Source organism: Natrialba sp. SSL1, from assembly GCF_001861355.1.
Lineage (GTDB): Archaea > Halobacteriota > Halobacteria > Halobacteriales > Natrialbaceae > Natrialba.
In genome coordinates this window covers 229,255-284,448 of the sequence record NZ_MASN01000018.1, presented here as the reverse complement: position 1 = coordinate 284,448, position 55,194 = coordinate 229,255, and the positions used below count along the sequence as shown (strand labels likewise).

General features: G+C 63.3%; 59 protein-coding genes and 1 pseudogene (1 of these 60 only partly in view). 32 read left to right on the top strand and 28 right to left on the bottom strand.

All coding sequences use genetic code 11. From position 1 onward, the window contains the following. Positions 1 to 1,558: the 3' portion of an ABC transporter ATP-binding protein gene (locus BBD46_RS05555; protein ID WP_071400747.1), read on the top strand. 362 nt of this gene lie to the left of the window's left edge; the window shows 1,558 of its 1,920 coding nt (coding positions 363-1,920); its start codon lies off the left edge, out of view; the stop codon is at positions 1,556 to 1,558. A gap of 268 nt (positions 1,559 to 1,826) precedes the next feature. Here BBD46_RS05555 and lrp read toward each other — a convergent pair whose 3' ends face one another. Then, complete coding sequence (gene lrp, locus BBD46_RS05550; protein ID WP_071400852.1) at positions 1,827 to 2,291, bottom strand: HTH-type transcriptional regulator Lrp; 465 nt, start codon at positions 2,289 to 2,291, stop codon at positions 1,827 to 1,829. A 126-nt stretch (positions 2,292 to 2,417) separates the two neighbouring features. On the opposite strand from lrp, the gene glnA reads away from it, so the two are divergent. Then, the gene (glnA, locus tag BBD46_RS05545; RefSeq protein WP_071400746.1) at positions 2,418 to 3,773 is read left to right on the top strand and encodes a type I glutamate--ammonia ligase; all 1,356 of its coding nucleotides are present in this window, start codon (positions 2,418 to 2,420) and stop codon (positions 3,771 to 3,773) included. 116 nt (positions 3,774 to 3,889) lie between these two features. Here glnA and BBD46_RS05540 read toward each other — a convergent pair whose 3' ends face one another. The 3 genes from BBD46_RS05540 to BBD46_RS05530 form a co-directional block, all read right to left on the bottom strand. Continuing rightward, on the bottom strand, positions 3,890 to 4,801 hold the full coding sequence (locus BBD46_RS05540) for a phosphatase PAP2 family protein (protein WP_071400745.1): 912 nt from the start codon (positions 4,799 to 4,801) through the stop codon (positions 3,890 to 3,892). Positions 4,802 to 5,074: 273 nt separating this feature from the next. Next, positions 5,075 to 6,505, bottom strand: coding sequence for a YhjD/YihY/BrkB family envelope integrity protein (locus BBD46_RS05535; RefSeq protein WP_071400744.1), 1,431 nt, complete (start codon positions 6,503 to 6,505; stop codon positions 5,075 to 5,077). A 45-nt stretch (positions 6,506 to 6,550) separates the two neighbouring features. After that, positions 6,551 to 7,672, bottom strand: coding sequence for a tRNA (guanine(26)-N(2))-dimethyltransferase (locus tag BBD46_RS05530; RefSeq protein ID WP_071400743.1), 1,122 nt, complete (start codon positions 7,670 to 7,672; stop codon positions 6,551 to 6,553). Positions 7,673 to 7,781: 109 nt separating this feature from the next. On the opposite strand from BBD46_RS05530, the gene BBD46_RS05525 reads away from it, so the two are divergent. Then, positions 7,782 to 8,138 (top strand): hypothetical protein, encoded by a 357-nt coding sequence (locus BBD46_RS05525; RefSeq protein WP_071400742.1) that lies wholly within the window; start codon positions 7,782 to 7,784, stop codon positions 8,136 to 8,138. Positions 8,139 to 8,171: 33 nt separating this feature from the next. Here BBD46_RS05525 and BBD46_RS05520 read toward each other — a convergent pair whose 3' ends face one another. The 3 genes from BBD46_RS05520 to BBD46_RS05510 form a co-directional block, all read right to left on the bottom strand. Continuing rightward, positions 8,172 to 8,723, bottom strand: coding sequence for a hypothetical protein (locus BBD46_RS05520; protein ID WP_071400741.1), 552 nt, complete (start codon positions 8,721 to 8,723; stop codon positions 8,172 to 8,174). A gap of 173 nt (positions 8,724 to 8,896) precedes the next feature. Continuing rightward, a complete protein-coding gene (gene hisH, locus BBD46_RS05515; protein ID WP_071400740.1) occupies positions 8,897 to 9,559 on the bottom strand; it encodes an imidazole glycerol phosphate synthase subunit HisH in 663 nt (220 codons plus the stop codon). Positions 9,560 to 9,705: 146 nt separating this feature from the next. Continuing rightward, positions 9,706 to 10,053, bottom strand: coding sequence for a hypothetical protein (locus BBD46_RS05510; protein WP_139173509.1), 348 nt, complete (start codon positions 10,051 to 10,053; stop codon positions 9,706 to 9,708). Between the two features lie 428 nt (positions 10,054 to 10,481). Here BBD46_RS05510 and BBD46_RS05505 point away from each other — a divergent pair, with 428 nt between their 5' ends. Continuing rightward, positions 10,482 to 10,883: a nuclear transport factor 2 family protein gene (locus BBD46_RS05505; protein ID WP_071400738.1), complete on the top strand. Its 402-nt coding sequence runs from the start codon at positions 10,482 to 10,484 to the stop codon at positions 10,881 to 10,883. A 7-nt stretch (positions 10,884 to 10,890) separates the two neighbouring features. On the opposite strand, the gene BBD46_RS05500 is transcribed toward BBD46_RS05505, so the two are convergent. Together BBD46_RS05500 and BBD46_RS05495 are read right to left on the bottom strand one after the other, a co-directional pair. After that, positions 10,891 to 11,493: a uracil-DNA glycosylase gene (locus BBD46_RS05500; RefSeq protein WP_071400737.1), complete on the bottom strand. Its 603-nt coding sequence runs from the start codon at positions 11,491 to 11,493 to the stop codon at positions 10,891 to 10,893. A gap of 83 nt (positions 11,494 to 11,576) precedes the next feature. After that, a complete protein-coding gene (locus tag BBD46_RS05495) occupies positions 11,577 to 13,409 on the bottom strand; it encodes a M3 family oligoendopeptidase (RefSeq protein WP_071400736.1) in 1,833 nt (610 codons plus the stop codon). 258 nt (positions 13,410 to 13,667) lie between these two features. On the opposite strand from BBD46_RS05495, the gene BBD46_RS05490 reads away from it, so the two are divergent. Next, positions 13,668 to 14,315: a DUF192 domain-containing protein gene (locus tag BBD46_RS05490; RefSeq protein ID WP_071400735.1), complete on the top strand. Its 648-nt coding sequence runs from the start codon at positions 13,668 to 13,670 to the stop codon at positions 14,313 to 14,315. A 2-nt stretch (positions 14,316 to 14,317) separates the two neighbouring features. Here BBD46_RS05490 and BBD46_RS05485 read toward each other — a convergent pair. Together BBD46_RS05485 and BBD46_RS05480 are read right to left on the bottom strand one after the other, a co-directional pair. Next, positions 14,318 to 15,061, bottom strand: a pseudogene (locus tag BBD46_RS05485) (DUF99 family protein). A gap of 33 nt (positions 15,062 to 15,094) precedes the next feature. After that, the gene (locus BBD46_RS05480) at positions 15,095 to 15,283 is read right to left on the bottom strand and encodes a DUF5786 family protein (RefSeq protein ID WP_071400734.1); all 189 of its coding nucleotides are present in this window, start codon (positions 15,281 to 15,283) and stop codon (positions 15,095 to 15,097) included. A gap of 200 nt (positions 15,284 to 15,483) precedes the next feature. On the opposite strand from BBD46_RS05480, the gene BBD46_RS05475 reads away from it, so the two are divergent. Continuing rightward, a complete protein-coding gene (locus tag BBD46_RS05475; RefSeq protein ID WP_071400733.1) occupies positions 15,484 to 16,095 on the top strand; it encodes an MBL fold metallo-hydrolase in 612 nt (203 codons plus the stop codon). Positions 16,096 to 16,219: 124 nt separating this feature from the next. Here the strand turns inward: BBD46_RS05475 and BBD46_RS05470 are convergent, their stop codons facing one another. From BBD46_RS05470 to BBD46_RS05460, 3 genes are all read right to left on the bottom strand, one after another. Further along, positions 16,220 to 16,936 (bottom strand): hypothetical protein, encoded by a 717-nt coding sequence (locus BBD46_RS05470; protein ID WP_071400732.1) that lies wholly within the window; start codon positions 16,934 to 16,936, stop codon positions 16,220 to 16,222. A gap of 350 nt (positions 16,937 to 17,286) precedes the next feature. Beyond that, a complete protein-coding gene (locus tag BBD46_RS05465) occupies positions 17,287 to 17,436 on the bottom strand; it encodes a 50S ribosomal protein L40e (protein ID WP_004217246.1) in 150 nt (49 codons plus the stop codon). A 55-nt stretch (positions 17,437 to 17,491) separates the two neighbouring features. Then, a complete protein-coding gene (locus BBD46_RS05460) occupies positions 17,492 to 18,019 on the bottom strand; it encodes a DUF367 family protein (RefSeq protein ID WP_071400731.1) in 528 nt (175 codons plus the stop codon). 207 nt (positions 18,020 to 18,226) lie between these two features. On the opposite strand from BBD46_RS05460, the gene BBD46_RS05455 reads away from it, so the two are divergent. From BBD46_RS05455 to BBD46_RS05435, 5 genes are all read left to right on the top strand, one after another. After that, a complete protein-coding gene (locus BBD46_RS05455) occupies positions 18,227 to 19,891 on the top strand; it encodes an ABC transporter substrate-binding protein (protein WP_253184504.1) in 1,665 nt (554 codons plus the stop codon). Positions 19,892 to 19,978: 87 nt separating this feature from the next. After that, positions 19,979 to 20,959 (top strand): ABC transporter permease, encoded by a 981-nt coding sequence (locus tag BBD46_RS05450; RefSeq protein WP_006652639.1) that lies wholly within the window; start codon positions 19,979 to 19,981, stop codon positions 20,957 to 20,959. Next, positions 20,956 to 21,900 carry an ABC transporter permease gene (locus tag BBD46_RS05445; RefSeq protein ID WP_071400730.1) on the top strand — a complete coding sequence of 315 codons (945 nt, stop codon included), beginning with the start codon at positions 20,956 to 20,958 and terminating at the stop codon, positions 21,898 to 21,900. Before BBD46_RS05450 ends, BBD46_RS05445 begins: the two co-directional genes overlap by 4 nt. Further along, positions 21,900 to 22,985, top strand: a complete 1,086-nt coding sequence (locus BBD46_RS05440) for an ABC transporter ATP-binding protein (protein ID WP_071400729.1) — start codon at positions 21,900 to 21,902, stop codon at positions 22,983 to 22,985. The genes BBD46_RS05445 and BBD46_RS05440 overlap by 1 nt, the downstream gene beginning before the upstream one ends. Continuing rightward, positions 22,978 to 24,366, top strand: a complete 1,389-nt coding sequence (locus BBD46_RS05435) for an ABC transporter ATP-binding protein (RefSeq protein ID WP_071400728.1) — start codon at positions 22,978 to 22,980, stop codon at positions 24,364 to 24,366. The genes BBD46_RS05440 and BBD46_RS05435 overlap by 8 nt, the downstream gene beginning before the upstream one ends. Before the next feature lie 90 nt (positions 24,367 to 24,456). Here BBD46_RS05435 and BBD46_RS05430 read toward each other — a convergent pair whose 3' ends face one another. Then, positions 24,457 to 26,295: a Rieske (2Fe-2S) protein gene (locus BBD46_RS05430; protein WP_071400727.1), complete on the bottom strand. Its 1,839-nt coding sequence runs from the start codon at positions 26,293 to 26,295 to the stop codon at positions 24,457 to 24,459. A 149-nt stretch (positions 26,296 to 26,444) separates the two neighbouring features. On the opposite strand from BBD46_RS05430, the gene BBD46_RS05425 reads away from it, so the two are divergent. After that, a complete protein-coding gene (locus BBD46_RS05425) occupies positions 26,445 to 26,624 on the top strand; it encodes a hypothetical protein (RefSeq protein WP_071400726.1) in 180 nt (59 codons plus the stop codon). 76 nt (positions 26,625 to 26,700) lie between these two features. Beyond that, on the top strand, positions 26,701 to 27,099 hold the full coding sequence (locus BBD46_RS05420) for a nuclear transport factor 2 family protein (protein WP_071400725.1): 399 nt from the start codon (positions 26,701 to 26,703) through the stop codon (positions 27,097 to 27,099). Positions 27,100 to 27,108: 9 nt separating this feature from the next. Here BBD46_RS05420 and BBD46_RS05415 read toward each other — a convergent pair whose 3' ends face one another. Next, positions 27,109 to 27,357 carry a hypothetical protein gene (locus tag BBD46_RS05415; RefSeq protein ID WP_071400724.1) on the bottom strand — a complete coding sequence of 83 codons (249 nt, stop codon included), beginning with the start codon at positions 27,355 to 27,357 and terminating at the stop codon, positions 27,109 to 27,111. A 59-nt stretch (positions 27,358 to 27,416) separates the two neighbouring features. On the opposite strand from BBD46_RS05415, the gene BBD46_RS22550 reads away from it, so the two are divergent. Together BBD46_RS22550 and BBD46_RS05410 are read left to right on the top strand one after the other, a co-directional pair. After that, positions 27,417 to 27,560, top strand: a complete 144-nt coding sequence (locus tag BBD46_RS22550; RefSeq protein WP_171908157.1) for a hypothetical protein — start codon at positions 27,417 to 27,419, stop codon at positions 27,558 to 27,560. A gap of 163 nt (positions 27,561 to 27,723) precedes the next feature. Beyond that, positions 27,724 to 28,251, top strand: coding sequence for a hypothetical protein (locus BBD46_RS05410; RefSeq protein WP_071400723.1), 528 nt, complete (start codon positions 27,724 to 27,726; stop codon positions 28,249 to 28,251). Between the two features lie 135 nt (positions 28,252 to 28,386). Here BBD46_RS05410 and BBD46_RS05405 read toward each other — a convergent pair whose 3' ends face one another. After that, entirely contained in the window at positions 28,387 to 29,592 is a 1,206-nt protein-coding gene (locus BBD46_RS05405; protein WP_071400722.1) for an MBL fold metallo-hydrolase, read from the bottom strand. A gap of 133 nt (positions 29,593 to 29,725) precedes the next feature. Here BBD46_RS05405 and BBD46_RS05400 point away from each other — a divergent pair, with 133 nt between their 5' ends. The 9 genes from BBD46_RS05400 (at position 29,726) to argS (ending at position 39,028) form a co-directional block, all read left to right on the top strand. After that, positions 29,726 to 30,004, top strand: coding sequence for a hypothetical protein (locus tag BBD46_RS05400; protein ID WP_071400721.1), 279 nt, complete (start codon positions 29,726 to 29,728; stop codon positions 30,002 to 30,004). Positions 30,005 to 30,073: 69 nt separating this feature from the next. Then, the gene (locus BBD46_RS05395) at positions 30,074 to 31,609 is read left to right on the top strand and encodes a stage II sporulation protein M (RefSeq protein WP_071400720.1); all 1,536 of its coding nucleotides are present in this window, start codon (positions 30,074 to 30,076) and stop codon (positions 31,607 to 31,609) included. Between the two features lie 88 nt (positions 31,610 to 31,697). Beyond that, the gene (locus tag BBD46_RS05390; protein WP_071400719.1) at positions 31,698 to 32,690 is read left to right on the top strand and encodes an arsenic resistance protein; all 993 of its coding nucleotides are present in this window, start codon (positions 31,698 to 31,700) and stop codon (positions 32,688 to 32,690) included. A gap of 202 nt (positions 32,691 to 32,892) precedes the next feature. Continuing rightward, positions 32,893 to 33,852: a succinylglutamate desuccinylase/aspartoacylase family protein gene (locus BBD46_RS05385; protein ID WP_071400718.1), complete on the top strand. Its 960-nt coding sequence runs from the start codon at positions 32,893 to 32,895 to the stop codon at positions 33,850 to 33,852. Positions 33,853 to 33,927: 75 nt separating this feature from the next. Continuing rightward, positions 33,928 to 35,043, top strand: a complete 1,116-nt coding sequence (locus BBD46_RS05380) for a threonine synthase (RefSeq protein ID WP_071400717.1) — start codon at positions 33,928 to 33,930, stop codon at positions 35,041 to 35,043. A 25-nt stretch (positions 35,044 to 35,068) separates the two neighbouring features. Continuing rightward, on the top strand, positions 35,069 to 35,665 hold the full coding sequence (locus tag BBD46_RS05375; protein WP_071400716.1) for an NUDIX domain-containing protein: 597 nt from the start codon (positions 35,069 to 35,071) through the stop codon (positions 35,663 to 35,665). Positions 35,666 to 35,691: 26 nt separating this feature from the next. Further along, on the top strand, positions 35,692 to 36,402 hold the full coding sequence (gene udk / locus BBD46_RS05370) for a uridine kinase (RefSeq protein WP_071400850.1): 711 nt from the start codon (positions 35,692 to 35,694) through the stop codon (positions 36,400 to 36,402). A gap of 273 nt (positions 36,403 to 36,675) precedes the next feature. Continuing rightward, a complete protein-coding gene (locus BBD46_RS05365; protein WP_071400715.1) occupies positions 36,676 to 36,870 on the top strand; it encodes a cold-shock protein in 195 nt (64 codons plus the stop codon). Between the two features lie 355 nt (positions 36,871 to 37,225). Next, complete coding sequence (gene argS, locus BBD46_RS05360) at positions 37,226 to 39,028, top strand: arginine--tRNA ligase (protein WP_071400714.1); 1,803 nt, start codon at positions 37,226 to 37,228, stop codon at positions 39,026 to 39,028. A 116-nt stretch (positions 39,029 to 39,144) separates the two neighbouring features. Here argS and BBD46_RS05355 read toward each other — a convergent pair whose 3' ends face one another. Further along, entirely contained in the window at positions 39,145 to 39,672 is a 528-nt protein-coding gene (locus BBD46_RS05355) for a hypothetical protein (protein WP_071400713.1), read from the bottom strand. A 303-nt stretch (positions 39,673 to 39,975) separates the two neighbouring features. Then, the gene (gene minD, locus BBD46_RS05350) at positions 39,976 to 40,860 is read right to left on the bottom strand and encodes a cell division ATPase MinD (RefSeq protein WP_071400712.1); all 885 of its coding nucleotides are present in this window, start codon (positions 40,858 to 40,860) and stop codon (positions 39,976 to 39,978) included. Positions 40,861 to 41,036: 176 nt separating this feature from the next. Here minD and prf1 point away from each other — a divergent pair, with 176 nt between their 5' ends. After that, positions 41,037 to 42,296, top strand: a complete 1,260-nt coding sequence (gene prf1, locus BBD46_RS05345; RefSeq protein ID WP_071400711.1) for a peptide chain release factor aRF-1 — start codon at positions 41,037 to 41,039, stop codon at positions 42,294 to 42,296. A gap of 230 nt (positions 42,297 to 42,526) precedes the next feature. Beyond that, positions 42,527 to 43,309 (top strand): helix-turn-helix transcriptional regulator, encoded by a 783-nt coding sequence (locus tag BBD46_RS05340; RefSeq protein WP_071400710.1) that lies wholly within the window; start codon positions 42,527 to 42,529, stop codon positions 43,307 to 43,309. A gap of 45 nt (positions 43,310 to 43,354) precedes the next feature. On the opposite strand, the gene BBD46_RS05335 is transcribed toward BBD46_RS05340, so the two are convergent. Beyond that, on the bottom strand, positions 43,355 to 43,600 hold the full coding sequence (locus tag BBD46_RS05335) for a hypothetical protein (RefSeq protein WP_071400709.1): 246 nt from the start codon (positions 43,598 to 43,600) through the stop codon (positions 43,355 to 43,357). A gap of 301 nt (positions 43,601 to 43,901) precedes the next feature. Between BBD46_RS05335 and BBD46_RS05330 the strand changes: the two genes are divergently transcribed. Then, complete coding sequence (locus tag BBD46_RS05330) at positions 43,902 to 44,729, top strand: hypothetical protein (protein WP_071400708.1); 828 nt, start codon at positions 43,902 to 43,904, stop codon at positions 44,727 to 44,729. Positions 44,730 to 44,759: 30 nt separating this feature from the next. Here BBD46_RS05330 and BBD46_RS05325 read toward each other — a convergent pair whose 3' ends face one another. From BBD46_RS05325 to BBD46_RS05315, 3 genes are all read right to left on the bottom strand, one after another. After that, on the bottom strand, positions 44,760 to 45,089 hold the full coding sequence (locus BBD46_RS05325) for a DUF7577 domain-containing protein (protein WP_071400707.1): 330 nt from the start codon (positions 45,087 to 45,089) through the stop codon (positions 44,760 to 44,762). Positions 45,090 to 45,204: 115 nt separating this feature from the next. Beyond that, positions 45,205 to 46,104, bottom strand: coding sequence for an acyltransferase (locus BBD46_RS05320; RefSeq protein ID WP_071400706.1), 900 nt, complete (start codon positions 46,102 to 46,104; stop codon positions 45,205 to 45,207). A 133-nt stretch (positions 46,105 to 46,237) separates the two neighbouring features. After that, complete coding sequence (locus BBD46_RS05315) at positions 46,238 to 46,453, bottom strand: hypothetical protein (protein WP_071400705.1); 216 nt, start codon at positions 46,451 to 46,453, stop codon at positions 46,238 to 46,240. Between the two features lie 282 nt (positions 46,454 to 46,735). On the opposite strand from BBD46_RS05315, the gene BBD46_RS05310 reads away from it, so the two are divergent. Beyond that, positions 46,736 to 47,791: an aldo/keto reductase gene (locus BBD46_RS05310; RefSeq protein WP_071400704.1), complete on the top strand. Its 1,056-nt coding sequence runs from the start codon at positions 46,736 to 46,738 to the stop codon at positions 47,789 to 47,791. A gap of 44 nt (positions 47,792 to 47,835) precedes the next feature. Here BBD46_RS05310 and BBD46_RS05305 read toward each other — a convergent pair whose 3' ends face one another. Continuing rightward, a complete protein-coding gene (locus BBD46_RS05305; protein ID WP_071400703.1) occupies positions 47,836 to 48,720 on the bottom strand; it encodes an SDR family oxidoreductase in 885 nt (294 codons plus the stop codon). A gap of 151 nt (positions 48,721 to 48,871) precedes the next feature. On the opposite strand from BBD46_RS05305, the gene BBD46_RS05300 reads away from it, so the two are divergent. Together BBD46_RS05300 and BBD46_RS05295 are read left to right on the top strand one after the other, a co-directional pair. Beyond that, a complete protein-coding gene (locus tag BBD46_RS05300; RefSeq protein WP_071400702.1) occupies positions 48,872 to 49,882 on the top strand; it encodes a bile acid:sodium symporter family protein in 1,011 nt (336 codons plus the stop codon). A 149-nt stretch (positions 49,883 to 50,031) separates the two neighbouring features. Further along, the gene (locus BBD46_RS05295; protein WP_071400701.1) at positions 50,032 to 50,322 is read left to right on the top strand and encodes a HalOD1 output domain-containing protein; all 291 of its coding nucleotides are present in this window, start codon (positions 50,032 to 50,034) and stop codon (positions 50,320 to 50,322) included. A 126-nt stretch (positions 50,323 to 50,448) separates the two neighbouring features. Here BBD46_RS05295 and BBD46_RS05290 read toward each other — a convergent pair whose 3' ends face one another. The 3 genes from BBD46_RS05290 to BBD46_RS05280 form a co-directional block, all read right to left on the bottom strand. Beyond that, positions 50,449 to 51,930 (bottom strand): DUF402 domain-containing protein, encoded by a 1,482-nt coding sequence (locus tag BBD46_RS05290; RefSeq protein WP_071400700.1) that lies wholly within the window; start codon positions 51,928 to 51,930, stop codon positions 50,449 to 50,451. A gap of 94 nt (positions 51,931 to 52,024) precedes the next feature. Further along, complete coding sequence (locus BBD46_RS05285; protein ID WP_071400699.1) at positions 52,025 to 52,408, bottom strand: DUF7532 family protein; 384 nt, start codon at positions 52,406 to 52,408, stop codon at positions 52,025 to 52,027. A gap of 220 nt (positions 52,409 to 52,628) precedes the next feature. Further along, positions 52,629 to 52,814, bottom strand: coding sequence for a hypothetical protein (locus BBD46_RS05280; RefSeq protein WP_071400698.1), 186 nt, complete (start codon positions 52,812 to 52,814; stop codon positions 52,629 to 52,631). Positions 52,815 to 52,944: 130 nt separating this feature from the next. Between BBD46_RS05280 and BBD46_RS05275 the strand changes: the two genes are divergently transcribed. Both BBD46_RS05275 and BBD46_RS05270 read left to right on the top strand, forming a co-directional pair. Then, positions 52,945 to 53,958 carry a PrsW family intramembrane metalloprotease gene (locus tag BBD46_RS05275; protein WP_071400697.1) on the top strand — a complete coding sequence of 338 codons (1,014 nt, stop codon included), beginning with the start codon at positions 52,945 to 52,947 and terminating at the stop codon, positions 53,956 to 53,958. Between the two features lie 108 nt (positions 53,959 to 54,066). Beyond that, a complete protein-coding gene (locus BBD46_RS05270; RefSeq protein ID WP_071400696.1) occupies positions 54,067 to 54,417 on the top strand; it encodes a hypothetical protein in 351 nt (116 codons plus the stop codon). Positions 54,418 to 54,480: 63 nt separating this feature from the next. On the opposite strand, the gene BBD46_RS05265 is transcribed toward BBD46_RS05270, so the two are convergent. Beyond that, positions 54,481 to 55,095 carry a riboflavin synthase gene (locus tag BBD46_RS05265; RefSeq protein ID WP_071400695.1) on the bottom strand — a complete coding sequence of 205 codons (615 nt, stop codon included), beginning with the start codon at positions 55,093 to 55,095 and terminating at the stop codon, positions 54,481 to 54,483. Between the last annotated feature and the right edge of the window lie 99 nt (positions 55,096 to 55,194).

Below are 55,194 nucleotides of genomic sequence, written 5' to 3'. Positions count from 1 at the left end.
TGTGATGCACACCGTCCGGGTCGACTGCTTCGAGAAGATGCAACGGCTGGACATGGCCTTCTTCGACGACAAGCAGACCGGCGAAGTCATGGCCGTCCTCAACAACGATACCCAGAACCTCGAACTGTTCCTCGACAACGCGCTGATGAACTCGGCGCGCCTCATCGTGATGGTCGCCGGCATCGCCGGGGTCCTGTTCTACCTGAACTGGCAACTCGCGTTCGTCACCCTGTTCGCGGTACCCGCGATGGTGCTCTTTACCCTCTGGTTCATGCGCGTCGTCGAACCCCGGTACGTCCGCCAGCGCTCCGCCGTCGGTCGGCTCAACACCCGCCTCGAGAACGCCATCGCGGGGATGGGGCTTACCAAAACCTCCTCGAGTGAACCCTACGAGGTCGGCCGCGTCAGCGACTCCTCGAAGAACCTCTTCGACCGGACAATGGACGTGCTCAAACTCACCTACGTCTACCGGCCGGGGATGGAACTGCTCGCGGGACTCGCCTTCGCCGCGACCTTCCTCGTCGGCGGCCTCTGGCTCGCGACCGGCACCGCACCGGGACCGCTGACCGGCACGCTCTCCGTCGGCGACTTCGTCGTCTTCCTGATGCTCACCCAGCGCATCGTCGACCCGCTCGCGGAGGTTTCGAACATCGTCGACCAGTACGAGAACGCCAAGGCCTCGAGCGAGCGCGTCTTCGGGCTGATGGATATCCCCGTCTACGTCGACGACCCCGAGGACCCGGTCGACATCGAACCCGAAGCCGTCGACGGCCGCGTCACCTACGATCACGTCTCGTTCAGCTACGGCGAGACCAACGCCCGACTCGGCGACGATACCGACCCCGAAACCGTCGTCGAGGACGTTTCCTTCGAGGCCGACTCCGGCGACACGGTCGCACTCGTCGGCGCGACGGGTGCCGGCAAGTCGACGCTGCTCAAACTCCTCCTTCGACTCTACGACGTGCAGGAGGGCTCGATTCGGCTCGACGGCCACGACGTGCGCGACCTCGCGCTCGCGGACCTGCGATCCGCGGTCGGCTACGTCGGCCAGGACACGTTCCTCTTCGACGGCACCATCGCCGACAACATCCGCTACGGCCACTTCGAGGCCAGCGACGAGGCCGTCCGCGAGGCCGCAAACGCTGCCCAGGCTCACGAGTTCGTCACCGAACTCGAGTCCGGCTACGAGACGCGGGTCGGCGAGCGCGGCGTCAAACTGTCTGGCGGCCAGCGCCAGCGAATCGCGCTCGCACGGGCTGTCCTCGCCGACCCGCCGGTCCTCATTCTGGACGAAGCGACGAGCGCCGTCGACACGAAAACCGAGCGGCTAATCCAGGAGTCGATCGATCGCCTCACCGAAGACCGGACGACGCTCGCCATCGCGCATCGGCTCTCGACCGTGAAGGACGCCGATACGATTCTGGTCATGTCCGACGGGCAGGTCGTCGAGCGCGGCACCCACGACGACCTCCTCGAGGCTGACGGTCGCTATGCAGCCCTCTGGAAGGCACAAGCTGGTCATCTCGAATCGATGCCAGTGGCAGAGGAACTCGAGTAGGTTGGCTGCGTTGGGCGTCACGCAGTCGCGCCGGGTCGTTCTCTCGAGGGGTGTCCAGTAGCGTCGGATGGGATCGAACGTACTCGAGTGGAATCGAAAGTGAGCGGAGACGATGTGGTCTCGAGTTGGTGCAAGCCGACTGATTGTGGTTGTAGTTGTCGCTGCCGTTGTCTCTGTCTCTGTCGTTGCGGTTGCGGTTGCGGCTGCGACTGCGAGTGCGGTTGTACTCGTGGACCGATCTGCGTTGTCGGGCTGTTTCGCGCCCCGATCAGGCGTCGTCGCCGACGTCGAGTTCGAACTGCTCGTTCTCGGAGACGGCGTTGAGCACGACGCTCGTGTTCGAGGCCTTGATGTCGGGGTCGGTCAGGAGCTCTTTGATCTGGTCGTTCATGCCGTCGGTGTCTTTGAATTTGCCGATGGCGATCACGTCGTAGTCGCCGGTGACCTCGTAGACGCTGATCATCTGGCGGTGGTCACGCAGCGTGTCCGTGATGTCGGGGAGGGCGTTCCCTTCGACCTGCAGCTGGATAACGGCAGTCACGTCGTAGCCGACGGCGTCGTAGTCCACTCTGGGTGTGTAGCCCTCGATGACGCCTTCGTCTTCGAGGTCCGAGAGGTGGTTCGAGACCGTCGTAACCGAGACATCGAGTTCCTCGGCGAGGCTGCGGAGGCTCGCACGCCCGTCCCCGAGGAGGGCATTCACTAGTTTTGCGTCGAGATTTTCGTACGTCATCATGTTCACCCACTCATCCAGGCCTTTAGAAATTTACGAATATTCAATTCCACTCCGGTGAGCGAAGAATTGCTCAGAACAGTAGGGTTTTAGTCGGGGAGTTACTTGGCTACCACGACAAGAAAGATGACAAGCGGAAACATCACGGCTGCCGAACAAGATGTCCTCGACGAGATCGAGGAACACGATATCGATTTCCTTCGTCTCCAGTTTACTGATATTCTCGGAACCGTCAAGAACGTCTCGATACCGGCACGACAGGCCGAAAAAGCCTTCGCAGAGGGGATCTACTTCGACGGCTCGTCTATCGAAGGCTTCGTTCGAATCCAGGAGTCGGATATGCGACTCACGCCCGACCCGGATACGTTTGCGATCCTTCCGTGGCGCGACCGCGAGGATGGTGCATCCGCTCGCCTCATCTGTGACGTCGTGAACACCTCGACGGGCGAACCGTTCGAGGGCGACCCGCGCTACGTTCTCAAGCGTGCACTCGATCGCGCCGAGGAGATGGGCTACACGGTCAACGCCGCACCCGAACCGGAGTTCTTCCTCTTCGAAGAGGACGAGGACGGGCGCGCAACGACGAAAACGAACGACGCCGGCGGCTACTTCGACCTCGCACCGAAGGACCTCGCGAGCGACGTTCGCCGCGACATCATCTACGGCCTCGAGGACATGGGCTTCGAAGTCGAGGCCAGCCACCACGAGGTCGCCGAAGGACAACACGAGATCAACTTTACCTACGACGACGCGCTTGCGACCGCGGACAACGTCGCGACGTTCCGCACCGTCGTCCGCGCGATCGCCGCCCAGCACGACTACCACGCGACGTTCATGCCGAAGCCGATCCCGAAGGTCAACGGCTCGGGCATGCACACCCACATCTCACTCTTTACCGACGACGGTGAGAACGCGTTCCACGACGGTGACGACGAGTTCGACCTCTCGGACGAGGCTCGTGCGTTCACCGCCGGGATTCTCGAGCACGCACCTGCCATCACCGCGGTCGCGAACCCGACGGTCAACAGCTATAAGCGCCTTGTGCCGGGCTACGAAGCACCGGTCTACATCGCCTGGTCCGATCGCAATCGCTCGTCGCTCATCCGCAAGCCGGCCGCCCGCGTTCCCGCTGCCTCGCGCGTCGAACTGCGCTCGCCCGACCCGTCCTGTAACCCGTACCTCGCCATTGCGGTCATGATCCACGCCGGACTGAACGGCATCGAAAACGATCTCGACTGCCCCGATCCCGTTCGTGAGAACATCTACGAGTTCGACGAGCAGAAGCGTGAAGAGTACGGTATCGAGACGCTCCCGTCGAATCTCGGTGACGCCATCGACGCCTTGGAGGAGGACGACGTTGTCTACGATGCTCTCGGCGAGCACGTCGGTTCAAAGTTCGTCAAGGCAAAGCGCCAGGAGTTCGAGGAGTACCTGATCGACGTCTCCCAGTGGGAACTCGACCGCTACCTCGAGACGTTCTGAAGCCGCGAACGCACGTCTACTGTTTTCAGCCCTGCGTGTGGCCTGATTTGCCCGAGTATGCGCGTGGGTGTGATCCGATTTGCCTGAGTGTGACCCAAGTGCGGACAAGCCGTAGACTACTGCTCAACAGCTCCGACCCGTGATCGCGGCGACGACTCGTCCGTTACGAGTCGCGGCAACCCGACAACCGTCACGCCACCCGTGACGCCGACCGCGAACCAGACCAGCAGGGACTCGAGTACCACCAACACGAGCGCGACGAGCGCCAGCGCCGCGACCCCGATCGTGGCGCGAAGGAGCACGCCTGCGGTGACCGACCACGGCGTCCGCGGCGGCGGGGCGTACTGCCAAACGGTGAGTGCACCCACTGCCCCGCCGAGTAACGCCGCGCCGTCGAGTCGATTCCCGGTCACGAGCGCGAGCAGCGCGATTGTTGCGGTGAGGACGAACAGCGCGCTCGCCGCCCGGTGTGGGTTGCGGGCACCGACCCAGTACTGTACGGCGAGTGCGACTGCGAGATACCCGAGCGCGACCGCGACGCCGACGATAACGTCGATCGGGAAATGAACACCGAGTACGACCCGCGAGAGCGAAACGAGCGTGATCATCACCGCCGCGACGAGGGCGCGCTGGCGGCGCGTCCCGACGGGGGACTCGAGTGCGAGCATGGTCCAGATGACGGTGCCGGCGATGGCGTGGCCACTGGGGAAACTGGTGGTGGCGACCTCGACGGCGGGAGCGTAGAACTGCTCGAGGCCGATCGGAAGATCCGCAGGTGCGAGTGGCGGGGGGACGTCCGGCCGCGGTGTCGCGAACAGTCCCTTGAGTCCGACCATGACGGCGTAGCCGCCCATCACGATGGCGAGCCAGGAGGCGAACCGCTCGCGGTCGCCGAACCAGTAGGCGAGTACGACGGCCGGAGCGACGAACCAGACGCTCCCGAGGTGTGAGAGGAGCGCAAAGAGGAGGGCGGCCCACTCGGGGAACAGCTCACTGACGGCTTCGACGGTGGTGGGGTCGAACCACATCGACTCTCGCTACACCCAATGCGTTGTTATAAGCACCGATTAGTTAGATCGAATACACCATGTTCGCTGTGCGTGCTGTGATGTGCTGTCCGTGTACTACCAGAGTGGTGTGGGAACTGAACTGTCGGCTGAGAACTGCGTTGTGGACTGAGAACTGAATTGTGGACTACGAACTGAACTACCAACTGAGAACTGAACTGTCAGCTTGGAACTGCACGCTGAACTGACAGCAAAACAGGACCGAAACAGCATGGGACGACACTGACTACGGACTCAGGACCGCCAGTCGCCGATCCGATCACGGAGTCGCCCCGGAATCCCGAGCACCGACATGCCGGCACCGAACAGCACCATCAGCAGGTAGACACCGAGCGTCGACGTCCAGACGACGAACATCGCCAGAATCGCCCAGCCGCCGCTGAGGAAGTAAAACGCCGCAATCGCCATCGCGGTGCCGTAGAGCAACACGAGGTACGGTCCCCAGCCGTGGGCGTGGCTGTGGCGGACGCGCCGACGAACGTAGCGTTTGAGTTCGCCCTCGAGTGACTCCTTTTCGACCGTCCGGCGTTCGACGTTCTCCTCGAAGGTCTCGACGCGGTCGCGCAGACGCTCGATCTCCTCGCGGAGCACCTCGGGATCGTCGGACCGGTCTCGAGTGCGGGCGCTGGCTCGGCGCTGACCGGTACCGGTGCTCCTCGCGCGATCCGTCTCGGTCGGCTCACCTGAGCCGTCTCCCGTCTCCGACGCAGCCGGTTCGTCCGCGGCCGTCGATTCTGACGGGGCGGGCGAGTCGGCTGATTCGGCTGGGTCGGACGGTCCAGACGACTCCGAGCGCTCCGTCGGCGTCCCCTCGTCGGCCCCCGTGGCGTCGTCGGTCATCGCTTCTGTCTGAACCTGTCGAGCGCCGGGACTTTGTAGCTGCCGATCCACTTCACGGTCGGCGAGAACGGCGTTGCAGACCGCGCCGAAGACGAGGATGATCGCGCCGGCGTAGAGCCAGATCAACACGAGAAAGACCGCGCCGAGCGCCCCGTAGAGCGCGTACCCGGTCGCGACGTTCGCGTACAGCGAGAAGGCGTGACTGAGCGCAAGCCAGCCGACGGCGGCGATGAGCGCACCTGGTGTCGCTTCTCGGAACCCGACGTCCTTTCCCGGAAAGACCACGTAGAGCGGCAGGAACGTCACGAACAGCGCGAGCAGGATGAACAGCGGCCCGATCGCTCGCACGATCGGCACGAACTGAATCACCAACTCGAGTCCCCCGACGAGCGCGAGACCGGCCGAAATTGCGAGGAAGACGATCGTCGCGTCCCAGAAGGTGTCGAGCAGGGATTTCGAGCCGGCGGTGCCGTACACCTCGGAGAACGCGCGGTCGAGCCCGCGAAGGACGCGGCTCGATCCCCAGAGGAGCCCCAGCGCGCCGACGACGGTCGCGCTCTGTCGACCGGTGTCGTCGACGATGGTCTCGGCGAGTACCTCCTGTGCCGCCGGTGTGAGGACGTCGCCGGCCCCGGCGGTGAGCCGGGCCGCGAGCGCTTCGCCGCCGATCGAGGCGGCGATCCCGAGCGCTAACAACATGAGGGGGACGAGCGAGATGAAGCCGTAGAAGGCGACGCCGGCGGACAGCAGCGTCAGCTGTTCGGTGCGCGCGAGGCGAACGATCCGCTTGCCGGTTTCGATGTGGTCGTCCCTGCGTTCGAGCACGAGTGTCTAGACGCGGGGGACGACCAAATACGGGCGGCCCGTCTCTCAGCCGAGATTCCCTTCCGTTGCCGTGCGGATCTCGCCGATGCTCGCGTCCGTCTTGAACGTCGTGCCACCGTAGTGTGCCCGCGAGGCCTCGTAGCCCACCTCGCGCAGATCAGCGAGAAAGTCGTCCATCGCGTTCGCGGGCAGTCCCCAGTTGCGACAGAGTTTGTGCTGGTCGTAGTGAGTCGGCTCGTCGAGTTCGGACTCGAGTTCGAGACAGAGTTCGCGTGCCTTCTCGGCCGTTCCGAACTCGTCGGGTGCGGAGACCTCCTCGCGAACCGCGGCGACGAACTCGGGGTCGCGAATCGACCCGAGCCACACCGGCCCCGCTGTGAGCATTCGGTTTCCGTCGCAGTGTGGACACGTCTCGACCGGGTCTGCAAGGAGGCCACCCTCGTGCTCGCGGTAGAGACAGTCCTCACAGTGGTGGATGTGGCCCAGTTCGTCGACGGCCGCGTCGGCCGAGGTCGCCTTGTGCTCGAGTTCGAGGTAGGTCCGGACGTAGTGACTGGTCGCGTGGGTGAGGATCGGTTCGACGCCGACGTCGAAGCGGGCGGCGCTGCGGGCGAGCGCGGAGAGGAGGATGCGAACACCCATCTCGGCGTGGTAGTCGGTGTTTCGCGGCACCGCAGAATAAGAGCGGACGCCGCTGTTGAAGTGTGCGCCACAGAGCGGGGCCGTGTCGGTTGCGGTGACACAGACCAGGTCGCGACAGTTCGCGAACGCCGCGTCGGCGAAGGGCATCGGCGTCCCATAGGGGTCGAGGTCGATCACGTCGAACACCTGCTCGTGCATGAGCGCGTTGACGTTGCGGTGTTCGACGGTTCCCTCACAGTCGTTGCGCGCGAGGTTCGACCGGGCGAGGTCGATCGCGTCCTCGTTGACGTCGCTGCAGGTGACCTCCCAGCCGTCGGCGGCGGCCCGAACGCCGCGGATACCGCTCGCGGTCATCGCATCGAGGTAGGACTCGGCGCGCTCCTCGCGCTCGCGGTAGGCTCGCAGCGTCGCGATCGTCAGATCCCGGTTCAGTTCCTGGCGCGGGTTGTAGAAGACAGATTCCTCGACCCCGTCCGTCTGCTCACCCGGGACCTCGAGTTCGACCCCACCCTCGGTGATGCGCATGTCTATCTCATCTCTCGTCGGTAGCGGACGAAAAGCGCCGTGGTATAGAGCGCCCGCCCGCGCCGACTACAACCAAACCGATTTTACAGTCGGGGACACAGTCACGACTGTGCCGGACGTGACTCCCGTCGAGCGCTGGCAGGCCCAACTCGAGGAGGCGGGTGAGTTGACCCCCGACGTGGTTCAACAGATCTCGCGCCTCCACGGTGACCGCGGCGTCCAGGCCATCGAGGCCGTTGGGGAGAATCGCGTCAAATCCTATCGAGACTTTACGATCGTCGTCGGCTACGACGACGAGTACATCATCGAGGACGGGGGCTGTACCTGCAAGGACAGCGAGTACAATCTCGACGCGGACGATCCGACGGACCTCTGCTGGCACGTCCTCGCGGTTGCCATCGCACGACGCGTGGGACACGTCGATTACCACGATATGTGGTATTCCGAGGTTCGCGAGTTTCTGTAGTGGGTTGTGACACGGAGAGTGGTCGCTCGATCGTTAGTACAAACTGAAAAACAACTGCACGTACATAATCGAGAAAATCACCAGAATGCCGCCGACGAGCACCGTCATCGCGACTTCGAGCGGGAACGGATCGCTGTCGTCGATCGCAGACGGCTGTTCGCGCCCGAGTCGGACGAGTCCGAATCCGAGTGTGGCGACGGCGACAGCGAGCGGAATCAGCGCCGGCATGAGCGCCGTCTGAATCGTCGACACCAGCGGTCCAATCCAGCCAACGGCCATCACACAGAACCCGAGATTCATCAGCTGCCACCAGCTCACTTCGCGTCCTCCTACCGTGACGGACTCGCGAACGCCTGCGAGCACGAACGCCGCCGAGCCAAGCAACACGAGCACGGTCCCACCGACCGAAACCGGCGAAAGTTCCGTCGTCTCGGGTGGCGTCCCGTCCTCGGTCTCCATCTCCGTCCCGGTACCCGTCCAGACGCCGGACTCGAGTGCGAGTAGTTCGCCGATGACGGTGAGCCCGAAGACGGTGCAGAAGACGACGCCGAGAACGAGGCTGATCTGGCGCTGGAGGCGGCTCATGTCGTGTTCGTTGGATGGTACGGCGTGGAGCGTCTAAATGGTGGTCGTAGGAGTGGTCTCGGTAGTGACGAGAACGGAGCAATGAGTGCGTAAAGTACCACGGGTCAGGTGACCCGTGGAACTCTCGCTGTACTCTTTAGACGACTGCGTTCAGACGCCTATTGCTCTACTGCTCAGCGGTCTGCACAGAGTTCGACGAAGTTCCGCAGAATCTGCAGTCCCGTCTCACCGCTCTTTTCGGGGTGGAACTGGGTGCCGAAGACGTTGCCTTCCTCGTTGGCGACGATCGAAGGGAATTCGCGCTCGTAGTCGGTGCTCGCGACTGTGCTCGCCTCGTCGTCGGGGACGGCGTAGTAGGAGTGGACGAAGTAGGCGTACTCTCCGTCGACTCCCTCGACTAACGGGTGATCGCGCTCGACGGTCAGTTCGTTCCAGCCCATGTGCGGGACCTTTTGCCCGTCGTCGAACCGAACGTTCGTGCCGGGGATGAGGTCGAGTCCTTCGACGGCCGATTCGCCGTCGGTCGTCCCTTCCTCACTCGCGGTCAGCAGCATCTGCATCCCGAGACAGATGCCGAACAGCGGCTGGCCGCGCTCGGCGACGGCGAGGAGGTCCTCGCGGATCGGATCGGCGTTCTCGACGCCTTCGCGGAACGCGCCGACGCCGGGGAGGACGACACCGTCGGCGTCGGCGAAGGCGTCCGGATCGTCGGTGATCTCGACGTCGGCACCCGCTCGTTCCAGTCCGCGCGTCACGCTTCGGAGGTTCCCCAGCCCGTAGTCGACGACGACGACGGAGGCGAGAGATTGCTCCGCGTCAGCAGCAAGGGTGCTCATACCGGATCTGGGGGCGGCGCGTTGAAGTGTATTGCCATTCGCGCAATCGCACGCGGCGTTCGGTCCGTCGGTTCTGATCGGTTTCGGTGAGGTCAACGGTCAAAGGGCGGCGACTGGTGGTGGATCGTCGAAGCGATGAATCTCTCCTACTGATCGGAGAGGAAATCCTTGCGAAGCCCGATCAGGATGAGAATCATGACCAGGGAAAGGGCGATGATGGGGAGGTCTCCGTCAGTTGGCTGATCGGCGATAGATGCCGTGTGCTTGACCAGAAGTCCGGTGAAGAAGGTCAGGGCGGTGAGCAGTCCCCACGACGAGAGAGCCAAGATACCAAGCGATGAGAAGAAGGCTAGTGTGATCAGTAAGATATCGAGGATGGTCGATGCCGACCAGATGAGGGATACCCCGTAGATGAAAATGAGGGCTGACAGCACCTTAGCCACGTCCTCATTGGAGTATTCTGGGTGGTCGTCCGTTGATTCGTGAGTCTCCATTTTGTCGATTGTCGCTTCGTTCACATTTATGTTTTCGGGGTAATTACTCTTCGAGTCCCCCGAAGCAGTGGTCGTGTTCGCAGTGATCAAGGGGAACCCCCGGGAGATCGGCCTCACTCAGGGTATTACCGGTCTCTGTCGTGTTGTTGCTGCAGTACTCACTACTATCTACATTACCAGTATCGTGAGATTCCTGACTAGACCGAGCCTTTTTGGGTGTCCGGTCTACGGCCGATACGGTCCGTTGCTGTATCATAGCCTGTTACCTCCACGGACCTTTTCTGAGGTCCCTTACGGACCTCGAAAACCAACTTCTGACCGGCAGCTCCGCGGCTCACATCGCAGAGTGCACACCGTGTTGACTGCCTCTGACTGCAGATCTCGCCTGTGAACGGAGGCATATAGGGTCCGAAAGTGTACGGCTACGCATGACTGATACAGACACCGATACCGACGACGCCCGAACCGACCCCACCCACGACCCCGAATCCATCGTCCGCGACTACTACGACACCGTCGACGACGAACGCTACGACGACCTCGTCGAACTGTTCACCGAGGACGTCCGCTACGAACGCCCCGGACAGGGCGCGATCACCGGCCGTGAAGCTCTGCGCGAGTTCTACCTCGAGGGCCGCCCACTCGAGAACGGCAGCCACGAGGTGCACGATGTCGTCGTCGACGACCAGACGAACACGGCGGCAGTCCGCGGCAGTTTCTCGGGCGTCCAGCACGGCGAGTCCGTCGAATTCGGCTTCGCGGATTTCCACGAACTCGAGGACGGCCGGATTGCGCGGCGCTACACGTTTACGGATCGAGACGAAGTCTGAGTTCTCTCTAGAAGCCGTCGAGTCGCGTCTGCCCGCTCGTGTTGTCACTGCCGTCGACACCCGCCAGTTCGGCGGCGCGCTCGAGTGCGGACTCGAACGTCTCCTCCTGGCTTCGGTCGTACAGCGTCGCCGCGGGGTGGACGCAGATCAGGAGCCGTCGGGGCGTGCCGTTGATGCGAACGTCCTCGACGGAGCCGGCTTCCTTCGTCACGGCAACGTCGCGGTCGAGCAGGTGTTCCGTTGGTACTTTCCCGAGCGTGACGATCACGTCGGGGTCGAGCAGTTCGATCTCCTGTTCGAGATAACCGCGGCAGTTCTCGAGTTCGTCCGCCGTCGGATCGCGGTTCTCCGGCGGGCGACAGCGCACGCAGTTGGTGATGCGAACGGTGTCGCGATCCAGCCCGACGATTCGCAGTTGGCCGTCGAGCACGGAACCGCTGCGGCCGACGAACGGCTCGCCCTGGCTGTCCTCCTGTGCGCCGGGGCCCTCGCCGACGAACAGGATGTCGGCGTCTTCGGGGCCGGTGCCGTTGACGATCTGGCTACGAGAGTCGACGAGTGCGGGACAGCGCTCACACTCGGTGACACAGAGGTCCTCCATCTCTCCCATAGGTGTGGCTCAGACGGCCGCCTACTACGTCTTTCGGGTCGCAGGTGCGCGTCGATCGCTCTCCGCGACGGGGACGGCCCGGATCAGCCCAGCCGAGCAGCCCGAACCGACTCGAGTGCACTCGCCACGCGCTCGTACGGTTCGGCCGCCGTCACGTCGACGCCGAGCGCGTCGAACGAGGTGCTCGACTCACGCCGACCCGTGTGCCGGAGGAACTCGAGATACGCCTCGGCCGAGAGGGCACCCGACTGAAGCCGCCTGACGGCCGAGACGGCCGCGACGGTGCCGGTGACGTACTGGTAGTTGTGGTACGGATCGCGGGTGTATGCCTGCTGTCGCCAGGGTGCGCCGCGCGTCGCTGCAGCCGTGTCGCCCTCCGGTGGCGTAACCGGCGCGCGAAACTCGGCGGCGATGTCCGCGTACAGTTCCGAGAGCCGATCCGGCGTCAGGTCGGTCCCCGACTCGGCGGTTCGGTACACTTCGTGGAGGAACGTCGCGCTCTCGCCGGCGCCGTAGACGTTGCCGGCGAGGAACTGCGCTCGGCGCTCGCGGACGAACGGGACGAGTTCCGGTCGTCCCTCCTCGCGGAGATGGTCAGCTAACAGCAGTTCGTGGACCAGACTCGGCACCTCGCTGATCGGCCGCGGGCTGTTCACGTACCGCGGCGGCTGAGACGCCCGCATACACTCGATGTGCATCGCGTGGCCGAGTTCGTGCGCGAGGTAGAACGCCGTCCGCACGTCTTCGCGGAAGTTCGCGAGCACGAACGGGCCGGCGTCCGGGCTCGAGGGACAGTACGCCGGAATGTCCGTTCGCTTTCGCGCCGTTGGATACACGTCGATCCGGCGCTCGTCGAGCATCGACTCGAGTCGGTTCCGATAGTCCGCACCGAGCGGCTCGACCGCGGCCAGGAGGTGGTCGCACAGCTCCTCGAACGTGATTTCGGGAGCGTCCGCGTCGTCGGGACCCACCGGCACCCGCTCGTCCCACCGGCGCAGCGTCTCGACGCCGAGCAGGTCGCGGCGGCTCTCGAGTAGCCCGTGATACGCCTCGAGGTGATCGCGGACGTTCTCGAGGACCGCGTCGTGAGCGGCTTCGGTAAACGAGGTGTGCATTCCGGTGTCGGGATAGCTGGGTGCTGCGAGCGCGAGTTCGCGGACTGACTCGTAGTTTCGAACCGCTGCGAGGGCGGCGTGAGCGCGCACTTTCTCGGTGAGCGCCGCCGCGAGCGCGTGGTCGTGGTCGGCCAGCGCGTCGATGTACGCCGTGTGCGCTCGGCGGCGGACCGATCGGTCGGGGTTCTCGAGTGCCTCCCGATACGTGCCGTGGTCGATGGCGATCGGATCGCCGTCAGATGCTTCGACGGTTGGCGGGTCGAAATCGCCAGTCTTGATCGCAGCGATCGTATCCGTCTGGGTCTCGATGACGGGTGCGAACGCGCTGACGACCGATTCGGTATCAGCGTCGCGAGTGTGGGGTGCCTGCGCGAGGAGGTCGTCGAGATAGGCGTGCCAACCGTCGAGTGCGTCGTCTCCCTCCTTGCGGAAGGCGCGCACGCTCGCCGCATCGCGCTGAATCCGCCGCTGTAGCCCGCGAACGGCCTCGTCGACGCTGGCGGCGAGCCGCTGTCCGCGACTGTGGCGGTCGCGTCGCTTCTCGTCCGTCGGATGCTCGTTTCGGTGCAACTGCGCGTAGAGGGTCAGCCGACTCTTGGCGACCAGCACGGACTCGATGGACTCGAGTGCGGCTGCCAGCGCAGCGGGTGAGTCGGTCGGCTGCTGGTGGTCGTGTAGCGTTTCGAGCCGGGACTCGAGTTCGGCTGCGGCGCGTGCCCAGTCGGCCGGCGTTTCGTAGAGCCGAGTCAGGTCCCAGGTGTACTGGTCGTCCAGTTCGTCGCGTGTCGGATAGTCTGTCATGTGAGTCGTGACGGAGCGGTGTGCGGGCGTTGCGGGGTCGGAAAACGAGGCGAATTACTGGGTCATCCGTCACTCACTGGCTACCGTGTGATTCGACGGCGAGCACGTAACTGTTCGCCTGGTATGGTCAGTGATACCAACCCGCACTACTGCCGAGCCGTCGCGACTTGGTTTCGTCTCGAATCATCACACGTTCATTCAGAAACTCCCAGGAGAACGAACAGAACTCACTTACTCCGCTCCGGTGACTCCCATCGTATGTCTCGCGAGTGGTCTCGACGATACCTGCTCGGGGTCGCCGGTGTGAGTGCAGTCGCCGGCTGTCTCGACGCGGGTGGCGATGGCGAACCCGAGTCGACCGACGGTTCTGAGCCGGAGCAGTCCGGCAATGATGATGGTGATGAGGATGGCAGTGACGGTGCTGACGACACCGCCGACTCGAGTGGCGACGACAACACGACGACCACCGACGACGGGGTGACGGTCCACGGTGACTACGAGCTGACCGAGGTTCGTGCGGAGGAGCCGGACGGCACGGAACTCGCGGCCGTCACCGCGCTCATCGCCGATACGCCGGAAAAGGCCTCGCAGGGGCTCAGCGGCACTGAAACGCTGCCGCCGACGTACGGCATGCTGTTCGTCTTCGACGAGGTGGACGACCACGTTTTCTACATGCCGGAGATGAACTACGGCATCGACATCATCTACGCCGACGACGAGGGCACGATCACCGAGATTCACCACGCGCCAGAACCCGGCCCGGACGAGGACGGTGCCGACCACGAGTATCCCGGACGCGGACAGTACGTCCTCGAGGTAGTCTACGAGTGGACGGAAGAACACGACGTGAGCGAGGGCGACGTGTTGGCGTTCGACCTCGAGGAGACGGTGCCAGCGTCTTCGTAAGTTTAGTCGTCTTGGCCGTCGTAATCGTCGTACTCGTTTCCCACAGCCCGCTCGTAGGTATCACCGGCCCGAGCCGCGAGCCGCGCGACGCGAATCGGCTCCGGTCGCCCGCCAACCGGTGTGAACGCCCGAATTACTGACTCGACCTCCTCGCGGTCACAGCCAAGCCATCGGGCGTAGACCGTTTCGTCGTTGACCGTCAACTCGGTTCGCGGTGGCAGACTCCGATAGACCGCGAGTCAACGCTGGAGTCCCTCGCCCGAGAAGGCCTCTCGTAAGTCGTCCTCGAGTCCGGGACTCGCTTCGAAGGTAACTGCGAGAACCGGCCGTTCGGCTGCCTCGTGGATCCGCGCGAGGTCGAGAATATTGTACCACGCCGGGGCGATGGCACCGAGTAGGACGTACCGCACGTCCGGCCGCTCCAGATCCGTCAGGAGTGACACGACGGCGTCGGTTGCGTCGGTTCCGCCGACCGTACACTGGCCATAGGTAAGACCATCGACGACGCGGTCAGCGCGGACGACAGCGCCGGCCAGGGTGCTCCTGTTCCGGTGGACAGCGTCCTCGCCGTCGTCGACACTGCTCCTGTCATCGCTTCCACTGCTGTCTGCGCTTCGGGCAGCGTCGTCACTGGCTGCGTCTCGAGTACACGCATACCGACCACATCGATACTGTCCTCGTCGCTCGTGCTCACGCCGACCGCGGTACGATTCGGCGATGCCCAGCGCTCGTACCCCGGATTTCATCGGCGCTGCCCGCGATCGAAATCGAGTTCGGCGTTAGCCGTCGCCGGCTTCGTCTTCGTCCTTGATATCCTTGAGACGGTCGAGGAGTTCGTCGCTCGACGCCCCGTTTTCGAACTCGATCGTTCCATTGTGGCTGTTCTCCCCTGATTTTACGGCGTCATCCTCATCAAAATCAGCGTCCACTTCCTGCTGCTCGGATTCGTCGTAGCTTCCGAATCCCATACAGTATCTCCTTGGACCCCGGCGTTCAAAAATTCCGTGGTCACCCGTTTATATTCGTTTACGTACTGCGTGAGACGGCCCTGTGAGTCCTTCTACGACACGTTTCTCGGATTTTAGGACAACACACAATCGGACTTCCGGCTGGCGGGGCGGCGAAATCAGACGGCACGATTTTGATCCCGGCACTCGAGTACACCCGTATGGAGGTACACCACGTCACCGAAGACGCGGAGACGTTCACCTGTAACGCATTCCTCGCGGTCGGCGAGGAGACGACCCTGGTCGATGCGGGCGCGTGGGACGGCGTCGTCGACACGATTCGCGAGTATACGGACGACGTCGACGCTGTCGTTCTGACACATCAACACGGCGATCACGTGAGTCAACTCGACGCGGTCTGTGAGGCGTTCGATCCGGCGGTGTACGCCTACGACCACCACCCACAGCGCGATCACCCGATCGACGACGGTGACACGGTCCAGATCGGCGACGAGACGTTCGACGTGGTCTACACGCCGGGGCACGCGGACGATCACGTCTCGTTCGTCTCGGAAACGACGCTGTTCTCAGGGGACGTGGTCGTCCACGACGACGGCGCGTTCGACTACGGCAGTTTCGGACGCACAGACATGGCTGGCCAGTCTCGCGAACAGCTCATCGAGAGTATCGAGCGGCTGCTCGAGCAGTTCCCGGACACTGTCGAGCACATGTACGCGGGTCACGGCGACGTCTTCCACGGCGACGTTCGCGACGTCGTCGAGACGGCACTCGAGCGGGCCGAGAAGCGCGAACCGAAGTATCCAGACGGCTGAACGCACCAGGCTCGTCGTGTCGCCCGGTTTCGTTTTTGCGTCCGTACCAGCGTCGATCGTGTGCTTCGATCCTGCTGCGAGTCAGCGTGTGAAAACCGATCGAGTTGTGGGTTTGGGACCCAGTTCAGTCGTCGGCTGCAGGGGCCGGGTCGGCAGCGGATTTCTCGGACCCGTCGAACCAGTCGTCGGCGTTGGCTTCGACGTACTCCTTTCCACCCAGCCCGAACGCGATACCGATGGCGAGGGCGACGGCGAGGCCGGCACCGAAGGCGAACGCCTGCCCGAACGTGTAGAGGATAGCGACGTTGAGCCCCATCATGTCGAGACCGATGACTGCAGCGACAAAGTAGACGAGCGCCGTCGTCGCCCCAGCGATGAGAGAGGCGTATCCGGACGACTGGACCGGCACTGACTGGTGGACGATATCGCCGACGGCGTCGGCAACGAAGACACCCACGACGAGGATGGTGATCCCGATGAGGACTGATGGAACGGTGATGAGGAGATACTCGCTCCAGGTTGTGACGAACTGCAACTCGAGTTGCGACCCGGCGGCGAAGACGGCGAGTAGGACGACGTAGTACTTTCCGAGGACGGCAACTACCCGCGAGACTGCCGCTGTGTCGTCTGGAACCAGTGTTCCAAACGGCGTTTCCCTGACGTGGTCGTCGAGACCGGCCTGCTGTGAAGCGTCGTTCACGACCGGCTGAATCTTCCGACCCGCGTAGATACCAACTGCGACGAACAGGACTGCCGCAAGCAACGAAGGGAGCAGTTCGATCACACTGTAGGCACTCGATTCGAACTCGAGTCGAAGCGCGTCGACGAGCAGCGGGTGCATCAGTTTGCCCTCCGTCGTCCGGACCAGTTATCGAGCTGTACACTCATGGAATTTGATCTATCCATGCCTGTGAATGATAATTGATCTAATTAGTCCCTTTGATTCGTAGCAGGTCTCGGTGAATCACCGTAGGGCCTGCTGATTCGTAGGTACGGTAGTCAACAAGCCCCAGATTGAGATGTACGCCCTGGCAATTTGGAGTCGGCTCAGTCAGTTCAGGGACGGCGTGTCGTGTGGAACGTGTTCCCGAGTCGGTCCAGAAAAATACGACTAAGCGGCGTCGAAAGCGAAGTAGAAACGGATCGCCCACCGGCCACGAACTGGCGTGGCCAAACCGGACGAATGTCGTCTTATGCTGCGCGTGGCTCTTTGGCCTTCGGACGGAGGTTCTTGTAGCCGCACTTGCGGCAGCGCTTGGCCTCGGCGGAGTTGCGTGCGTTACAGCGCATGCAGATCATCTTGTTGAGCATCCGATCTTCGGCGGCGTCGAAACTTGGCATGTCGCTCCGTTGGCCCGTGGTGCATATAACCGCTGTGGTCCTGTGCGCTGGCGGGCTACTCGGACGTTGTTCCGTCGCCGTCCGCCTCGTCGGCCAGATACTCCTCCTGTACCGCGACGACCTCGGTCGAGTCGGCACAGTCGCTGTACCGGCGCAAGGGCTCCTCGTTGAGCGTCAGGAACGTCTCGCCCCACCGAAAGTGAGAGAGGAGTTCCTCGGCGCGGTCCCAGTCGTCGAAAATACAGCAGGCAGCGGCGAGCGCTTCGACGGTCGTGAGCTGAAACGGCCGGCCGTAGTTGACTGGATTCGCGGCAACGAGGAAGGGAAGGGCCCGATGGACACCGTTCATCTTGAACGCCGCTTCCTCCGCTGACTCCCAGGAACAGTCGAGGGCGACGAGCGTGCCCAATCCGTCGTCGGCGTCGGCCGGTGAGAGCGCCTGTTCGGCGTGGGGGTTGAGCACGACCCCGTAGGGCACCTGTCGCATCGTCCGATAGAGCGTCGCCTCATCGAACTTCTCGAGTCGGCGCGCGGTGCACTTTTTGGGGTCGTCATCACCCTCGTAGTAGACGTGACACTCCACAGGTCACACCTGCCGCCCACTATATAAGAAGCTTCCTCGTATGGCGGGTGCCAGAATCTGTAAGAGTTGCTAATTACCGCGTTCTCTTATTTGTGAATATGTGACTATCCAACAAAGAGTGAAACGTTTGCAAATGGTATGCTACTCGTTCTGTTGTTTTTGAATCACACATATTTATATATCTCTGATCAGAGGTACTGCTGTATAATGGGAGACGATAGCAAATCGCGACGTACTGTGCTGAAGGGTGTTGGGGCTGCGAGTGCAGCAGGATTGACGACCAGTCTCGCAGGCTGTGTGAGTCAGAACGGAGAATCGGATGTCGACGGTGCGGAGAATCTCGGCGACGAAGTGCCAGAGATTCATTTCGTCGCACCGACGGCGGGTGCGAACCCGTTCCGTAACGAACTCGCAGATATCGTTGCCGACAACTGGGAAGATCTCGGCTTCGACGTGGATCTCGAGGAACTCGAGTTCAACGCACACGTCGATCAGGTGGTTGTCCAGCAGGACTTCGACGCGTCGCTGCTTGGCTGGGGCGGCACGCCGGAGCGGATCGACCCGCACACGTTCATCTTCGACATGCACCACTCCTCGACGACGGGAGAGGGCGGTCGAAACACGCCGGGTTGGGAGAGCGACGAGTACGACGAACTGGCGGAGCTGCAGGTGACGCAGGTCGACGAAGACGAGCGCCAGCAGACCGTCTACGAGGCACAGGAGATGATCGCGGAAGCGCAGCCGCGAACGTACATCGCAAACGAGGGTGGCTACGAGCCGTACGCGAGTTCCCGTATTACGGACATCAACCCGACGCTCGGTGAAGGGCTGAACTCGTTCTGGAACCTGACGTCGGTGACGCCGACGGACGACGACACGGTCCGCTTTGGTTACCCCTCCGAGATCATTTCGCTGAACCCGATGCAGGACTTGGCGACGCCTGACCGGCAGTTCGTCCGCCTCCTCTACGATCAGCTGTACCGGATCGGCGAGGACGGGATGCCGACGCCGTGGCTGGCGACGGACGACCCCGTCATCGAAGACGACGGGATGACCTACACCGTCGAGATTCGGGACGGCCACACCTTCCACGACGGTGAGCCAGTGACGGTCGACGACGTGGAGTTTACGTACAATCTGTACGCCGACTCGCCGACCTACAGTTCGCTCGTCGAGGACATCGAGGAGATCGAAACTTCTGGAAACGAGATCACGTTCCACCTCGCAGAGGAGTACGCACCGTTCGTCGCGAACGTTCTCGGTCAGGTGTACATCTTCCCCGAACACGTCTGGGGCGACGTCGCTCCGGAAGAGCTCGTCGACTACGAAGACGAGGACTGGATCGGCAGCGGTCCGTTCGAGTTCGTCGACTGGGAGCGCCAGGCCGAACTGCAGCTGTCGGCGTTCGACGACCACTTCGAGGCACCGAACGCGGACAACCTCATCCGCGTCCCCGGTGCAGACACCGCACAGCTCGTCAACGACCTCGAGGCCGGCCAGCTCGATATGGTCGGTGCGGTGCCACAGCCGACGGCTGTCAACCGTGTTAGAGAGGACGACGACCTCGATCTCTCCGAGTTCGAGGCCATCGGGTACGCGATGATCGAGTACAACACGCGTCGCGAACCGTTCGGTGACCGCCACGTCCGCCGGGCGCTGTCCTACGGCGTCCCGAAGGAGGAGTACGTCGAGTTCATCCGTGACGGTATGGGCACGGTGACCCACTCGACTATCTCCGAGCACAACGAGTTCTGGCACAACCCCGACGTCGAGGAGTTCTACGAGGATCTCGACGCCGCACGTCAGGAGCTCGCAGACGGTGGCTACGGCTGGGACGACGACGGCCGACTCCACTACGGCGAAGACCAGTAACCGACCGGCGCGACCCTCCACTACGGTATTTAACGATTATACGACACGATACATGATATTCATTAGCGACACTGGGTGTGGTGACCGATGGGACTGAGAGCCTACGTCGTGAGACGATGTCTCCAGCTCGTCGTCACGTTCTGGGCGTTCTTTACGCTCCTGTTCGTTCTCTTTCGGATGATGCCGGGCGATCCGACGTCGATGTTCATCATGGACGGCATGACGCCCGAACAGCGCGAACAGCGGATTGCAGAGCTCGGCTTAAACGAACCCCTCCACGTACAGTACATCGAATACGTTCGCCAACTGCTAACCGGTGACTTCGGCCAGTCGTTCATCTACAACGATCCGGTGACCAGTATCATCGCCGTTCGATTCATGAACACGATCGTTCTGATGGCGACGGCGCTCATCTTCGCCTACATCATCGGCATCACCTTCGGTGCCCTCATGGGCTGGTGGCGTGACTCGCGATTCGAACGCGGCGGCATCGTCGTGACGCTCGTCGCCCGCTCCTCGCCGGAGTTCTGGGTCGGCATCGTCTTGCTGTCCGTGTTCGTCTTCTGGCTCGGCTGGTTCCCCTCGAGTGGGATGCGCACGACGGGTGGTGAGCTCGGCGGCGGCTTCGTCGCCCGATACGGCTCGCTCGACTTCCTGCGCCACCTGTTCCTGCCGGCGCTGACCGGCGCGATCGCTTATCTGGCGACGCCCACGCTGCTCATGCGCTCGACGATGCTTGACGTCCTGAACGCCGACTTCATCGAGATCAAGAAAGCAGAGGGGCTGCCGGAGCGGACGGTGCTGTACAAGCACGCCGCTCGCAACTCGATCCTGCCGATCGTGACGGTTGCAGCGATCGCGACCGGGACTGCGATGGGTGGCTCGGTCGTCATCGAGACCGTCTTCAACTGGCCCGGAATGGGTCGCGAGATGGTGAGTGCGGTAAACAACAACGATTATCCGCTGGCGATGGCGGCGTTCTTCCTCATGGGATCGGTCGTGATCATCATGAACTTCGTCGCTGACCTCGCCTACGTCTACCTCGATCCGAGGGTGGAGTACGAATGAGTACCGAACAACCGTCACCGACCGACAGCACGACGACCAGCAGCGGCGAGCGACTCGCGTCTCTCCGACAGCGATTCGAGGTGTTCGAAGGCGATCGCCTCGGTCAGATCGGGCTGGCGATCCTCGCGCTGTTCATCTTTATCGGGATCTTCGCTCGACCGTACACGATCGAGTTCTTGGACTTCACGGTCTCGACGCCCGGACTCGCACCGTACGACCCGGGTGAGCGCGCAGTCGGCGACCGACTCGAGTCCCCCTCGGCGGCGCACCCGCTCGGAACGACCGACATGGGTCGTGACGTGCTTTCCCAGCTTATCGCAGGGACGCGCGTAACGTTGATCGTCGGCAGTCTCGCGGCGTTCATGGCTGTCTTCATCGGTACGAACGTCGGCCTCATCAGCGCCTACTTCGGCGGCTGGGTCGACGACGTACTGATGCGGATCACCGACATCGTCTACGGTGTGCCGTTCCTGCCGTTCGCGATCGTCCTCGTGGCGATCCTGGGCAGCAGTATCGTCAACATCATCGTGGCGATCGTGTTGATTCTGTGGCGTTCGACGGCGCGGGTGATCCGAGCGCAGGTGTTGAGCCACAAGCAACGGCCGTACGTCGAGAGTGCACAGGCCATCGGTGCCGGCCACGTGCGGATCATGTACCGCCACATCCTGCCGAACGTGTTGCCGCTGACGTTCCTGTACGCGGCGTTCGCAGTCGCGTGGGCAGTGATCGCCGAGGCCAGCCTCTCGTTCCTCGGCTTCGGTGACCCGAACATGCTCTCGTGGGGTGAGATGATCTACAACGTCTACACCGCGAACGCGATCCGCGAGGCGTGGTGGTGGGTCTTCCCACCGGGCATCTGCATCATGCTGTTCGTGATGTCGGTGTTCTTCATCGGCCGCACGCTCGAGAAAGAGGTCAACCCTGAACTCAACCACCAATAATGACGCTACTCGATATTGACGGACTGAAGACGTACTACGGTGCCGACGACGGCTGGGTTCGTGCGACGGACGACGCCTCGCTGTCGATCGAGCGCGGCGAGACCGTCGGTCTGGTCGGCGAGAGTGGGAGCGGAAAGACGACACTCGCGAAGTCGATTATCCGGCTGCTACCCGACAACGCCGAAATCGTCGACGGCTCGATCGAGTTCGACGGAACCGAGATCACCGAACTCTCCGACAAGGAGCTCAGACGCCAGATCCGCTGGTCGGAAATCTCGATGATTCCGCAGAACGCGATGAACGGCTTCGATCCCGTCTACACCGTCGGCGACCAGATCGTCGAAGTGATCAGACACCACGAGGACGACACCTCGAAGGCAGAAGCCCGCGAGCGCGGCCGCGAACTGTTCGACGACCTCGGGATCGATCCCGACCGGATCGACGACTATCCCCACCAGTTCTCCGGCGGGATGGCCCAGCGCGCGATGATCGCGCTCGCACTCGCACTCTCGCCGTCGCTCGTGCTCGCAGACGAGCCGACGACGGCGCTCGACGTGGTCATTCAGGACCGTATCCTGGAGACGATCAAAGAGATGCAGGAGGAACTGAACAGCGCGATGATCATGATCACCCACGACATGTCGGTCGTCAGCGAAACCTGTGACCGCATCGCCGTGGTCTACGGCGGCCGAATCGTCGAGATTGCGGACGCCGAGACGATCATCACGAATCCGCGCCACCCCTACACGCTCGGGCTGCGAAACGCATTCCCCGACATCAGCGACGACGACCAGGAGCTCATTTCAATCCCCGGTACGCCGCCGGAACTGGTCGACCCCGGCGAAGGTTGTCGCTTCGCACCGCGCTGTCCGTTCGCCGAGGAGGAGTGCTGGGAAGTAACGCCACAGCCCGAGTCCTACGGCGACGGCCATCAGGTCGAGTGCCACCGCGCCGACGAGATCGAGCACCTGCAGGCGGAAGCCGGCAAGAAAGAGACCTGGCGCGAGCAAGACCTCGGCGAGCGAAAACCGGCCGAGACAGTCGACGAACAGGCCGCGGAAGCGGAGGTGGAACTCGATGACTGATCCGAACCCGAACGCGGTTGGATTCGACTCCGAGTCCGACGCCACTGCGACCGACGCCGAATCAACCGGCGCAGGCGCGGGCGACGAGCGCGATGAAACGTACAAGCTCCGCATCGAGGGACTCGAGAAGCACTTCCCGGTCAACACGGGGCTCGTCTCGCGCATCCTGCACGGGGAAAGCAACGACGCGGTCAAGGCCGTCGACGGCGTCTCGCTCGGCGTTCGCGAGGGCGAGGCGTTCGGTCTCGCCGGCGAGTCCGGCTGTGGAAAGACGACGCTCGGCAAGAGCGCGATCAGACTCCTCGAGCCGACGGGCGGTGAGATCCACTTCGACGGCAAGGAGATCACCGACGTCGGCGGCGCTGAACTCAACGAGTTCCGCCGTGAGGCCCAGATCATTCACCAGGACCCGTACAAGTCGCTTAATCCGCGATTCACGGTCTACGAGTGGGTCAAAGAGCCCCTCGACGTGCACGATGTCGGCACCAGCGAGGAGCGCGACGCGCGCGTCTACGAGACCATCGAACAGGCCGGACTCCGGCCGGCCGAGGCCTACGCCGACGAGTACCCGAGCGAGCTGTCGGGTGGCGAACGCCAGCGCGTCGGCATCGCTCGCGCGCTTGCACTCGAGCCGTCGTTCCTGCTGGCCGACGAGCCGGCGAGTATGCTCGACGTTTCGATTCGGGCGAGCATTCTCGACCTGTTCAAGGAACTTCAGACGGAGCTCGGGCTAACGGCGGTCTACATCAGTCACGACCTCTCCCTGCTCAAGCACATGTGCGACCGGATCGGGATCATGTACCTGGGCGAACTGGTCGAAGTCGGTCCAGCAGACCAGATCATCAACGATCCGAAACACCCCTACACGCAGGCGCTGGTCTCCTCGGTCCCGCGGATCGACCCGACCGAGGACCGCGAGCGGATCGAACTCGTCGGCGAGGTACCGGACCCCGTCGACGTGCCGAGTGGCTGTCGGTTCCACCCGCGCTGTCCGAAACTTGTCCAACCCGAAGGCTACGAGATGGACCAGGATCACTGGCGTGCGGTCGCGAACTTCCGCCAGGACCTGCTCCGTGACGATCTCACGCTCACGAGCGAAGACGAGGAGGCGACACCTGCTGCGCTCCGTGAGTCCTACGACATTCCGGCCGAACTCGCCGATTCGGAGGCCGAGCGCGTCCTTTCCGACGTACTCACGACGGCGACAGAGGGCGACCGCGAACAGGCTCGCGACCGAATCGAGTCCGAGTTCGCCTCGCCCTGTGAACGCGGCGAGATCACGACGCATCAGGTGACGCCGGAACAGACGGCGAAGTGTGTCCGGTACGACGACGCCGAGCGGTACGGTCCCGAGGGTGGCGGCACAATTCAGGGCGACTGAGGACCCGCGTCCTGCGTCCTGTCTCTCGCGCTCGTTCCCTGCGTGCGGCGTTCGACTTCGTTGTGCTTTTTCTGTTGCTGCGCTGGTTCCTCAGTTCGACTCGGCAGCCTCGTGAATCGCTTCGCCCCGATTGAGCCGCGCAGCGATGGTGAACGTCTGTTCGGCCTCCCGGCGTGTCGGGAAGTGCGCCGCCAGATAGCGAGCCGTCGCGATGAGTGGCACGCGCCGGCGCTGCTCGGCTGCATCGGTGTCGAGACCCCGATCCGCCGCCGCGTCGGTGGCGAGTTCGGCCTGCCGGAACGCCGCCTCGACGTTCTGGAGCGTGTGGAACCCGGCGTCCTCGCGCAACAACCCGTGGCCGAGTGTTCGCCGCAAGTCGGCGGGGTCGCCGCCACAGTCGAAGAATTCGGCGACTAACCGACCCGCTTCGTCCACCTCGCCCTCTGCGTCGAACGTCTCGAGTACCGCCTGGCTAACGGCGTCCGGATCGCGGCCGGTGTCGCTCTCTCCGGGGGTGGGAATCGGCGCGGGCGGCGTATTCAGGAATCGGTCGAGGTAGACCGAGAGCGCGCCGTCGAAGACGCCGCGGTAGGTCTCGACGGCATCTGTTCGGCGCGCGAACTGGTGGACCGCGTTCGCGTAACTGAACGTATGGTGGACGGTGTTCCAGTCGCTAAACTCGTTTGCGGTCCCGAACTGGGCGACGCGCGTCGCGGCGGCGTAAGCGACCTCGCTCGCCAGTTCCTCGGTCGTCGCTCCCTGCCGAATCGCCTCGGCGAGTGTGTCGACGATGAGCTCGGGATCGTCACCGAGAAGCGTTTCCTGGAGGTCTGCGGGTGGTGTCCACGGCTCGGCTGCCTCTCGACCCTCGGCAGCAAGGGACTCGAGTCCACTCGTTTCTGTGACGCTCCCGCCGTAGGTGTCTTCGAGGAGTGCAACGAGATCGATCGGCTGTCGCCACGAGGAACGCTCGTCGCTGCGGGCGGCGGTGACGAGCGGTTCGACGAGGGCCGCGAGCGTCGTCTCGGCGTGCTCCCAGTCGGTTTCCTCGAGGCTCTCGAAGGCTTTGTTCGCGAAATCGAGGACGTGTCCGTTCGAGAGATAAGGATGATCGGTCGCGCCGGCGACGACGAGTTCGGCGATCTCGGCCGCCGAGTAGTTCGCGGCGACGGCGGTTCGCAGACAGCGCTCCGCGCCGTCGGCGTCCCGAACCTCGACGCAGTCGCGGAACCAGGATTTCAGCCGACTGAAGGTGACTTCCGTCGTATCGAAGGCGGGCTGGTCGAAGCTCGGTGGCTCGCCTGCACAGTCGTCCGCGACGTGGCGGATGCCGGTGTACAGCGCTCGCTTTCGGTCCTCCGGCTCGACATCGTCCAGCAGGTTCGTCATACAGCCGAGAATCGTGAGTCCCGACCCCCAGCCCGACTCCCGATACTGGGTTCCGAACGCGAGCGTCGTCCCGATCGGTGCCTCGGGTTCGACGCCCGCATCCAGCAGGCCGATCGCGGACTTCGCCGCGACCAGCCGCAGGTTCTCCTCGAGTGCGGTCTCGAGACGGTTCGCCCAGTGCTCGGCTGGTGGCAGGTCTCGCTCTGGATTCGGGTTCACGTAGACGGTGCCGTCTCGAATCTCGACGGGATACGTCTGGACGTCGTCGGCCCAGGGATCGAAGGTGTCGCCACAGGAGAGTTCGAAGCGCGCGTGATGCCAGTGGCAGGTGAGAATGCCGTCGTCGACGGTCCCCTCAACGAGCGGGAACCCCATGTGCGGACAGCGGTTGTTCACGGCCTTGACCTCGCCTTCGTGGGCGAAGATCGCCAGCGGCGTGCCGTCGATACTCACCAGTTCGCGACCGGTCTTCTCGAGTGCCTCGAGTGAGACGGCCGGACTGAACTCGGTGTCTGCGCGGTCTTCGTCAGCAGTTGCCATGATAGACGTGTCGACGGGAGAGTGTGTAAGTGTTCGCTGAACGCCATTTTGGTAGGTGGTCTGATAGTTCGACACTCGATCGCGTTGCGATGCTAAACACCTGGTGTTCCGAGCACCTATCGTCTCAGGCATCGACTGCTACACCACCCATGGGCCGCTGGTCGCTCGGATACACCGTCGTCCTCCTCGCCGGTCTCGGATTCGTCCTCTTTGGGACCGGCATTCTGGACAGCACTGCGCAGGGACTCGCCTGGCTGCTCGTCACCGCTGTGGCGGTCTGTTTCTGGCTCCTCGAGCAGTTTCTGCAGGGGTACGCAGACGCATCCTGACGGGCGATGCTATCCACCCCACTGCCCCGCACCGCTGGCGCGCACCCTTTTGACACTCCAGCCAGAATAGCCCGCCATGGACGCCACCGGTCTCGTTCGACGCTACTACGACGCGCTCGACGCCCACGACTACGACGCCCTCGAGACGGTGCTCGCCCCGGCGTTCACCCAGCGCCGTCCCGACCGTACCTTCGATGACCGCGCGGCATTCATCGAGTTCATGCGCGAGGAGCGACCGAACCCGGAGACGACACACGAACTCGAGTTGGTCCTCGCAGATGACGACGCGCGCGAGCACGAAGGTGAGTCGGAGTCGGAGGCGGAGTCGAACTCGAGTACCGACGAACTCACGGTCACGGTCGCGGCTCGCGGACGAGTGTGCGACGAGTCCGGCGAACTGTTCGAGTTTGCGGACTTTTTCACAGTCGATCGCGAGCAAGCGCGACTGGTGCGTCTGGAGACGTACTCCCGGTAAGGTGTTCGTTCAGGCGAACACGGCTCTAAGCGCACGTTCGGTACCGAGCCCGAATGCGATGACAGCGACAGACCCGAGGAGAAAGAGGCCGGTAACCTGGCCGGCCTCGACGGCCGTAACGTCCGACGCAAGCAAGAGGAGCGCGGTGACCACCGCGCCCATGAAGATGAGCGGCAGCGCGAACCAGCGCAACGCGGGATGCTCGCCGAGGAACAGCCGGACCCGGTGGATGCGGTCGGACCACGTCTGGGAGATCATGTCGTTTCAGACGACCCTCCGGTACAAAAATTTTAGTTTGTAGACACACTGTCTCCGCCATGGTAACGGAGATCATCTTCAGCTACACGACGTTGGCCGCGCTGGTGCTTCTCGTCGCCGTGGGACTCGCGTCCTATATCGGGGCGAGCGTTGCAATCACGCGCCACCTCGACTCGGGCGACTCGCGTACCGGTGAGTCGTAGCGTCGAACGATTACGTTGCCCAGAGTCCCCGCCGACCCGCTCTGATGGCACTTACAGAGTGATTTGAAACCAAATCGGAATGATTCGATACCGATAGGGGACACGTTACTGCAACTAAAATAGCAAAAGAGCTATGTGTTACATGGGCGGTTATAATCTGTCTATGAATCGACGAGCGGTCCTCACGTCCTGCGCGGTCGTCCCGGCTGTTGCAGGATGTCTCGACTCCCTCCCATTCACAGGTGACGCCGAACCGGTCGCGGCACCGGCAGCGATCGTTCTGGGGAATCGTAGTGACGACGCAGTCGATCTGCAGGTGGTCGCAAAAGAAGACGGAACGGAGGTCTACAACGAAGTGCATACCGTGGAACGGCTCCAGACAGCGAAGGAGACCGACCACGGCTATCCCGCAGCCGGTTCTGTCCATCTCGTTGGTGAGTGGCTGGGTAATTTTGCCGAGTATACGTTCGAGTTCACTGCCCCAGAACACGGACTCGAACGCTCACTAGATACCGAGACAGCAATCAGTAACGGTGAAACCGCGTATTCTTCGGTGTACGAGGGAGGCTGTTACTACGTTCTTGCGGAGATTGACCACAGTGGTGATACTCTCAGCGGCGACTTCCGGGAGTACGACCACGATCTGGCCTTCTCAGACGAGGTTCGCCAGCACGTCAGTCAGTGTGCCTGACGTCGTCCTAGACCCGCTCTACTATGCCTTCCGCTTGGAGCTGGGTGCCGACTGTCCGCTTTCTGCGGCTCGTCGAACCAAACTCTGCTCAGCCTTCCGTTCGATTTTCGTTTTCGTAAAGTCCTGACACCGCACTCACGCTGAACAGTTGTTCGGCCCCATCTCGAGTTCGACTCGTTCCTCGGGCGGCAGGTCCAGTTCTCCGCGGTTGCGGTCGATAATCTCCTCGTAGTTCGCTGGCTTCTCGCCGGCGTCGGCCATCCGCTCGACGAACGCCTCCTCGTCCAACTCGAGTAGGTCGATTCCGGTCCGTGCTGTTCGGACGGTGGTCAGAATCGGTTCGCCGGGTGAGCCGTGCTCGAACTCGCCCTCCTCGGTGACGGTCACATGACCCGGCAGGACCGCGAGGCGCTCGGGTTCCGCCAGGATCGTCCGGTGGAGCGTCTCGTAGAGCATCCGAGCGCCTTCCTCACCCTCTCTCACGGAGTCACCGTTCGAATCCTCCGAGGCGTGCTGCGCCTCGCTGTCTTCGTTGAACTCGAGTTCGGTCCGTCCCGTCGAGTCGACGTGCAGGGTATCGGCGGTCAGGAGTGCGGCGTCGTCGACGAGGAGGGTGATCATCTCACTGGTGTGGCCGGGCGTGGCGAGCGCCTTGATCTCGAGGGAGCCGACCTCGAGGACCTCGTTGCGCTCGAGTGCGGTGAACTCGAGTTCGACGCCGCGCTCTTCGGCACGCGCGCCGAGGTAGTAGGGCACGTCGAGGCTGTCGGCGAGGTCCCGGCCACCCGAGATGTGGTCGGCATGGACGTGCGTATCGACGACGCCGATGATGGAGAGCCCGGCGTTGCCGGCCGCGATTTCGAACTCGTCGATGTCGGCGGTGGGGTCGACGACGATGGCATCGCCGGTTTCACCGCAGCCGACGAGGTAGCCGAGACAGCCCTTCGCGCGGCGCTGGACTTGCACGACTGTGAGGCCGTCCGCTTCAATCTCGTCGCTCAGATCGACGTGATCGTAGACCCCGCTCCAGCCCTCCATCCCACCGTCGACCGTCTGCACCTCGTACTCGTCCGTGGCGGACTCGAGTTGGATCGCGAGATTTCCGGAGGAGATTCCCTTCGCACAGATGGTAATCACCTGGTCGGTGTCGCCGACTGTTTCTCTGAACGACTCGAGGTGGCCGTTCTCGTCGAGTTCCTCCTCCGGGCCGAACGGGAAGTTGATCGCGTCGGGGACGTGCCAGGCCTCGTAGCTGTCTTCGGGGCGGGTGTCGACGAGCGCGAACGATTCGCCCGCGTCCTGCAGTTCCGCGAGGCGATCGGCGGAGAGTGTGGTGACCATAGGGGTCGTAGGCGGAGTAGTCCTGTAAACCTCGCCGTGGCAGTCGCTCGCCGCTGCTTCGACGGCAGTTGTGCTGAGTGAAACGCAGTGGATGTCACAATCACTACGTACGGTGGCTTCAAAACGGCCCACAATGGCATCCATCCAGTCCATCATGAAGGGCCTCCTCGCGAGCGTCGTCGGGATTCTCGTTATCGGCCTGCTCGCAACCGTCGTCTTCGCGGTCACAATGTTCGTCATCTCGACCGGAGCCAGCCTCGCCGGCTACGAGCCGAGCGCCGACTACGTCGTTCTCGCGGCCGCGCTCATCGTTGTCGCTGTTATCCTCACGGGCGGGTTCACCCCGCGGCTCTCCGGCAATCGCGACGACACCGAGTCCGAGGACGGGTTCGAGGACCGCACGTTTAACTGATCGCCGGACACGCTGTTCGGTTCCGACAGGTTCACTTAACTGATACTGGTCCGAAAGCGGCTCATAGCGATGTCACTCTCCGACTCCGTCACCGCCGTCGTCGCAGCGCTCCGACGTCGTCCGGGGGATCTGCTTCCCGTGTACTTCCTCGGGGCCGCACTCCCCGCGATCATCCGGGTCGTCCCTATGATCGCCGCACTGATCGGGATCCTGTATCTCAGTCTCAGCGGTCGACTCGAGTCCATCATCTCGTTCGTCCAGGAAACCGACCCGGGAGCCATGCCTGGGCCCGAGGCCAGCGAGGAAGCCGTCGAACAGTGGGTCAGCCAGTTCGAACCGCTCATCGAGTTGCTGCTCACGCCAACGACTGCCCTCTTGATTGTCGGGTCAGTCATCCTCACGGTCGTCCTCGCGTTCGTACTCTACGCGGTCACGACGGCAGCACAGCTGAGTGCCTGCTACGGCCGCACCCGAAACGACCGCGGGATGATCGCCGCCCTCGCAGGTGCCCGCCGGTACTGGCTGCGCTTGCTCGGCCTGGTGTTGCTCGAACTCGTCCTCTGGATTGGTATCCTCGGTGCAGCCAGCGTCGGTCTCGTCGCCACCGTCGGCACAGTTTCGGCGCTCACCGGCACGTCGGTCGTCGCCGTTCCCGCCGTGCTCTTCGCGCTCCTCATCGTTGCCGTACTCTTGGCCGCGGTCCGTGCACTGTTCGCGTTCGCACCGGTCGCCGTCGTCGCCGACGACACGGGCGTGCTGGGGTCGCTTTCGAGTACCGCCGGCTTCATCCGCTCCCGGCCGGTTGACGCGGTGTTCTACTACGTGCTCTGGATCGGTGCGTCCCTCGTCGTCGCGGTCATTTCGGGTATCCTGCTGCTCGTCGAGGTCGTCGCGTTCACCTCGCTCGTGACGATGATCGTCCTGTTGCCGGCGCTCGACCTGCTGAAGATGTCGCTGTACGTCAACTACCGTGGAAGACTCGAACCGCCCGAGATGCCCGCCCAGTCCCTCTGGACGCAGTTCCGCGGCGGCGTCGGCCGCGGCTGGCGCGAGATGGTGGCCTACGTCCGCGACACGCCGCTGCTCCACGCGGCAGTCGTCGTCCTCGCGGTTGCCAGCTTCTGGATCGGCTGGCGCGCTGGCGCACCGCTGGTCGACGCCGGCATCGAAACCTCGATCGCGGCCCGACTCGAGGGCCACATCGCGCCGGCGGCCGCACTCGAGTTCTTCGGGAATAACTGGATGGTCGCGATCACGACGGCGTTCAGCGGCATCGCGCTCGTTATTCCGGCGATCGTCTCGCTGGTGTTCAACGGCGTCTACATGGGAGTTATCGCCCGCACAGAAGCCGAACTGATGGAACTCGTTGCCTTCGTCGTTCCCCACGGAATCTTCGAGATTCCCGCGATCTTCATCGCAACCGCGGTCGGAGTCACGCTGGGACTGACGGGCTGGCGGGCGTTCCGCGGACGGACGACACGAGTCGCATTTGCGGACGAACTCGAGCGGGCGTTCTGGGTGCTCGTGGGCGTCGGACTTCTGCTCCTGGTCGCGGGTATCATCGAAGGATTCGTGAGTCCGTACTACGCGGACCTGGTGTTCTGAGCGGCTGGATTCACACGGAATTTCGGCACAGCACCCCGAACAGATCGAGTGCAGGCAGTTTAACCGCGCGCCGGCCGACGGATCGATCGTGAACGCGCTCGAGCGGTACCAGACGCCGACCATCGCCCTCGCTATCGCGGGTGGGCTTGTCGCGGGCCAGTTCTCCGGCATTCCTGCCATCGCGGACCGGTTGATCCTGCCGTTTCTGCTGGTGATGCTCCTCGGTGCGTTCCTGCAGATTCCGCTCGCGGACCTCCGCGAAGCCGTCGGCAATCGCCGCGTCGCCGGCGCGAGTCTCGCGATCAACTTCGTCTGGAACCCGCTCCTCGCGGTCGGTCTCGGTCTGGTCTTCCTGCAGGACCAGCCGGCGCTCTGGGTCGGCCTGCTCATGCTCCTCGTCACGCCCTGTACCGACTGGTATCTCATCTTTACCGATCTTGCGGACGGCGACGTGGCCCTCGCAACGTCGTTGCTGCCCTACAACCTCGTGCTGCAGTTGCTCTTGCTCCCCGTCTACCTCGCCGTCTTCGCCGGTGAACTCGTCACACTGCCGCTCGAGACGCTGGCCGAGAGCATCCTGCTCGTCCTCGTCATCCCACTTGGCGCGGCCGCAATCGGTCGCGTGGCGCTTTCCCGTCACTTCAACGAGTCGGTCGTCGAGGAGACGCTGCTCCCCGCGCTTGGACCGGTCCAGATCGTCTTTCTCGCACTCGCAATCGCGGCGATGTTCGCCTCCCAGAGTACGGTTCTCGTCGCTAACCCTGGCGTTCTCGCGCTGCTTGCCGTCCCCGTCCTCGCGTTCTACGCACTCACCTTCCTGCTCGGGCTTGCGGTCAGCGCCGTCGCCGGCTTCAGCTACGAGGAAACCGCCTGTCTCTCCTGTACGATCCTCTCACGCAACTCGCCGACTGCCCTCGCCATCGCAGTCGTCGCGTTCCCCCACGAACCGCTCGTCGCAATGGCACTCGTGATCGGCCCGCTACTCGAGTTACCGCTGTTGCACGTCGTCACCCGATTGTTGCGCCGGCTCCGTGACCGGCCGCGTTGGGCGCGTACGAGTGTGGGGGCGGGAGTGGAGTAGGGTGCTCTGTTGACGGGTGTCAGTTGTTGATGTCGATTGTCGCCTCTTGGACGTCGATTGCCGATCGTCAATCGCCGATTGGTCGTCCCCTGTAAACCGGCCAGAACAGGACCGTCCGTCCGCCGGACTCGAGTGTCGAGTCCAGCGGACAGTCGACATCAAAGGACAGTATAAAGAGCGACCGGTCCGTCGACTGGGACATATGACGACGACGCTCGGAACGGCGAGTGCAGGGCCCGGAGAGATCGATACGGGCCGTCTCGAGGTCGGCGAGACCCGGGATGGGAGCCCGATCGGTCTACCGGTCGCCGTCATCAACGGCGCGCAATCGGGGAAGACGCTGTACATGCAGGCGGTCAGCGACGGCGACGAACTCAACGGCGTCGGCGTGGTACAACGGGTCGTCCCACGGCTTGATCCCGCGGAAATTTCGGGAACGATCCTGATTGTCGGCATCGTCAACTACCACGCGTTTCAGGTCGCAGAGCATCGGAATCCGATCGACGACACGAAGATGAACCGAGCCTACCCCGGCAACGGGAACGGCACCTCCAGCGAGCGTATCGCCGCCACCACCTTCGAGGCGGCCTCACGCGCCGATCTCGTGCTCGACCTCCACCAGGGGTCGACCAGCCGTATGCTAAACGAGGTCCGCGTCCGCTGTGGCAAGCGCCACCGCCTCCATCAGGACTGTCTCGAACTCGCGAAGGCCTTCGGCTGTGGCTACGTCCTCGACCAGAAAGGTCCCGACGGCCAACTCGCTCGTGCCGCCCCCGACGAGGGCATTCCGACCATCGACCCCGAACTCGGCGGCTGCGTCGGCTGGGACGAGACCAGCATCCGAAAGGGTGTCGAGGGCGTCTTCAACGTGCTCACCCACTACGATTTCCTCGAGGGCACCGTCGAACTCGAGCGCCAGACTCGCGCCAACGGCTTCGACCAGTACGGCTCGCCGAACGGCGGTCTCGTCAGCTTCGCAAAGGACCTGGGCGACCGCGTCGTCCGCGGCGATACCCTCTTCGAGGTGACGACCCCCTTCGGCGAGACCAAGGCAACCGTCACCGCCGACAACGAGGGGATCCTCTGGCGTACCCGTCGGCTGCCACAGGTTGCGACCGGTGAATACGTCTGCTCGGTCGGAACCGATATCGATTCCTACTAATTACTCGCGTCGGCAACAGGAACTCACACTCGCTACTGTCCATCCAACCCACCCCACTCACCTCACCCACCGCACATGCCATCCAATCTCATCTGCCCCGCGTGCGAAACCACGTACGACGCCGGCCCCGACGAACCGTGGCGCTGCCAGTGTGGCCGTGCGCTCGAATTCGACGAGCGTCCCCACCCCGAAGGCGACCCGCTTCCGCTCTCCCAACTCGACACGAGCGACGGGCTCTGGACCTTTTTCGAGTTCCTTCCCATCGAACCCCACGTCACCTTCCACGAGGGCTTCACCCCGCTGGTCGACGACGACGACTGGAACGCACAGTTCAAACTCGAGTACGTCTTCCCCACGGGATCGTTCAAGGACCGCGGCGCGACGACGACGCTCTCGCGCGCGGTGGAACTCGGTGTCGACCGAATCATCGAGGACTCCTCGGGCAACGCGGGGGCGGCGATTGCAACGTACGCGGCCCGTGCCGGCCTCGAGGCGGACATTTACGTGCCAGCGGACGTCAAGCAGTCGAAGCTGATGACGATCCAGCGCGCCGACGCTCGCCCGGTTCGGATCGAGGGAAGCAGACAGGACGTAACCGATGCCTGTATCGAGGCGGTCGAATCGGGCGACGGCTGGTACGCGAGCCACGCCTGGAACCCCGCGTTCTACGCGGGGACGATGACGTTCGCGTTCGAAGTCGCAGCCCAGCGGGGCTGGACCGTCCCCGACGCGGTCGTCCTCCCGGTCGGCCATGGGACACTCCTGCTCGGTGCCTACCGCGGCTTCTCGCTGTTGAACGAGGCCGGCATCGTCGACGAGATGCCCCGACTACTCGGCGCGCAGGCGGCCGGCCACGCCCCCATCGTCGAGGCAGTCGGCGGCGACCCAACTGGCGGCGCGGATGACGACGCTGCCGGCGAAACCGACATCGCCGACGGCATCCAGATCGAACTCCCGGCACGAAAGAACCAGCTTATCGAGGCCATCACCGAGACCGACGGCGACGCCATCGCGCTCGGCGACGATCCGATCGAGGCCGCGCTGGACCGCCTGCACCGAAACGGCTTCTACATCGAACCGACGAGCGCCGTCGCCCCCGCCGCCCTCCAGCAGTACCGCGAGGACGGCACGCTCGCCGAAGACGACGACGTGGTCGTCCCGCTCACCGGCAGCGGACTGAAAACGCTTTGAACCCCCATCCCCGATGACCGCGTAGATGGTCAGTCGACCGCCGGCGTTTTGTCCCCAGTGTGGCGATGCACTCGAGACAGCCACAATCGAGGATCGCGAGCGAAAGTACTGTTCTGTCTGCGAGCGCGTCGTCTGGCACAATCCGGTTCCCTGTGCGACCGTCGCGGTCGTCGACCCCGACGAGTCCGCAGTGCTTTGCGTCGAACGCGGGGTACCACCGGGCGTCGGCGAGTGGACGCTTCCCGGCGGGCACATGGAGATCGGCGAGTCACCCGAGGCCGCTGCGGCGCGGGAACTCGCCGAGGAGACCGGGCTCGAGGTCGATCCTTTGTCGCTCGAGATTCTCGATGCGGTCTCGCTCCCGCCGCGAAACGGCAAGCACGTGATGACGACGTACTACGTGGTCGAGCGCGCGGCGGCCACCGGCGACGTAACTGCGGGAAGCGACGCGACCGACGCGGCGTTCTGGTCGCCCAGCGAGTTCGACGCGGCAGCGGAAACGTTCCGCCCGGTTCACGAGGAGCGCTTTCGCGCTGCAGCGGCTGTTTTTGACCAGCCGACGAACGTGGTCACAACCACCGAACTGTCGGCCCAACACGTCGAATCCGAATCACCGGATTAATGACTGTAACGGACCAGCAACGGACGATGAGCATCCCCTCGTTCGCTATCGGCATCGCGGGCGGCACAGGTGCCGGCAAGACCACCGTCGCCCGAACGGTCGCCGATACCGTCGGCGAGGCCGTCACCCGCATTCCGATCGACAACTACTATGAGGACCTTTCACACCTCGACCGCGCGGAGCGCGCGGACGTCAACTACGACCATCCGAACGCCTTCGAGTGGGACCTCCTCCGAGAGCATCTCGATTCGTTGCTCATGGGCCAGCCCGTCGAGATGCCCCAGTACGACTTCGAGCGCCACACCCGCAAGGACGAGTCCGTCCGCGTCGAGCCGACCGACGTGATCGTTCTCGAGGGGATTCTCGCGCTGCACGACGAGGCAATCCGCGACATGCTCGACCTGCGGGTTTACGTCATGACCGACGCGGACGTGCGCATCCTCCGGCGCATCGAACGTGACGTGGTCGAGCGCGGCCGGCAACTCGAGGGCGTCATCGACCAGTACCTCGAGACGGTGAAACCGATGCACGAGCGCTTCGTCGAACCCACGAAGAAGGACGCCGACGTAATCATCCCCGAGGGAGCAAACCGGATGGCGGTCGACCTGCTCGTCGAGAAGGTGCAGGCCGAACTCGGCGGTGAACATGGCGAGACGCGGGATGTACCGCCGGATAGCGAGCGGCCAGAACGCGACGAACTCGAGTCCACCGTTTCGCCGCTGGACCCAACCGAGTAATCACGTTGCCGACCCGCCGGCCGATCGGGTGTTGATTTCGCGCATTTTGCAGCTGAGATTGTTTGCAGAGCGGTGCAGTCGTAGTGAGCAAACCGAGGGAACGTCAGAAGTCTGGCCACGTTCTGCTGGAACAGCGACAATAGCTCGAATAGTGCCACAGGTAGACAGGTATTCTCAAAACACGGCCTAGTGTGGACGTTCGTATACTGAGAAACAAGATCTAAAAACGAATACGGAAGGTTTACCCGTGTGCCGGGGATTTGTTTAGTCGTAATGGCAAACGGTACTGTTGATTTCTTCAACGACACAGGCGGCTACGGTTTCATCGAGACAGAGGATGCTGACGACGACGTGTTCTTCCACATGGAAGACGTTGGCGGCGAGGATCTGACGGAAGGGACCGAGATCGAATTCGACATTGAACAGGCCCCAAAGGGTCCGCGCGCAACGAACGTCGTTCGCTCGTAAGTACGTATACCGTACGACTTCACGACGTCGTCTTCCGACGATAGCGTGTAAGTTTACTTTTCCCAACACACTACACTACTGCAGAGATACGTCTCCGTATAGACAGGGTCGCTACGCTGACACAGTGCTTACACTCTCGTTCTCGCTCTCACTCCCAATTACGGTACTCCCAACCACGGCACCCCCAACTACAGTACCCCAACCACGGCACTCCAGCTACAGCACTGCCCCAACCACGGCACCCCCAGCTACAGCAACCCCACCTACGGCGCTCCAACTACAGCACTCCCAACCGCAGCACCCGCCAGCAACGAAACCCGACATTCCTTTACTTGCGCCCTGAATACGGGCGGGTATGTTCCTTGCCCTACGCGAAGAGGTCGAGGGCGCACTCGAGTCCGCACTCGCTGCACTCGAGTACCCCACGGACGACCTCGGGATCGAAGAACCGCCGGAAGACGTCGAGAGCGTGCTCGCATCGAGCGTGGCGTTCCGACTCGCCGGCGAGGCCGGGGCGGCCCCACCGCAGGTCGCGGGCCAGCTCGCCGAGGAAATCGACGCGGACGAACTAACCTACGTCGCAGCGGTGCAGACGCAGGGGCCGTATCTGAACTTCCTGCCGAGTGGCGCCTATCTCGCGACGACGCTCGAGACCGCGACCGAAGCGGACTACGGTCACCTCGACGACCGCGAGGAGTCCGTCGTCGTCGAGCACACGAGCGCGAACCCGACCGGGCCGGTCCACGTCGGCCGCGCGCGTAACCCGATCATCGGCGACGCGGTCGCAAGCCTGCTCGATGCCGCGGGCTACGACGTGGGGCGCCACTACTACGTCAACGACGCCGGCCGCCAGATTGCGACGTTCACCTGGGCCTACGAGACCTTCGACGAGGAGGATCTCGAGGACGAACCCGAGCGCGACCGCATCGAGTACGATCTGGTGCGCTACTACCGCAAGGGCAACGCGTTCCTCGAGGACGGCCCCGAAGACGAGGTCGAAGACGCCGAAGCCGAAATCGAGGCCATCATGCAGGGGCTCGAGGAGGGCGACGAGGAGGCTTACGACCGCGTCAGCGAGGTCGTCGACCAGGTGCTCGGCGGTATGACGGAGTGCCTCGGCCGTCTCCCAGCCGAGTTCGACGAGTTCGTCAAGGAGACGCGGTTCATGCGCAACGGCGATACCGACGAACTGGTCGACCGCCTGCAGGAACTCGACGAAGCCGTCTACGAGGACGACGCCTGGCAGCTCGAACTCGACGACCACGGCATCGACAAGAACCTCGTCTTCCTGCGCTCTGACGGCACCACCCTCTACACGACCCGCGACCTCGCCCACCACGAGTGGAAGTTCGAGAACTACGACCGCGCGGTGACGGTGCTTGGCGAGGACCACAAACTCCAGGCCGACCAGCTCGGCCAGACCCTCGAACTGCTCGGCAACGACACCGACCAGTTGGAGAACGTCATCTTCTCGTGGGTCAACCTTCCCGGCGGGCTCGGGATGTCTACCCGCAAGGGCACCGGCGTCGACTTAGACGACCTGCTCGACGAAGCGATCGACCGCGCCCGCGAGGAGGTCGAAGACCGCCTCGACGACCGTATCCGCGACGACGACCTGGAGGAGGAGGATATCGAGCGCATCGCCCACCAGGTCGGCATCGGCGCAGTCCGCTACGATATCGTCTCGAAGCAGGCGACGAAGGCGATCACCTTCGAGTGGGATCAGGCACTCGACTTCGAGGCTCAGTCCGCGCCGTACGTCCAGTACGTCCACGCGCGCTGTTGTGGTATCCTCGAGGAAGCCGGCTTCGACCCGACAGAACCGCTGGCTGCGGCGGGCCAAGAGGAATCACTCGACCTCGACGCCATCGACGCCGATCTCCTCGAGACGCCCGCAGAACAGGACCTTCTCGAGACGATCGCGCGCTTCCCGGCAGTCGTCGACGAGGCTGCGTCGGATCTCGAACCCCACCAGATCGCGACCTACACTCGCGAGTTTGGCGATCGGTTCAACACGTTCTACCGCGAGTGCCCGGTGCTGGCGGACGATGTCGACCCCGAGGTCCGCGAGACGCGTCTCGCACTCGTTGCGGCGTCGAAGCACACGATCGCGAACGCGCTCTCCGTTCTGGGTGTGGCCGCGCCGCGATCGATGTAGGACCACGGACACCCACAGCTACCCGGTGTCTCGTTATCTCCAGAAAACAGGCCGTAGCTCGGCTCCTGCCGACAGCGTCGTCGCTCGCACCGACCGCGGCGAGCGCCCAGTTCGGATCAGTGAGCCGAGTCGATCATTCTGTCGACGAGTTCGTCGCGCGAGATCTCGTCTTCGAGGTAGTCGATAACCCAGCTGACGTCGACGTAGATGCCGACGACGCGGCTACCGTCGTGCTCGAGAACCCACGACACCGTATCGATCTCGTCTTTGAACCGATCGGGGTCCGTGATCGCGGCCGCGATGTCCGCGGCCACGGACTCGAGTTCCGCGTAGAGTTTCTCAGTTTCTGTGACCTCGGTGCTCACGAGCACGTCGACCGTCTCGCCGCTGCGGTCGAGTTCCATCACGGTGAGGTCACTGCTGCTCAGTTCGAATCCGTCACTGTCGAATCCCGGCACGTCTGCGCTCGAACTCGAGTCCGAATCAGACCCGTTGCCTGAGTCGGATCCGTTACCGCTGGATCCAGAGCTGCCGTCGTCGTCGGTTCCGTTGCCAGAACCGTCGTCGGTTTCGCTACTGGAACAGCCAGCGAGTGCGGTTGCGAGTGCGGCTCCACTGCCGAGGAGGATTTTTCGTCGCTCCATGCACGAGCCAACCAGAAGGGATGGAATTAGTAATTAGCTCGTACCGTTTCCGGTGTTGAAAAATCCGTCTGGTGGTGCCACCTCTCGCAGAATATCGGACCTGATGGTCTCACGGGCCGTATTTCGACGGTATCGAATAGTCACGAAATCGAATCAGTCACATCCAAACACTGTCTCGAAACGGCAACAGTCCGAAACTGGTTGCAATCATCGCAGACGATAGAAATCGCCGCGACAGGCCGAGTTCGACGGTTCAGGCGGTGCCTACCGCCGTGACATTCGGGTCTCGAGGGCAATAGTGACTCAGTCGTTCGACTCGGCTTCGGTGATGGCACTCGAGACGGTGTCGGGATCGGCGTCCGGATCGGCGTCGGTGTCCTCGGTCTCGTCGTCGGCGTGGGCGTCGTCACTCTCATCATCAGTAGAACTCCCATCCGACTCCGCAGCCTCTTCCTCTCCGTCGTCGGGGGACTCGAGTTCGATGCCAGCCAGGTCAGCTGCGAGTCGACGGTAGGCCGCGGCTGCGGGGCCGTTCGGCTCGTAGGCGACGAGTGGGGTGCCGGCGTAGACGCTCTCTCGCGCGGCGTCGTCTTCGGGGACGCTTGCGAGGAGTGGGACATCGAGGCGACCTGCGAGGTCCTCGTGGGAGATGTCGCTGCCGGGGTGGGTGCGCGTGAGGACGAGACCGGCAATGTCGCCGCCGGCGCGTGCGGTGAGTTCGATGGTCTTCTGTGTGTCCTGTACGGCCGCGGGCTCCGGTGTGGAGACGAGCAGGACGGCGTCCGCGAGCCCGAGCGGGAGAACGGTCTCGTGGCTGATCCCTGCGCCGACGTCGAGCAGGACGTAGTCGTAGGCCGCTCGCAGGTCGGAGACGACCTCGCGCAGCCCTTCGGGAGAGGTCTCTGCGTACTCGTCTAAGCCGATCCCGCTCGGAACGGCGACGATGTTCTCTGCCAGTCGATACGTTGCGTCCTCGACCGCTGCGTTGCCGGCGAGGACGTCGTGGAGCGTCGTCGAGTCGGGCGAGAGGCTGACGAAGCCGGCCAGGTTCGCCATGCCGAGGTCGACGTCGACGATCGCGACCCGCTTGCCCGCCTGCGCGAGCGCGGTCCCCAGGTTGACCGTCGTCGTCGTCTTTCCGACGCCGCCTTTCCCACTCGCGATGGAATATACCGTCTCGTGAGACATATTCGATTACTGTCCGGACAGTGGGACGGGAACACCTTAAATCGTCACCTCCGACGCTCGCGGCGGTTGAGCGGCCACGCGACCGCCGAAATGCCGACGTTTTCCCCGGGAACGACCTGCATACGCGCTGGTGCGTGTCAAAGAATACTTACCCACAGCACCGTTTTGTAGAACCAATGAGCCAGGAGGGCGCGCAGGACCAGTCCGACCGGAAAAAGTATGAATTCCGGAAGGTCATCGAGGACCTCAAGGACTTCGACGGGTCGGGGACGCAACTCGTCTCGATCTACGTTCCCGAAGACCGACAGATCAGCGACGTGGTCGCCCACGTCACACAAGAACACAGCGAAGCGGCCAACATCAAGTCCAAACAGACGCGAACGGCCGTTCAGGACGCGCTGACGAGCATCAAGGACCGACTGCGCTACTTCGATACCTTCCCACCAGAGAACGGCATCGTACTGTTCTCCGGTGCGGTCGACTCCGGCGGCGGCCAGACCGAGATGGTCACGCACGTACTCGAGAGCCCGCCCCAGCCAGTCGAGTCGTTCCGCTATCACTGTGACTCTGACTTCCTGACGGAACCACTCGAGAACATGCTGGCAGACAAGGGCCTCTACGGGCTGGTCGTGCTCGACCGGCGCGAGGCAAACGTCGGCTGGCTGAAGGGCAAGCGCGTCGAACCGGTCAAGTCCGCCTCGTCGCTCGTCCCCGGCAAGCAGCGCAAAGGTGGCCAGTCCGCCCAGCGTTTCGCTCGCCTGCGTCTCGAGGCGATCGACAACTTCTACCAGGAGGTCGCCGGGATGGCAAACGACCTGTTCGTCCCCAAGCGCCACGAGCTCGACGGTATCCTCGTGGGCGGTCCCTCGCCGACGAAAGACGAGTTTCTGGACGGTGACTATCTCCACCACGAGATTCAGGACAACGTCATCGGCAAGTTCGATGTCGCCTACACGGACGAATCCGGCCTGCGAGACCTCGTCGACAACGCGGAGGACGCGCTGGCCGACGCCGAGGTGATGAAGGACAAAAAGCAGATGGAGGAGTTCTTCGAGGAACTCAACGCGGGCGACCGCGCGACATACGGTTTCGACCAGACCCGTCAAAACCTCATGATGGGGGCTGTCGACCGTCTGCTGATCAGCGAGGATCTGCGAAAGGACGTCGTCACCTACGACTGCGAGGAGTGTGGCAACACCGACCGCGAGGTCATCGACCGGCGCAAATCGACACCGGACCACTCCTGTAGTGAGTGTGGCAGCGACGTCGAGGCGGTCGAAGAGGACCGCGAGGACGCGATTGACCACCTCATCGACATCGCCGAACAGCGCGGCACCGAGACGAAGTTCATCTCGACTGACTTCGAGAAGGGCGAACAGCTCTACAACGCCTTCGGCGGCTTCGCCGGCATTCTGCGCTACAGTACTGGTGTCTAACGCGGTTCTTGCTGCCTGATACGGTTCCCGTGACTACCACGCTCGCCGTCGCCGAGTGTTTGATTTCATGGCTGTACCGCTCCAGCACATCTGCGTCCGGCGTTTCCCGCCCTGCTTTGATCGCAGTCCCAACACGAGTACCGATGGACGAAACCGAGTCCCAATGAACGGAATCCGTCAGTTTGGCCGATGCTCTTTTGGTCAGAACTGACTAGCGTCTAACAGACTGTATGTATCCGCCGACTGCCGACGTCGTCGAGACCGTCTCCCGACGACGTGCCCTTCTCGAGGCACTCGCGGCCGGGCCACAGCGAAAGCGCGACCTCGTCGAGCAGCTCGCCTGCTCGCGGTCGACAGTCGACCGCGCGATCCGCGAACTCGAGCGCTTCGAGTTCATCGAGCGCGCCGAGTCGGGCTACCGACTTACGGCAGCCGGTCGACTCGTCCTCGAGGAGTTCAGCCGAACGACCGAAACGTTCGCGGCAATCGGCGAGGCGAGTCAGGTGCTCGCCGCTATCCCGCGGGAGGCCCCAATGTCTCCCGACTTCCTCGACGGAGCCACCGTTTCCGAGCCGAAACCACACGCGCCGAACGCACCGCTGCAGGAACTGGCGACGAGCTTCGAGACGGCGACGCGAGTACGCGGCAGTTCGTCTGCTGAACGGATCCCCGAGACGCGTGCCCAACTCCACCAGCGGACCATCGAGGACGACCTCACAGCCGAGCTAATTCTCACGACCGATCTCGCCGAATTCCTCCGCGCGGAGTATCCGGGCCAGGTCTCCGGCGTCGTCTCCGAGGGCGACTCCACTATGTACGAGATCGATTCGATCCCCTACGAACTCACGATCGTCGAACAGCCCGACGACTGTCAGATCTTCCTGTTCGCGCTCAACGACCGCGCCGAGATCGAGGGCGTCATCGAGAACGACACGCAGGCTGCACTCGAGTGGGCCGAGTCCGTCTTCGACGAGTTGCGAGCAGCCGCGTCGCCGCTGGCTCCGCCGGAGTGAGTGCGGTCGTCGATCGTAGACGTGGATGCGGATGCAACGACGACATTAAAGCGTTCCACGAAGTCGAACCGTGTCTTCGGTGATCTCCTCGATACTTCCCTCGTCGAGGGGATGTGCGCCGTCGGTAATGTCGCCCCAGCCGAGTTTTGCCTTGATCGTTTTCGTGAGCGATGGGTCCGGATCGACGTAGCCGCGACCCTCTTCGACGGCGACGATACGGCCGACTTCGGTGCCGTCGATGTTCAGGACTCGTTTACCTTCGTCGGCTGTCGTGAGTGCGTCCTGTGACATAGGGTGGGTGTGGATGCGAGGGCTGGTCGACGAGGCTGTGTCGCTGCTGGTGCTCGGAACGTCTCTCTCGGGGACGACGGCGGCAATAAATCGCGGAAACCGTCATGCAGTCACACTGAACCATTATACGGCGCGACGGTCGTAATCCCTTATTACCAACTCGTTTGTCGCCCGTACGCTGTCCATACTTCCGGTTCGGTGGCGCTTCCTACTGCCCGCCGTCGAGTAAGCGGACACTTCCACCGTTCCCGAACGCACAACGGAAGCGTTATGCCGCTAGTCCCGTATTACTATTCGATCGATGGACGAGTCTCCGCTCCTCCCCGAATCGGTCGACGACCCGCGGATCACCGGTCAGTTCTGCCGGTGCGTCTCCGACGCTCGAACGGATCCGACGCCGACCGACAGCGAACCGGTTGCCGACGCCGACACCTCCACCCTCTACCTCCTCGGCGTCGTCCACGACCACCCTGCGAGCATCGGCCGCGTCATGCGCGTCGCCGACGAGGTCGACCCCGACGTACTTGCACTCGAGTTACCCCCGGCAGCGCTCCCGCTGTATCGCGTCTACGCTCGAAACGGGGCGGTGACCGAGACGGCTGGCGGTACGGAGTTCGTCCCGCCCTCGCGCGGCGGCGAGATGAGCGCGGCGATCAGCGCCGCGACGGATGCGTCGCTCGTCGGCATCGACGCGCCGAACTGGTCGTTCCTGCGCCGACTCGTGACGCGGCTCGTCGCGGACCGCGTGTCGCCGGGTACTGCACGGCGACTCCTCTCGAGTCTCGGTGGGGCGACGCGAGATGCGCTAACCTGCAGGATCGCGGCGACGCTGACGGATGCGACGTCGATGACGATCACGCCCGACGAGCAGATCGAGTACGACTGCTCGTTCGACGATCCGCCGGCCGAGCAGGCATCCCACGAGCGCGCCCACGTCGCGAGCGTTCAGGCGTTGCTCGGCAGCCTCGAGACGACGGATAGTGCGCTGGCGTACAGAGATGAGACCCGCGAGCAGTGTATGGTCGATCGACTGGCAGCAATTCAGACCGAGACCGATGGTGATGTGGTCGCAGTTGTTGGTATCGACCACCTCGACCGACTGGCAGACGAGTTGGCGGTCGGTAGCTAACAGACTGTCTCGAGTCCCACTGCACGTTCTCTACTGTCGGAGCGTCGTCACGCAGTTCCAGCAGTACGTGTAGGTCTTGTCGGCGGCGTTCTCCGCTCCGCAGTGGCGACAGCGAATTGATTCGCCGTCGACCTCGTGATTGTCCTCGACGGGTGGTGGGTCGTGTCCACCGCGTTTTTCACCGCTGGCGGGGTACCGATCGGCCGCTCCCGACGAGCGCGACGACGCGCGATTCGGGTCGGCGAACGACGGTGAGCTTGTGCCGTCGCTGCCCTCGCGGCGGACGTACACGTAGTACAGTAACAGATGGAGGAAGGCGAACAGCACCACGTAGCCGATGAGCCAGCCCCAGAGTTCCATCACCGTGACATAGGTTCTCAATCCACTTGGATATTCCCCGATTCACGGCAGTCTGACTGTCTGTGGCGGCAGAATTACACAGTTCAGTATCTCGAAAACCCGAACGGATGTGGCGTCAGTTCGGTGACTGCAGGTCGCGGTCGAACTCGTCGAATACCTCGAACTCCTCGGGCAGGTCGTACGGAAGGTGGCGCTCGTCCTGGCGGTTGACGCCGGCCTCGTCGATGGGCGTCGCGACGGACTCCCAGCCGGGCTTGATCTTGACGCTCTTGGCGGGCATCCCGACGGCGATGTGGTGGGCGGGGATATCGTGCTGGACGACGCCGCGTGCGCCGACGATTGCGTTCTCGCCGACTTTGTTGCCGGCGCGGACCATCGAGTCGTAGGTGAGGCGCACGTCGTCTTCGACGATGGTGTGGAAGTTTCGGACCTCAGTCTGGTCGACGACGTCGTGATCGTGGCTGTAGATGTGGACGCCGTCGGAGATCGACACGCGGTCGCCGATGGTCAACTTTCCACGGTCGTCCAGGTGGACGTCGTCGTGAACGATCGTGTTGTCGCCGATCGTAATGTTGTGCCCGTAGGTGAACGTAATGCCCTTGAAGAACCGGCAGTTCTCCCCGCACTCTTCGAAAAGGTGGTCTGCGAGCATCCCGCGGAAGCGCAGCGCGAACTCGACGTTGTCGGCAATCGGCAGGCTATCGAACTGCCGCCAGAGCCACTGGAGATGTTTCGAGCGACGATACGTTTCCTCGTCCTTCTCGGCGTAGTACTCGCTCTCCAAGGTCGTGTTGCACGGATCGTAGCTCTGCAGGCGAACCTGCGTCGCGGGTGAGACTTCCTCGCCGTTTTGCCAGCGCTCGTAGGCCTCGCGATCGCCCGAGAGGTCGATCAGCACGTCCTCGACGACCGAACAGGTGTCCTCGTCGCCCGAGAGTCGCCGGTCGACCGCCTCGATGAACTCGCGCATGCCCGCCTCCGCCTCGTCGGGGAGCGAGACGTACCGCTTTGTCATACACCGAGGTATTGGCCGCGGAGTTGATAGGGGTTCGGTTGTCGGTTCGTGTTTCCCGTGCATCGCCCGATAACACGAGTGTTACCGCCTCCGTGGCTGTAGTGTCGACCAACCTGCGACCTCGTCTCACCCATCACGTCTCGGCATCGGCGGCCTGCCACTCCGCGAAAATCAGTGCCGGCAGCGAGAGCGTCCCAATCACGAGTAGTCCGCTCACGACGACCGTGCCAACCGTCACGCGCTGCGGACTCACCTCGAGTTGGGTCAGCGCGACCGGGAGGAGTACGACGACGGCGAGGACGACGCCGAGCAGTCGACGCCCGGCAGTCGTCCGACAGACCACGCCCATACTGGCTCTCCGGACCCCCTCCTCAAGAACGATTCGACTCTCCGCTGTCACGATCTGTCGTCACGAGCAGCTGTCACACTCACCTGTCACGATCAGCGGCCCAATCTGCTGTCACGGCCGGCCGTCACGATCAACTGCTACGAGTAACTGCCACGGTCAGCGATCACAGCCCGGTGTTACGAACTACTCTACGGACAGCCATACCGCGACAACCGAACGAGTTCGGATCCGCCAGCCCGTCGTTCCGTACTCCCTAAGTTCTCTCGCTACGAACGCCCACCCATGCACCACAGCGAACTCGGAACGTCCGGCGTCGAAGTGAGCGAGATCGGCTTCGGCGCGTGGGTCGTCGGCACCGACTGGTGGGGCGACCGCTCGGAGGAGGACGCCATCGAGATGATCCAGTACGCCGTCGACCAGGGGATCACCTACTTCGACACGGGCGACGTCTACGGCCACGGCCGGAGCGAGGAACTCATCGGCCAGGCGCTCGCCGAGGTCCGCGACGAGGTCACCGTCGCCACCAAGGTCGGCTACGACTTCTACAACAACCCACAGGCCGGCCACGGCGAACTCCCCAAGGAGATGGACCCCGAATACCTCCGAGACGCCGTCGAGCAAAGTCTCGACCGCCTCGAGATGGACTCCGTCGACGTCCTCCAACTCCACAACGCCAACGTCGAGGAGATCACGCCCGACGTACTCGAGTTACTCGACGAACTCGAGGAGGAAGGGAAGATCGACGCGACCGGACTCGCGCTTGGACCCTCGATCGGGTGGCTCGCAGAGGGCGACCTCGCCATCGAGGAGGAGTTCGACTCCGTACAGTTGGTCTGGAACGTGCTGGAGCAAGAGGTAGGCAATCACTTCTTGGAAACGATCGAGGAGACTGGCTCGACCACGAGTCTCATCCCGCGCGTGCCCCACTCCTCGGGGATTCTCAATGAGCAGGTGACGCCCGAGACCGAACTTGGCGAGGGTGACCACCGCGGTTTCCGTCCCGACGAGTGGTACGAGACGGGCTGGGAGAAACTCGAGAAACTGCGTTTCTTAGAGCGCGACGGTGAGCGCACGATGGGCCAGGCCTCGATTGCGTGGCTGCTCTCACACGACGCCGTCGCGACCGTCACGCCGACGTTCCGGACGACTGAGGACATCGACGAGTGGGCGGCCGCAAGCGACGTACCGAAGCTCTCCGACGAGGAGATGGATCGCGTCGCCGAACGCTACGAGAACGGCTTCGACATCGACCGCGACGACGGCATGGATGCGCTGCGCTCCTCGGTCGACGGTGCGGACATCGAGTCTGCGGGTCTCGACAAGCTCGCGGCTGACTGACGCGCTTCCCTCTCACCTCTTGTCTTTTCTCTCTTCTCTCCCATCTACTCGGCGGACGCGTCCGCATCCCCAGTGTTGTCTTCTCTCTGTGACGCCTCGGCTCGCGTCGCGAGCCACTTCGTCCACGACGCCGTCCCGATAGTTCGCTCTGGGCACGTCGCCGCTCCCGACCGAAACCCGCGAGCGATTCGTCCCGGAATCGGAACTGGAACGATCGGTCGTCTGAGAGAGCGGTGCGCCCGATACACCCGTGCGAGGTCGCCGACCGTGTGCACCTCGGGTCCGCCGACGGGCGGTACGCGCCCGTTCGCGTCGGTCGTCGCGAGGCCCGCAACCGCGGCCGCGGCCTCATCTACTGCAATCGGCTGCACCCGAAAGCCCGCTGGGAGCAGCCACACCGGCAGCCTCGCCACCGACGCGAGCAACTCGGAGATGAATTCGTGAAACTGCGTGATCCGGACGATCGTCGACGGGACATCGTGTTGCTCGACGAGGTGCTCGGCCGCCAGCTTGTGCTCGTAGTACGAGTACGGAATCTCGTCGACGCCGACGATGGAGACGTAGACGACGTTCGAGACGCCGGCTGCGCTCGCTGCATCGAGGAGCCGTTCAGTGCCCCGCACGTCGACTGCCTCGCTGTCACCCCGCGGTGCGGTCGCCGCGTGAACGACGACATCGACACCGTCGACGGCCGCCGTGAGCCCGGTTCCGTCGTGCACGTCTACGGGCACCCACTCGAGTTCGCGTTTGCGTTCACCTTCGCGTTCACGTCCGTGTTCGCGTTTCAGTTCGCGTGCCCCTTCGTTGACTGCAGGTGGTGATCGACTCGCCGCCCGGACATCGTGGCCTGCATTGTACAACTGCGGGCGCAACGCCGACCCGAGCGTTCCCGTCGCGCCGGTGAGTAAGGTCCGAACTGATTCGCTCATACCGTCGAAATTCGTGACACACAGTTGAATAGATTCTGGCGATTTCGTCACCACCGCTCGCGGCTCCGGATCTGAGCCTCTGCGGTCGAGTCGCGGGGTTGTCGGCCGCCGATCGACTGGTTTATACGCTCATGCTTATCCATGACTGATTATGACTATCACCGGCGACGGACCGCCGAGCGTGGGTCGGCTGTTCGAACGCGCTGCCGAGGTGACGAGCACGTACTTCGTCGTCTGGATCCTGCTTGGCTCCGGACTCGCGCTCTACTCACCGTCGACGTTCACCCCGCTCGGCGACCACATCTCGCTCATGCTGGGGGTTATCATGCTCGGCATGGGGCTCACGCTCACCGTCGAGGATTTCCGGCGGGTACTCGAGCGCCCTCGCGACGTGTTCATCTGCGCGATGGCCCAGTGGCTGTTCATGCCGCTCTTTGCGTACCTGCTCGTCGCGCTGCTGGGGCTGTCGTGGGAACTTGGCATTGGACTGCTCCTGCTCGGGGCAGCGCCCGGTGGGACGGCCTCGAACGTGATGACGTACCTCGGTCGGGGTGACGTCGCGCTCTCGGTGACGATTACGTCGGTGACGACGATCGCCGCGCCGCTGGTCGTGCCCGCGTGGATCGTCCTGCTCGCGGGTGAGGAGATCACCGTCACTTTCGCCGCGATGGCCGAAGAAATCGTCCTGATCGTCCTCATTCCGGTCACCGCGGGACTGTTCCTTCGAATCCTGCTCGACAGGTACGCGCCGACGGTGGCGAAGGTAGGACTCACCGTTTTTCCCGCGATCAACGTGCTCGCGATCGTGATGATCGTCGCGGCTATCGTCGGTCTCAACGTCGAGGAAATCTTCGCCGCGAGCGCCCTGGTGTTCCTCGCGGTCATTATTCACAACGCGCTCGGGCTCGGGGCGGGCTACGGCGTCGGCCACCTGACCGGGATGGCCGAAGACCGAGCGCGTGCCTGCGCGTTCGAGGTCGGCCTGCAGAACAGCGGGCTGGCGGTCGCACTCGCCGTCGCCTTCTTCGATCCGCTCGCCGCGCTCATCCCGGCACTGTTCAGCGTCTGGCACAACGTGACGGGGCCGGCGCTGGCGACGGTGTTCACCCGGATGGACGGCGACCCAGCGGCGGAGCACGAAGCGGTTTCGACTGCGGACTGATGCGGCGGCCTCGTTGACCAGTTGACGTATTCGTCCCGTTCATATATTGTTATTGTGGTGAAAAATCATACAGAGTACAAACTTTCAGTGGAATTTTCACCCACTTGTTTTGGGAGTACACTTTCTTATGAACAGTCACGAACCATGATATGGCCTCGCATAATTCCGGTAATCCGCCAGCAGATGGCGAAATCGTACTCCCTCCCGATCAGTACGACCCGGAATCGATTCCGGGGACGATCGTGCGGGCGGTGGCGATCGGAAAGAACGTCCCCGTTACCGACCTCTCTCCGCTGTACGAACAGGTAGAGCCGGACGCGGTAGTCGAACTGCTCGGTCATGCGAACACCAGCCAGTCTACAGTACGCGTCGAATTCGTCTACGAGGGGTACAGAGTCGTCGTCTCAGACGATGAGGGGCTGCGTCTTCACGAAACGTAATCGACTTGCGTGTGAAACTCGGGTCGCCTACCGGTTGCATCGGGAGCCGCGCGCAGCGCTGCCGGACGGACCGGTGTCGCTGCTGCAGTCGAAACCCGGCGTTCGGGGCGACCTCCGGTGGTCGCGCTATTTCGAAAGCGCCCGTTCGACGGCAGTCGCAACGTGCTGTGCCTTCTCGCCGAGTTCGGTCGAGACCACACCATCTTCGATGGCAGCCTCGAGTTCGTCCTCGTCCACGATTTCGACCTCGCCGTCCGGCCGTCGGACCACGTCGACGTAGAGGTCGACGTACCGGACCGTGTCGGGAAACAGTTCGACGGGCGTGCAGACGTTGACGTAGGTCCCCTTCGACGAGCCGTCGGCGCTCTTGTACGTCGTCGGGTACCACCAGCGCCCCTCGCGGAACTTCGTCACCGCGGTGTCGCCGTCCTCCTTGGGCGTTCCGAGGGCGTCGTAGCTGCCGCCGCCGCCCATCGAGCGCTCGAGTGTGACCTTCCCCGCAGGGTCCCACTCAGTCACGTCGCCGTAGCCGAGTGAGATCAGTCTCCCGTCGGGTTTGCCGTGGCCGATCTCGAGTCGGTCGCCGGAGAGCGGCCCGAACTGTCGGGAGACGGCGTCGAACGGGAACGCGTCCTCGCCGCTCTCGAGTTCGTCGACGACCGAGCCACAGACGGCCTCCGCGAAATCGACAGCCGAACTCGCCGCCCTGTCTGCGGCCTTGGTTCGGTGATGACCCGGCATCGTCGTCTCGACGGCGCGGCGGGCCTCATCCAGCGCGAAGCGAGAATCGCGGCCGAACCAGAGCCACTCCGTTGCTCGGGGGGCGGCGAGCAGTCCTGGCTCGCCCGGTTCCTCGGGTGCGTCCGCGAGATCGGACTCGAGTGCGCGTGCGCGTTCGGCGACGGACTCGAGTGCGGTTTCCATCGCGCCGAGATCTGCATCGGTTGCGGCGTGTTGCCAGCGTAGTCCCCAGCCCTGCGGAAGGTCGACTGAGAGCAGGTCGGTCATGCCGACGAGTTCGTCGGCGCGCTCGCCGCGGAGTGCGGCCGAGACGCCGGTGCGGTCCTGCGAGAGGGTACAGAGGCCGCTGCGAACGGCGAGTGTCGGCTCGACTCGCGGCTGGTCGTCGTCCCACGGCGGGGTGGGTTCGGTGACCTGCACGCGATAGCGGTTGCCCTCGTCGACGTAGCCGTCGACGTCGTCGTATTTGAGATAGCCCCGCTGTCCGTCACCGAGGTCGACGACGGCACCGCTCCCGCCCGCCGCGTCGATCACTTCGGCGTCGAGGATAGCGCCGCGGGGAACCATGGACTCCCAGCGGAAGGTATCGATCGCGAGGCCGGCGAGGTCTGCGGCCACCAGTTCGACTGCGTCAGCGCTGCCCGACACGCCAACGCCCTGCCGGTCGCGGGTCGTCTCAACCGCTGCGTCAGCCGGTGCGGTCTCGAACGCTTGGTCGAAGCGCTCGCGGATGGGGTCGGAGGCCTGGACGACGCTGAAAGTGGCCTCTTCGCTCGTCTCGAGGAGGTGTGTTACAGCCGTCGTGTAGATGCCGCGGACGCGAACCGTCGTCTCCGTGGCGTCAGAACTGGCGTCGGTGTCCGTCACAGTCGCCCCTCCGTTACTGGTCGATCACAGTTGCACCCGCAGTCGTACTCGCATCCGAACTCGAGTACGCGATGAGCGTCAGCGCGCACGGCGATCACCGCAGCGTCTCGCGATCAGCGGCGAACCGAACGCGGTCGTTGATCGTCGGACCGAGCGTGAGTTCGACGTAGTCGTCCTCGGCGTCGAGGATTCGGCCGTCCTCGACGTAGACGCCCCACGTGTCGAAGCGCAGCCAGCCACGCATCTCAGCCGCGTGGGTCGTGATGTCGGCGTAATCGACGCTGTGTTCGGGATAGTCGGACGCGGAGTGGGCCATGTCCATATCCGAGTAGACGGTGTCGTGCTCGTCGAAGAAGGACTCGAGTGCGGCCGCGTCGTCGGCGACGGCTTCGGCGACGGCGTCGGAGGCCGCCTGCAGCTCGTCGGTTTCAAGGCCGACGGCTCGAAGCGCCTGCTGTGTTCGCTGGTCGAAGTGCATGGGTGTGCGTTCGCACGGGGGGGCTTTGTGGATTCCGAGTCCTTCTGTGGTCGTCGTTGTGGTTGTGGTCGTCGTTGTGGTTGTAGTTGGAGTTGGAGTTGGAGATCACTGATGGCCGTCCGTTCTCGTCTGCGGCTGAGAGGAAACAGAACTGTGCTGCTGCTGGTCGCTGGCGGGAAAGCGGCAGAAAGAGCGGTATAGACAGAACTGGAAACGACGCTCAGTCGTCGGCAGGAAGACGATCAGCCGGCTTCGAGGGTGTGATTGCGTCCTGGGGCGATTCCTCGGTATCGGTCTCGATGGTGGCTTCGGTATTGGTGTCGGTGTCAGTGTCGGTCATCGGTGTTCGTTCCCCATCCGGATTTGGCGGTGCGGTGTAGTGGAACCCGCGGCGTGAATTGTGCATAGCTATCTGTCCTCATGGGTGAATCAGTATAAGCGTCGCCCTTATACGAACATGATAATAAGTATCATTCTAGGATTGGAAGAACGTCCAACGCCCAACGCTTACCAGTGGGTGTGTTGTACGCTTGCACATGCAGCGTCGCCGTGACCCGGTCGAACGAGCGGACGAGGAGTCGCGAGACCTCTACGATGTCTCGACGTGGGAGCCGCGATCTGCTGTCGATCACCTCGCGTACTCCGTCTACAATGCGATCAACTACGGGTTGCAGACGATCGTCCTCGCCGTCGCAGTCGTCATCACGCTATTCTTGCTCATCCAGCCGGCGATTCTGGTGCTCGAGGCCCCATCACTCGCTGTCTTCTTCGGACTCTCGGTCGTTCCTGCCGGCCTGCTCGCCGCGTTCATCTGGTACTCGGATATTACGGAGAGCGAGCCACTCAGCCTGCTCGTCGCGACGTTCGTCCTCGCTGTCCTCTTTGCGACGTTCGCCGCGGTCGTCAACTCCGTCGTGGGGCCACGACTCGAGGCGATTCCGATCATCGGAACGGCGCTCTTTTTCTACCTGATCGTCGGCCCGGTCGAGGAGACGGTGAAACTGCTCGCCGTTCGCGTCTTTGCCTATCGGAGTGAGACGTTCGACGCGGTGATCGTGGGCGCAGTGTACGGTGCTGTGGCGGGCCTCGGCTTTGCGGCGATCGAGAACGCGATCTACATCGCCAGCACGGTCGCAGAGGCGCAAGCGGAGGTCGGCACCGTGTCGGCGGCGACCGGTATCGCGACCGTCCGCGCGCTCGTCGGGCCCGGACACGTCATCTATTCCGCCATCGCGGGCTACTACCTCGGTCTCGCGAAGTTCAACCGCGAGTACGCCGGCCCACTCGTGATCAAGGGGCTGTTGATCGCCGCGTTCGTCCACGGGACGTACAACCTGACCGTCGGCTTCGCACCGGCTCTCATCGTCGCAGTCACACCACTCGGACCTGGAGTGGCCTTCATCAGCTACGTCATCGGCTTCAACCTGCTCATCGGCTACTACCTCTACCGGAAAATCGTTCGTTACCGTCGCACGTACCGCGCGGTCCGAGATGACACGTCAGGTCCACCAACGCCCGAACTAACGGAGTTCGACCCACCTCGTAGATAACACAAGCACACAGCGAACCAACAGAGTCAGCCACGTTCCCAGTACACACCGGTTGCCGAACCCGAATCAGCACAGTCACTATAACCCGGGAACAAGTAGGATCTCGTGATGGTCGCACTCATTGGATCGCTCGTCGCGTTCGTCGTCGCACTGCTCGTCGGTGGGTTGGCAATCTACGTCGGTGCCTCGATTATCGTCGGTATCGAGGACTACTCCCACGCCGTGGTCACCGCCATCGTCGGCGCACTCGCGTGGGCGCTGACGGCCTGGATTCCGCTCTTCGGCCTATTCATCGCGCTGCTCGCCTGGATCTGGGTCATCAACTGGCGCTACCCCGGCGGCTGGCTCGACGCCGCCCTCATCGGCGTCGTCGCCTGGCTCGCTGCGCTCGCCATCCTCTTCGTCCTCGATACGATTCTGGGGCTCGGTGTCGGCGCGTTCGGCGTGCCGGGTGCCTAACCGTTCCTAACGGGCCGCCGAGCAGTGATCAGTGATCGGCGATTAGTAATCAGTAATCAGTAATTAGTCGAACCGGGACTCGAGTAGCCGCTCGACGTACTTCGAGAGCACGTCGACTTCGAGGTGGATCGGATCGCCAACCGTTTTGTCCGAGAGCGTCGTCAGCTCGTAGGTCGTTGGAATGATGGCGACGGTGACTCGGTCCCGCCCGTCCTCAGACGGTTCTAGATCGGCGACGGTCAGGCTGATCCCGTCGAGCGTGATCGAGCCCTTCTCCACGACGTAGCGGCCGTACCCCGCCGGGAGTTCGAACTCGAAGAACCAATCCTCTTCGACGGATTCGATGTTCGAAACCGTCGCGACTGCGTCGACGTGCCCTTGCACGATGTGGCCGTCGAAGCGGCCGTCGGCCGGCATCGCCCGTTCGAGGTTGACCGTGTCGCCCTCCCCGAGGTCGCCCAGATACGTTCGCTCGACGGTCTCGGTCGCGAGGAAGACCTCGAACCACGCGCCATCGTCGTAGCGTTCGACGGTGAGACAGACGCCGCTGACGCTGATGCTCTGGCCGTGTGTTACTCCGGTCGCGACCGCGTCGGCTGCAATCCGAAGGCGGAGGCCGTCCTCGGTTCGCTCCCGACCGACGATGTCGCCGGTCTCCTCGACGATTCCCGTGAACATACTCGACGATACCAGCCGACGGATAAAGACATTCTGATCCCGATATGCGTTCCACTTCTGTGATGATGGGGTAGCGGGTGCTCGTCGCTGCCCTTTTGG

Coding starts and splice junctions, on each gene's coding strand:
- BBD46_RS05285 (WP_071400699.1), bottom strand. CDS start 52,408: ATGCACTTCGACCAGCGAACACAGCAGGCGCTTCGAGCCGTCGGCCTT.
- BBD46_RS05530 (WP_071400743.1), bottom strand. CDS start 7,672: ATGCGCATCACCGAGGGTGGGGTCGAACTCGAGGTCCCGGGTGAGCAG.
- BBD46_RS05295 (WP_071400701.1), top strand. CDS start 50,032: ATGGCCTCGCATAATTCCGGTAATCCGCCAGCAGATGGCGAAATCGTA.
- BBD46_RS05385 (WP_071400718.1), top strand. CDS start 32,893: ATGACGACGACGCTCGGAACGGCGAGTGCAGGGCCCGGAGAGATCGAT.
- BBD46_RS05380 (WP_071400717.1), top strand. CDS start 33,928: ATGCCATCCAATCTCATCTGCCCCGCGTGCGAAACCACGTACGACGCC.
- BBD46_RS05335 (WP_071400709.1), bottom strand. CDS start 43,600: ATGTCACAGGACGCACTCACGACAGCCGACGAAGGTAAACGAGTCCTG.
- BBD46_RS05280 (WP_071400698.1), bottom strand. CDS start 52,814: ATGCACAATTCACGCCGCGGGTTCCACTACACCGCACCGCCAAATCCG.
- BBD46_RS05445 (WP_071400730.1), top strand. CDS start 20,956: ATGAGTACCGAACAACCGTCACCGACCGACAGCACGACGACCAGCAGC.
- BBD46_RS05305 (WP_071400703.1), bottom strand. CDS start 48,720: ATGAGCGAATCAGTTCGGACCTTACTCACCGGCGCGACGGGAACGCTC.
- lrp (WP_071400852.1), bottom strand. CDS start 2,291: ATGACGTACGAAAATCTCGACGCAAAACTAGTGAATGCCCTCCTCGGG.
- BBD46_RS05420 (WP_071400725.1), top strand. CDS start 26,701: ATGGACGCCACCGGTCTCGTTCGACGCTACTACGACGCGCTCGACGCC.
- BBD46_RS05450 (WP_006652639.1), top strand. CDS start 19,979: ATGGGACTGAGAGCCTACGTCGTGAGACGATGTCTCCAGCTCGTCGTC.
- BBD46_RS05400 (WP_071400721.1), top strand. CDS start 29,726: ATGGCATCCATCCAGTCCATCATGAAGGGCCTCCTCGCGAGCGTCGTC.
- BBD46_RS05425 (WP_071400726.1), top strand. CDS start 26,445: ATGGGCCGCTGGTCGCTCGGATACACCGTCGTCCTCCTCGCCGGTCTC.
- udk (WP_071400850.1), top strand. CDS start 35,692: ATGAGCATCCCCTCGTTCGCTATCGGCATCGCGGGCGGCACAGGTGCC.
- argS (WP_071400714.1), top strand. CDS start 37,226: ATGTTCCTTGCCCTACGCGAAGAGGTCGAGGGCGCACTCGAGTCCGCA.
- BBD46_RS05500 (WP_071400737.1), bottom strand. CDS start 11,493: ATGGGAGAGATGGAGGACCTCTGTGTCACCGAGTGTGAGCGCTGTCCC.
- BBD46_RS05470 (WP_071400732.1), bottom strand. CDS start 16,936: ATGCACCCGCTGCTCGTCGACGCGCTTCGACTCGAGTTCGAATCGAGT.
- BBD46_RS05265 (WP_071400695.1), bottom strand. CDS start 55,095: ATGTTCACGGGAATCGTCGAGGAGACCGGCGACATCGTCGGTCGGGAG.
- prf1 (WP_071400711.1), top strand. CDS start 41,037: ATGAGCCAGGAGGGCGCGCAGGACCAGTCCGACCGGAAAAAGTATGAA.
- BBD46_RS05505 (WP_071400738.1), top strand. CDS start 10,482: ATGACTGATACAGACACCGATACCGACGACGCCCGAACCGACCCCACC.
- BBD46_RS05315 (WP_071400705.1), bottom strand. CDS start 46,453: ATGGGCGTGGTCTGTCGGACGACTGCCGGGCGTCGACTGCTCGGCGTC.
- BBD46_RS05320 (WP_071400706.1), bottom strand. CDS start 46,104: ATGACAAAGCGGTACGTCTCGCTCCCCGACGAGGCGGAGGCGGGCATG.
- BBD46_RS05540 (WP_071400745.1), bottom strand. CDS start 4,801: ATGTGGTTCGACCCCACCACCGTCGAAGCCGTCAGTGAGCTGTTCCCC.
- BBD46_RS05510 (WP_139173509.1), bottom strand. CDS start 10,053: ATGGAGACTCACGAATCAACGGACGACCACCCAGAATACTCCAATGAG.
- BBD46_RS05395 (WP_071400720.1), top strand. CDS start 30,074: ATGTCACTCTCCGACTCCGTCACCGCCGTCGTCGCAGCGCTCCGACGT.
- BBD46_RS05375 (WP_071400716.1), top strand. CDS start 35,069: ATGGTCAGTCGACCGCCGGCGTTTTGTCCCCAGTGTGGCGATGCACTC.
- BBD46_RS05490 (WP_071400735.1), top strand. CDS start 13,668: ATGTCTCGCGAGTGGTCTCGACGATACCTGCTCGGGGTCGCCGGTGTG.
- BBD46_RS05465 (WP_004217246.1), bottom strand. CDS start 17,436: ATGCCAAGTTTCGACGCCGCCGAAGATCGGATGCTCAACAAGATGATC.
- BBD46_RS05440 (WP_071400729.1), top strand. CDS start 21,900: ATGACGCTACTCGATATTGACGGACTGAAGACGTACTACGGTGCCGAC.
- BBD46_RS05340 (WP_071400710.1), top strand. CDS start 42,527: ATGTATCCGCCGACTGCCGACGTCGTCGAGACCGTCTCCCGACGACGT.
- BBD46_RS05325 (WP_071400707.1), bottom strand. CDS start 45,089: ATGGAACTCTGGGGCTGGCTCATCGGCTACGTGGTGCTGTTCGCCTTC.
- BBD46_RS05405 (WP_071400722.1), bottom strand. CDS start 29,592: ATGGTCACCACACTCTCCGCCGATCGCCTCGCGGAACTGCAGGACGCG.
- BBD46_RS05330 (WP_071400708.1), top strand. CDS start 43,902: ATGGACGAGTCTCCGCTCCTCCCCGAATCGGTCGACGACCCGCGGATC.
- BBD46_RS05270 (WP_071400696.1), top strand. CDS start 54,067: ATGGTCGCACTCATTGGATCGCTCGTCGCGTTCGTCGTCGCACTGCTC.
- BBD46_RS05520 (WP_071400741.1), bottom strand. CDS start 8,723: ATGAGCCGCCTCCAGCGCCAGATCAGCCTCGTTCTCGGCGTCGTCTTC.
- BBD46_RS05300 (WP_071400702.1), top strand. CDS start 48,872: ATGACTATCACCGGCGACGGACCGCCGAGCGTGGGTCGGCTGTTCGAA.
- BBD46_RS05455 (WP_253184504.1), top strand. CDS start 18,227: ATGGGAGACGATAGCAAATCGCGACGTACTGTGCTGAAGGGTGTTGGG.
- BBD46_RS05310 (WP_071400704.1), top strand. CDS start 46,736: ATGCACCACAGCGAACTCGGAACGTCCGGCGTCGAAGTGAGCGAGATC.
- BBD46_RS05480 (WP_071400734.1), bottom strand. CDS start 15,283: ATGGGATTCGGAAGCTACGACGAATCCGAGCAGCAGGAAGTGGACGCT.
- BBD46_RS22550 (WP_171908157.1), top strand. CDS start 27,417: ATGGTAACGGAGATCATCTTCAGCTACACGACGTTGGCCGCGCTGGTG.
- BBD46_RS05495 (WP_071400736.1), bottom strand. CDS start 13,409: ATGACAGACTATCCGACACGCGACGAACTGGACGACCAGTACACCTGG.
- BBD46_RS05435 (WP_071400728.1), top strand. CDS start 22,978: ATGACTGATCCGAACCCGAACGCGGTTGGATTCGACTCCGAGTCCGAC.
- BBD46_RS05355 (WP_071400713.1), bottom strand. CDS start 39,672: ATGGAGCGACGAAAAATCCTCCTCGGCAGTGGAGCCGCACTCGCAACC.
- minD (WP_071400712.1), bottom strand. CDS start 40,860: ATGTCTCACGAGACGGTATATTCCATCGCGAGTGGGAAAGGCGGCGTC.
- BBD46_RS05475 (WP_071400733.1), top strand. CDS start 15,484: ATGGAGGTACACCACGTCACCGAAGACGCGGAGACGTTCACCTGTAAC.
- BBD46_RS05275 (WP_071400697.1), top strand. CDS start 52,945: ATGCAGCGTCGCCGTGACCCGGTCGAACGAGCGGACGAGGAGTCGCGA.
- BBD46_RS05415 (WP_071400724.1), bottom strand. CDS start 27,357: ATGATCTCCCAGACGTGGTCCGACCGCATCCACCGGGTCCGGCTGTTC.
- hisH (WP_071400740.1), bottom strand. CDS start 9,559: ATGAGCACCCTTGCTGCTGACGCGGAGCAATCTCTCGCCTCCGTCGTC.
- BBD46_RS05430 (WP_071400727.1), bottom strand. CDS start 26,295: ATGGCAACTGCTGACGAAGACCGCGCAGACACCGAGTTCAGTCCGGCC.
- BBD46_RS05410 (WP_071400723.1), top strand. CDS start 27,724: ATGAATCGACGAGCGGTCCTCACGTCCTGCGCGGTCGTCCCGGCTGTT.
- glnA (WP_071400746.1), top strand. CDS start 2,418: ATGACAAGCGGAAACATCACGGCTGCCGAACAAGATGTCCTCGACGAG.
- BBD46_RS05365 (WP_071400715.1), top strand. CDS start 36,676: ATGGCAAACGGTACTGTTGATTTCTTCAACGACACAGGCGGCTACGGT.